This window comes from Sulfuritortus calidifontis (genome assembly GCF_003967275.1).
GTDB lineage: Bacteria > Pseudomonadota > Gammaproteobacteria > Burkholderiales > Thiobacillaceae > Sulfuritortus > Sulfuritortus calidifontis.
The window spans coordinates 1,164,079-1,217,884 of the sequence record NZ_AP018721.1 but is presented as its reverse complement, the minus strand read 5'-3'; the positions used below and the strand labels follow the sequence as shown (position 1 = coordinate 1,217,884).

The 53,806-nt window shown below is 65.4% G+C and carries 60 protein-coding genes (2 of these 60 running past the window's edge); 27 read left to right on the top strand and 33 right to left on the bottom strand.

Translation table 11 applies throughout. The features are described from left to right. Together EL388_RS06400 and mfd are read left to right on the top strand one after the other, a co-directional pair. Nucleotides 1-472, top strand: the 3' portion of a protein-coding gene (locus EL388_RS06400) for a methylated-DNA--[protein]-cysteine S-methyltransferase (protein WP_126461274.1). The gene continues 413 nt to the left of window position 1, outside the view; only the last 472 of its 885 coding nucleotides appear in the window; its start codon lies off the left edge, out of view; it ends in the stop codon at nucleotides 470-472. 90 nt (nucleotides 473-562) lie between these two features. Then, nucleotides 563-4,114: a transcription-repair coupling factor gene (gene mfd, locus EL388_RS06395; RefSeq protein WP_126461270.1), complete on the top strand. Its 3,552-nt coding sequence runs from the start codon at nucleotides 563-565 to the stop codon at nucleotides 4,112-4,114. A 203-nt stretch (nucleotides 4,115-4,317) separates the two neighbouring features. On the opposite strand, the gene EL388_RS06390 is transcribed toward mfd, so the two are convergent. From EL388_RS06390 to EL388_RS06335, 12 genes are all read right to left on the bottom strand, one after another. Then, entirely contained in the window at nucleotides 4,318-5,316 is a 999-nt protein-coding gene (locus EL388_RS06390) for a flagellin N-terminal helical domain-containing protein (protein WP_126461267.1), read from the bottom strand. An 8-nt stretch (nucleotides 5,317-5,324) separates the two neighbouring features. Continuing rightward, complete coding sequence (gene flgK, locus EL388_RS06385; RefSeq protein ID WP_165919166.1) at nucleotides 5,325-7,250, bottom strand: flagellar hook-associated protein FlgK; 1,926 nt, start codon at nucleotides 7,248-7,250, stop codon at nucleotides 5,325-5,327. Between the two features lie 52 nt (nucleotides 7,251-7,302). Next, entirely contained in the window at nucleotides 7,303-8,262 is a 960-nt protein-coding gene (gene flgJ, locus EL388_RS06380; protein WP_126461262.1) for a flagellar assembly peptidoglycan hydrolase FlgJ, read from the bottom strand. Further along, nucleotides 8,262-9,359, bottom strand: a complete 1,098-nt coding sequence (locus EL388_RS06375; protein ID WP_126461259.1) for a flagellar basal body P-ring protein FlgI — start codon at nucleotides 9,357-9,359, stop codon at nucleotides 8,262-8,264. Before EL388_RS06375 ends, flgJ begins: the two co-directional genes overlap by 1 nt. A gap of 10 nt (nucleotides 9,360-9,369) precedes the next feature. Continuing rightward, the gene (locus EL388_RS06370) at nucleotides 9,370-10,050 is read right to left on the bottom strand and encodes a flagellar basal body L-ring protein FlgH (RefSeq protein WP_232019199.1); all 681 of its coding nucleotides are present in this window, start codon (nucleotides 10,048-10,050) and stop codon (nucleotides 9,370-9,372) included. Between the two features lie 227 nt (nucleotides 10,051-10,277). Then, complete coding sequence (gene flgG, locus EL388_RS06365; protein WP_126461252.1) at nucleotides 10,278-11,060, bottom strand: flagellar basal-body rod protein FlgG; 783 nt, start codon at nucleotides 11,058-11,060, stop codon at nucleotides 10,278-10,280. 11 nt (nucleotides 11,061-11,071) lie between these two features. Then, entirely contained in the window at nucleotides 11,072-11,809 is a 738-nt protein-coding gene (flgF, locus tag EL388_RS06360) for a flagellar basal-body rod protein FlgF (RefSeq protein WP_126461249.1), read from the bottom strand. A 70-nt stretch (nucleotides 11,810-11,879) separates the two neighbouring features. Beyond that, nucleotides 11,880-13,133: a flagellar hook protein FlgE gene (gene flgE, locus EL388_RS06355; protein ID WP_126461248.1), complete on the bottom strand. Its 1,254-nt coding sequence runs from the start codon at nucleotides 13,131-13,133 to the stop codon at nucleotides 11,880-11,882. A gap of 11 nt (nucleotides 13,134-13,144) precedes the next feature. Then, nucleotides 13,145-13,822: a flagellar hook assembly protein FlgD gene (locus EL388_RS06350; RefSeq protein ID WP_126461245.1), complete on the bottom strand. Its 678-nt coding sequence runs from the start codon at nucleotides 13,820-13,822 to the stop codon at nucleotides 13,145-13,147. Between the two features lie 13 nt (nucleotides 13,823-13,835). Next, nucleotides 13,836-14,249 carry a flagellar basal body rod protein FlgC gene (gene flgC, locus EL388_RS06345; RefSeq protein WP_126461243.1) on the bottom strand — a complete coding sequence of 138 codons (414 nt, stop codon included), beginning with the start codon at nucleotides 14,247-14,249 and terminating at the stop codon, nucleotides 13,836-13,838. Next, nucleotides 14,249-14,656, bottom strand: coding sequence for a flagellar basal body rod protein FlgB (gene flgB, locus EL388_RS06340; protein ID WP_126461238.1), 408 nt, complete (start codon nucleotides 14,654-14,656; stop codon nucleotides 14,249-14,251). Before flgB ends, flgC begins: the two co-directional genes overlap by 1 nt. A gap of 158 nt (nucleotides 14,657-14,814) precedes the next feature. Next, a complete protein-coding gene (locus EL388_RS06335) occupies nucleotides 14,815-16,425 on the bottom strand; it encodes a GGDEF domain-containing protein (RefSeq protein ID WP_126461235.1) in 1,611 nt (536 codons plus the stop codon). Nucleotides 16,426-16,481: 56 nt separating this feature from the next. Here EL388_RS06335 and flgA point away from each other — a divergent pair, with 56 nt between their 5' ends. From flgA to EL388_RS06315, 4 genes are all read left to right on the top strand, one after another. Continuing rightward, on the top strand, nucleotides 16,482-17,189 hold the full coding sequence (gene flgA, locus EL388_RS06330; protein ID WP_165919167.1) for a flagellar basal body P-ring formation chaperone FlgA: 708 nt from the start codon (nucleotides 16,482-16,484) through the stop codon (nucleotides 17,187-17,189). Nucleotides 17,190-17,260: 71 nt separating this feature from the next. Beyond that, a complete protein-coding gene (flgM, locus tag EL388_RS06325; RefSeq protein ID WP_165919168.1) occupies nucleotides 17,261-17,572 on the top strand; it encodes a flagellar biosynthesis anti-sigma factor FlgM in 312 nt (103 codons plus the stop codon). Then, entirely contained in the window at nucleotides 17,572-18,030 is a 459-nt protein-coding gene (locus EL388_RS06320; protein WP_126461226.1) for a flagella synthesis protein FlgN, read from the top strand. Before flgM ends, EL388_RS06320 begins: the two co-directional genes overlap by 1 nt. 2 nt (nucleotides 18,031-18,032) lie before the next feature. Beyond that, entirely contained in the window at nucleotides 18,033-18,242 is a 210-nt protein-coding gene (locus tag EL388_RS06315; RefSeq protein WP_126461223.1) for a heavy-metal-associated domain-containing protein, read from the top strand. A gap of 27 nt (nucleotides 18,243-18,269) precedes the next feature. On the opposite strand, the gene dnaQ is transcribed toward EL388_RS06315, so the two are convergent. The 3 genes from dnaQ to EL388_RS06300 are packed head-to-tail and all read right to left on the bottom strand — an operon-like array spanning nucleotide 18,270 to nucleotide 20,114. Further along, the gene (gene dnaQ / locus EL388_RS06310; RefSeq protein WP_126461220.1) at nucleotides 18,270-18,950 is read right to left on the bottom strand and encodes a DNA polymerase III subunit epsilon; all 681 of its coding nucleotides are present in this window, start codon (nucleotides 18,948-18,950) and stop codon (nucleotides 18,270-18,272) included. Further along, nucleotides 18,950-19,390 (bottom strand): ribonuclease HI, encoded by a 441-nt coding sequence (gene rnhA, locus EL388_RS06305; RefSeq protein ID WP_126461217.1) that lies wholly within the window; start codon nucleotides 19,388-19,390, stop codon nucleotides 18,950-18,952. The genes dnaQ and rnhA overlap by 1 nt, the downstream gene beginning before the upstream one ends. 10 nt (nucleotides 19,391-19,400) lie before the next feature. Then, entirely contained in the window at nucleotides 19,401-20,114 is a 714-nt protein-coding gene (locus EL388_RS06300) for a class I SAM-dependent methyltransferase (protein WP_126461214.1), read from the bottom strand. A 151-nt stretch (nucleotides 20,115-20,265) separates the two neighbouring features. Here EL388_RS06300 and gloB point away from each other — a divergent pair, with 151 nt between their 5' ends. Further along, the gene (gene gloB, locus EL388_RS06295) at nucleotides 20,266-21,030 is read left to right on the top strand and encodes a hydroxyacylglutathione hydrolase (RefSeq protein ID WP_126461211.1); all 765 of its coding nucleotides are present in this window, start codon (nucleotides 20,266-20,268) and stop codon (nucleotides 21,028-21,030) included. Between the two features lie 167 nt (nucleotides 21,031-21,197). After that, nucleotides 21,198-22,508, top strand: coding sequence for a transglycosylase SLT domain-containing protein (locus EL388_RS06290; protein ID WP_126461208.1), 1,311 nt, complete (start codon nucleotides 21,198-21,200; stop codon nucleotides 22,506-22,508). Nucleotides 22,509-22,511: 3 nt separating this feature from the next. On the opposite strand, the gene EL388_RS06285 is transcribed toward EL388_RS06290, so the two are convergent. Genes EL388_RS06285 through EL388_RS06275 form a run of 3 tightly spaced genes read right to left on the bottom strand, consistent with a single transcriptional unit; the run spans nucleotide 22,512 to nucleotide 26,844 of the window. Continuing rightward, complete coding sequence (locus EL388_RS06285) at nucleotides 22,512-24,458, bottom strand: ABC transporter ATP-binding protein (protein ID WP_232019215.1); 1,947 nt, start codon at nucleotides 24,456-24,458, stop codon at nucleotides 22,512-22,514. Nucleotides 24,459-24,463: 5 nt separating this feature from the next. Further along, nucleotides 24,464-25,870 carry an ABC transporter permease gene (locus EL388_RS06280; RefSeq protein ID WP_126461201.1) on the bottom strand — a complete coding sequence of 469 codons (1,407 nt, stop codon included), beginning with the start codon at nucleotides 25,868-25,870 and terminating at the stop codon, nucleotides 24,464-24,466. Continuing rightward, nucleotides 25,867-26,844, bottom strand: coding sequence for an ABC transporter permease (locus tag EL388_RS06275; RefSeq protein WP_126461198.1), 978 nt, complete (start codon nucleotides 26,842-26,844; stop codon nucleotides 25,867-25,869). The genes EL388_RS06280 and EL388_RS06275 overlap by 4 nt, the downstream gene beginning before the upstream one ends. Before the next feature lie 156 nt (nucleotides 26,845-27,000). Between EL388_RS06275 and EL388_RS06270 the strand changes: the two genes are divergently transcribed. After that, complete coding sequence (locus EL388_RS06270; protein WP_165919169.1) at nucleotides 27,001-27,990, top strand: thioredoxin family protein; 990 nt, start codon at nucleotides 27,001-27,003, stop codon at nucleotides 27,988-27,990. Here EL388_RS06270 and EL388_RS06265 read toward each other — a convergent pair. Continuing rightward, nucleotides 27,984-30,134, bottom strand: coding sequence for an ABC transporter substrate-binding protein (locus EL388_RS06265; RefSeq protein WP_126461192.1), 2,151 nt, complete (start codon nucleotides 30,132-30,134; stop codon nucleotides 27,984-27,986). The genes EL388_RS06270 and EL388_RS06265 overlap by 7 nt on opposite strands. Before the next feature lie 84 nt (nucleotides 30,135-30,218). Between EL388_RS06265 and fabI the strand changes: the two genes are divergently transcribed. Together fabI and EL388_RS06255 are read left to right on the top strand one after the other, a co-directional pair. Continuing rightward, nucleotides 30,219-31,007 carry an enoyl-ACP reductase FabI gene (gene fabI, locus EL388_RS06260; protein WP_126461189.1) on the top strand — a complete coding sequence of 263 codons (789 nt, stop codon included), beginning with the start codon at nucleotides 30,219-30,221 and terminating at the stop codon, nucleotides 31,005-31,007. A 55-nt stretch (nucleotides 31,008-31,062) separates the two neighbouring features. Beyond that, complete coding sequence (locus EL388_RS06255; protein ID WP_126464028.1) at nucleotides 31,063-31,803, top strand: TSUP family transporter; 741 nt, start codon at nucleotides 31,063-31,065, stop codon at nucleotides 31,801-31,803. Nucleotides 31,804-31,866: 63 nt separating this feature from the next. On the opposite strand, the gene EL388_RS14325 is transcribed toward EL388_RS06255, so the two are convergent. The 3 genes from EL388_RS14325 to EL388_RS06240 are packed head-to-tail and all read right to left on the bottom strand — an operon-like array spanning nucleotide 31,867 to nucleotide 32,626. Beyond that, nucleotides 31,867-32,124, bottom strand: a complete 258-nt coding sequence (locus EL388_RS14325) for a toxin-antitoxin system HicB family antitoxin (RefSeq protein ID WP_269470959.1) — start codon at nucleotides 32,122-32,124, stop codon at nucleotides 31,867-31,869. Further along, nucleotides 32,025-32,330: a HigA family addiction module antitoxin gene (locus EL388_RS06245; RefSeq protein ID WP_126461183.1), complete on the bottom strand. Its 306-nt coding sequence runs from the start codon at nucleotides 32,328-32,330 to the stop codon at nucleotides 32,025-32,027. Before EL388_RS06245 ends, EL388_RS14325 begins: the two co-directional genes overlap by 100 nt. A 14-nt stretch (nucleotides 32,331-32,344) precedes the next feature. Continuing rightward, the gene (locus EL388_RS06240; protein WP_126461180.1) at nucleotides 32,345-32,626 is read right to left on the bottom strand and encodes a type II toxin-antitoxin system RelE/ParE family toxin; all 282 of its coding nucleotides are present in this window, start codon (nucleotides 32,624-32,626) and stop codon (nucleotides 32,345-32,347) included. A 78-nt stretch (nucleotides 32,627-32,704) separates the two neighbouring features. On the opposite strand from EL388_RS06240, the gene EL388_RS06235 reads away from it, so the two are divergent. Continuing rightward, entirely contained in the window at nucleotides 32,705-34,798 is a 2,094-nt protein-coding gene (locus EL388_RS06235; RefSeq protein WP_126461177.1) for a conjugal transfer protein TraG N-terminal domain-containing protein, read from the top strand. Between the two features lie 9 nt (nucleotides 34,799-34,807). Here EL388_RS06235 and EL388_RS06230 read toward each other — a convergent pair whose 3' ends face one another. Further along, entirely contained in the window at nucleotides 34,808-35,209 is a 402-nt protein-coding gene (locus EL388_RS06230) for a hypothetical protein (RefSeq protein WP_126461174.1), read from the bottom strand. A gap of 28 nt (nucleotides 35,210-35,237) precedes the next feature. Between EL388_RS06230 and EL388_RS06225 the strand changes: the two genes are divergently transcribed. The 7 genes from EL388_RS06225 to EL388_RS06195 all read left to right on the top strand — a co-directional run bounded on the left by EL388_RS06225 (nucleotide 35,238) and on the right by EL388_RS06195 (nucleotide 40,526). After that, the gene (locus EL388_RS06225) at nucleotides 35,238-35,780 is read left to right on the top strand and encodes a thermonuclease family protein (protein WP_126461171.1); all 543 of its coding nucleotides are present in this window, start codon (nucleotides 35,238-35,240) and stop codon (nucleotides 35,778-35,780) included. Between the two features lie 75 nt (nucleotides 35,781-35,855). After that, the gene (locus EL388_RS06220; protein WP_126461168.1) at nucleotides 35,856-36,455 is read left to right on the top strand and encodes a TetR/AcrR family transcriptional regulator; all 600 of its coding nucleotides are present in this window, start codon (nucleotides 35,856-35,858) and stop codon (nucleotides 36,453-36,455) included. Then, nucleotides 36,452-37,642, top strand: coding sequence for an efflux RND transporter periplasmic adaptor subunit (locus EL388_RS06215; RefSeq protein ID WP_126461165.1), 1,191 nt, complete (start codon nucleotides 36,452-36,454; stop codon nucleotides 37,640-37,642). The genes EL388_RS06220 and EL388_RS06215 overlap by 4 nt, the downstream gene beginning before the upstream one ends. Beyond that, nucleotides 37,639-38,832 carry an ABC transporter permease gene (locus EL388_RS06210; RefSeq protein WP_126461162.1) on the top strand — a complete coding sequence of 398 codons (1,194 nt, stop codon included), beginning with the start codon at nucleotides 37,639-37,641 and terminating at the stop codon, nucleotides 38,830-38,832. The genes EL388_RS06215 and EL388_RS06210 overlap by 4 nt, the downstream gene beginning before the upstream one ends. Before the next feature lie 71 nt (nucleotides 38,833-38,903). Next, a complete protein-coding gene (locus EL388_RS06205) occupies nucleotides 38,904-39,236 on the top strand; it encodes a hypothetical protein (protein WP_126461159.1) in 333 nt (110 codons plus the stop codon). Nucleotides 39,237-39,333: 97 nt separating this feature from the next. Beyond that, a complete protein-coding gene (locus EL388_RS06200) occupies nucleotides 39,334-40,041 on the top strand; it encodes an ABC transporter ATP-binding protein (RefSeq protein ID WP_126461156.1) in 708 nt (235 codons plus the stop codon). A gap of 20 nt (nucleotides 40,042-40,061) precedes the next feature. Then, complete coding sequence (locus tag EL388_RS06195) at nucleotides 40,062-40,526, top strand: hypothetical protein (protein ID WP_126461153.1); 465 nt, start codon at nucleotides 40,062-40,064, stop codon at nucleotides 40,524-40,526. Between the two features lie 57 nt (nucleotides 40,527-40,583). On the opposite strand, the gene guaA is transcribed toward EL388_RS06195, so the two are convergent. After that, nucleotides 40,584-42,149, bottom strand: coding sequence for a glutamine-hydrolyzing GMP synthase (guaA, locus tag EL388_RS06190; protein WP_126461150.1), 1,566 nt, complete (start codon nucleotides 42,147-42,149; stop codon nucleotides 40,584-40,586). A 44-nt stretch (nucleotides 42,150-42,193) separates the two neighbouring features. Next, nucleotides 42,194-43,654 (bottom strand): IMP dehydrogenase, encoded by a 1,461-nt coding sequence (gene guaB, locus EL388_RS06185; RefSeq protein WP_126461147.1) that lies wholly within the window; start codon nucleotides 43,652-43,654, stop codon nucleotides 42,194-42,196. 180 nt (nucleotides 43,655-43,834) lie between these two features. On the opposite strand from guaB, the gene EL388_RS06180 reads away from it, so the two are divergent. Continuing rightward, nucleotides 43,835-44,149, top strand: coding sequence for a hypothetical protein (locus EL388_RS06180; protein ID WP_126461144.1), 315 nt, complete (start codon nucleotides 43,835-43,837; stop codon nucleotides 44,147-44,149). Nucleotides 44,150-44,219: 70 nt separating this feature from the next. On the opposite strand, the gene EL388_RS06175 is transcribed toward EL388_RS06180, so the two are convergent. After that, the gene (locus EL388_RS06175; protein ID WP_126461141.1) at nucleotides 44,220-44,558 is read right to left on the bottom strand and encodes an RnfH family protein; all 339 of its coding nucleotides are present in this window, start codon (nucleotides 44,556-44,558) and stop codon (nucleotides 44,220-44,222) included. Beyond that, entirely contained in the window at nucleotides 44,555-44,992 is a 438-nt protein-coding gene (locus EL388_RS06170; RefSeq protein WP_126461138.1) for a type II toxin-antitoxin system RatA family toxin, read from the bottom strand. Before EL388_RS06170 ends, EL388_RS06175 begins: the two co-directional genes overlap by 4 nt. A gap of 84 nt (nucleotides 44,993-45,076) precedes the next feature. Between EL388_RS06170 and smpB the strand changes: the two genes are divergently transcribed. The 3 genes from smpB (at nucleotide 45,077) to EL388_RS06155 (ending at nucleotide 47,123) form a co-directional block, all read left to right on the top strand. After that, entirely contained in the window at nucleotides 45,077-45,523 is a 447-nt protein-coding gene (smpB, locus tag EL388_RS06165; protein WP_126461135.1) for an SsrA-binding protein SmpB, read from the top strand. Further along, nucleotides 45,523-46,602, top strand: a complete 1,080-nt coding sequence (gene mnmH / locus EL388_RS06160; RefSeq protein ID WP_126461132.1) for a tRNA 2-selenouridine(34) synthase MnmH — start codon at nucleotides 45,523-45,525, stop codon at nucleotides 46,600-46,602. The genes smpB and mnmH overlap by 1 nt, the downstream gene beginning before the upstream one ends. Before the next feature lie 80 nt (nucleotides 46,603-46,682). Beyond that, entirely contained in the window at nucleotides 46,683-47,123 is a 441-nt protein-coding gene (locus EL388_RS06155; RefSeq protein WP_126461130.1) for a host attachment protein, read from the top strand. Here EL388_RS06155 and thpR read toward each other — a convergent pair. The 3 genes from thpR to EL388_RS06140 are packed head-to-tail and all read right to left on the bottom strand — an operon-like array spanning nucleotide 47,118 to nucleotide 48,574. Beyond that, on the bottom strand, nucleotides 47,118-47,672 hold the full coding sequence (gene thpR / locus EL388_RS06150) for an RNA 2',3'-cyclic phosphodiesterase (RefSeq protein ID WP_126461127.1): 555 nt from the start codon (nucleotides 47,670-47,672) through the stop codon (nucleotides 47,118-47,120). The genes EL388_RS06155 and thpR overlap by 6 nt on opposite strands. Next, entirely contained in the window at nucleotides 47,651-48,130 is a 480-nt protein-coding gene (gene ispF, locus EL388_RS06145; protein ID WP_126461124.1) for a 2-C-methyl-D-erythritol 2,4-cyclodiphosphate synthase, read from the bottom strand. Before ispF ends, thpR begins: the two co-directional genes overlap by 22 nt. 3 nt (nucleotides 48,131-48,133) lie before the next feature. Further along, nucleotides 48,134-48,574 (bottom strand): GNAT family N-acetyltransferase, encoded by a 441-nt coding sequence (locus EL388_RS06140; RefSeq protein ID WP_126461122.1) that lies wholly within the window; start codon nucleotides 48,572-48,574, stop codon nucleotides 48,134-48,136. 50 nt (nucleotides 48,575-48,624) lie between these two features. On the opposite strand from EL388_RS06140, the gene EL388_RS06135 reads away from it, so the two are divergent. Genes EL388_RS06135 through EL388_RS06120 form a run of 4 tightly spaced genes read left to right on the top strand, consistent with a single transcriptional unit; the run spans nucleotide 48,625 to nucleotide 51,713 of the window. After that, nucleotides 48,625-48,972: an ArsC family reductase gene (locus EL388_RS06135; RefSeq protein WP_126461119.1), complete on the top strand. Its 348-nt coding sequence runs from the start codon at nucleotides 48,625-48,627 to the stop codon at nucleotides 48,970-48,972. A 7-nt stretch (nucleotides 48,973-48,979) separates the two neighbouring features. Continuing rightward, nucleotides 48,980-50,116: a succinyl-diaminopimelate desuccinylase gene (gene dapE / locus EL388_RS06130; RefSeq protein ID WP_126461116.1), complete on the top strand. Its 1,137-nt coding sequence runs from the start codon at nucleotides 48,980-48,982 to the stop codon at nucleotides 50,114-50,116. After that, entirely contained in the window at nucleotides 50,109-50,999 is an 891-nt protein-coding gene (prmB, locus tag EL388_RS06125; RefSeq protein WP_126461113.1) for a 50S ribosomal protein L3 N(5)-glutamine methyltransferase, read from the top strand. The genes dapE and prmB overlap by 8 nt, the downstream gene beginning before the upstream one ends. A gap of 39 nt (nucleotides 51,000-51,038) precedes the next feature. Further along, nucleotides 51,039-51,713 carry a mechanosensitive ion channel family protein gene (locus EL388_RS06120; RefSeq protein ID WP_232019198.1) on the top strand — a complete coding sequence of 225 codons (675 nt, stop codon included), beginning with the start codon at nucleotides 51,039-51,041 and terminating at the stop codon, nucleotides 51,711-51,713. A gap of 52 nt (nucleotides 51,714-51,765) precedes the next feature. On the opposite strand, the gene rluB is transcribed toward EL388_RS06120, so the two are convergent. The 3 genes from rluB to EL388_RS06105 all read right to left on the bottom strand — a co-directional run. After that, the gene (gene rluB / locus EL388_RS06115) at nucleotides 51,766-52,758 is read right to left on the bottom strand and encodes a 23S rRNA pseudouridine(2605) synthase RluB (protein ID WP_126461106.1); all 993 of its coding nucleotides are present in this window, start codon (nucleotides 52,756-52,758) and stop codon (nucleotides 51,766-51,768) included. Beyond that, the gene (gene scpB, locus EL388_RS06110) at nucleotides 52,751-53,479 is read right to left on the bottom strand and encodes an SMC-Scp complex subunit ScpB (RefSeq protein ID WP_232019214.1); all 729 of its coding nucleotides are present in this window, start codon (nucleotides 53,477-53,479) and stop codon (nucleotides 52,751-52,753) included. The genes rluB and scpB overlap by 8 nt, the downstream gene beginning before the upstream one ends. Before the next feature lie 115 nt (nucleotides 53,480-53,594). Then, nucleotides 53,595-53,806 carry the end of a segregation and condensation protein A gene (locus EL388_RS06105; protein ID WP_420856657.1) on the bottom strand. 640 nt of this gene lie beyond the right edge of the window, so the window shows 212 of its 852 coding nt (coding positions 641-852); its start codon lies beyond the right edge, outside the window; its stop codon occupies nucleotides 53,595-53,597.

The following is a 53,806-nucleotide window of genomic DNA, read 5'->3' as shown; positions in this document are numbered from 1 at the left end:
CGAGCCGGAAGACAGGGCCACGGCCTTAGCCGGCCTGCAAGCAAGCTGGCCAAGGGCCCGGCTGCAGCGCGACGACCTGGCCGCGACGCGCCTGGCGGAGAGCATCTTCCTGCGCCCGCCCGCAAGCACGGCCCTGCCGCCATTGCGGGCTTTCGTCCGGGGCACGGCATTTCAGGTTCGAGTCTGGCGCGCCTTGCTGGCGGTGCCGCCCGGCAAGCTGATCAGTTATGGCCGGCTGGCCGCCGCCATCGGCCAGCCCCGCGCGGCTCGCGGCGTAGGCAACGCGGTCGCGCAGAATCCCCTCGCCTTCCTCATCCCCTGCCATCGGGTGATCCGGGAAACCGGCATCGTCGGCAACTACCGCTGGGGGGCCGTGCGCAAACGCGCCCTGCTGGCCTGGGAAAGCGCATCGGCCTTGGCCGCGCTGGTGCCGATCGAGGAAGCCGAGCACCACTCCAGTCTCTGCCCATAGGGCCAGCCTCCCCAATCTGAGATAATCCCAATTTTCGTTGCGGCCGCGCTAGCGCTCGGCTGCGGCTTTTCTTTTGCTGAATCACATTCGATGTCCGCTCTGCCCCCGCTCCCTCCCGCCGGCCAAAGGCTGAAGCTGCCACGCCTGCCCGGCTCGGCCGATGCCCTGGTGCTGGCCGGTTATGCCGGCCAAGCGCGCCTGTTGGTGCTGACCGAGACCGCGCAGGACGCCGCCCGCCTGGCCGAGGAGATCGCCTGGTTCGCGCCGCAACTGGCGGTAAGCCTGTTTCCCGACTGGGAGACCCTGCCCTACGACCCGATCTCGCCCCACCCCGACCTGGTGTCGGAACGCCTGGCCGCGCTGTGGCAGGCGAGCGAGGGCAAACTCGACGTGCTGGTCGCCCCGGCGGCGACGGCAACGCAAAGGCTGGCGCCGCCCGCCTTCCTGGCCGCCCACGCCTTTCTGCTCAAGCAGGGCGACAAGGTGGACGTCGAGGCCCTGCGCGCCAGGCTGACCCAGGCGGGCTACAGCCACGTGAACCAGGTGCTGTCGCCGGGCGAGTTCGCGGTGCGCGGCGGCCTGATCGACATCTTCCCCATGGGGACGCAGCTGCCCTTCCGCCTGGACCTGTTCGACCAGGAGGTGGAGTCGATCCGCACCTTCGACCCGGACAGCCAGCGCACCCTGTACAAGCTGAACGAGATCCGCCTGCTGCCGGCGCGCGAGTTTCCGCTGGACGAGGCCGGCATCACCCACTTCCGCCAGAGCTTCCGCGACCGGTTCGAGGGCGACCCGTCCAAGAGCCAGGTCTACAAGGACGTCTCCAACGCCCTGGCGCCGGGCGGGGTGGAGTATTACCTGCCGTTGTTCTTCGACGACACCGCCACCCTGTTCGACTACCTGCCGGGCGGCACCGCGTTGGTCTTGCACGGCGACATCCAGGCCGCGGTGGAGAACTTCTGGCGCGACACCCAGAGCCGCCACCGCCTGCTCCAGGGCGACAAGCACCGACCGCTCTTGCCGCCCGAGGCGCTGTTCCTGGCGCCGGACGTTTTCTTCGGCACCATGCGCCCTTTCGCGCGGCTGGAGATCGGCGGCCGCTTCGAGTCGGAACACGTACTGCCCTACGCCGCCGCGCCGGCGGTGGAGGTGGAACGCCGGGCCGAAGACCCGTTCCAGCGGCTGAAGGCGCATCTGGCCAGTTATAGCGGCGCCACCCTGCTGGTGGCCGAGAGCCTGGGTCGGCGCGAGACCATGCTCAACGCCCTCACCGAATACGGGCTGAAGCCGGAGTTGATGGAGGGCTGGTTCATCCCCACCCCAACCCTCCCCACAAGTGGGGAGGGAACACGCAACCTCCCCCCCACCCAGTGGGGGGGACCGGAGGGGGGGAGTTTTTGGCTGACCACCGGCCCGCTCGCCGCCGGCTTCGTCGTCGAACTCAACGGCACGCAGCACCAGCCGCGTCCCTCTTCCCCACAAGCGGGGGAGAGTTGGAGCGAGGGCCCGCGCCAGCTCACCGTCCTCACCGAAACCGAGCTCTACGCCCGCAGCCCTGTGGCCCGGCGCCAACGTCAGGCCAAGCCGACCCAGGTCGAGGGGCTGTTGCGCGACCTGTCCGAGCTCAAGATCGGCGACCCGGTGGTCCATGTCGAGCACGGCATCGGCCGCTATCTGGGCCTGACCAGCATGGACTACGGCGACGGCGAGACCGAGTTCCTCACCCTGGAATACGCCGGCGGCGACAAGCTCTACGTGCCGGTGGCGCAGTTGCAGCTGATCGCGCGCTACATGGGCGGCGACCCGGACAGCGCGCCGCTGCACAAGCTGGGCAGCGGCCAGTGGGAGAAGGCCAAGCGCCGCGCCATGGAGAAGGCGCGCGACACGGCGGCCGAGCTCCTGAACCTCTATGCCCAGCGCGCGGCGCGCCAGGGCCGCGCCTTCCAGGTCAAGGCCCACGACCTCGACGCCTTCGCCGAGGGTTTCGGCTTCGAGGAGACGCCGGACCAGCTGGCCGCCATCGAGGCGGTGATCGCGGACATGCGCTCGGGCAAGCCCATGGACCGCCTGGTCTGCGGCGATGTCGGCTTCGGCAAGACCGAGGTCGCGCTGCGCGCCGCCTTCGTCGCCGTGGCCGATGGCGCCCAGGTCGCGGTGCTCTGTCCCACCACCCTCTTGGCCGAGCAGCACTTCCAGACCTTCGCCGACCGCTTCGCCGATTTCCCGGTGAAGCTGGCCGAGCTGTCGCGCTTCCGCTCGGCCAAGGAGGTGAACGCCGCCTTGGCGGGCCTTGCCGCGGGCCGCATCGACATCGTGATCGGTACCCACAAGCTGCTGTCGGAGGAGGTGAAGTTCAAGAACCTGGGCCTGGTCATCATCGACGAGGAACACCGCTTCGGCGTGCGCCAGAAGGAGCGGCTCAAGGCCCTGCGCGCCGAGGTGGACGTGCTCACCCTGACCGCGACGCCGATCCCGCGTACCCTGGCCATGTCGCTCGAAGGCATCCGCGACTTCTCGGTCATCGCCACCGCGCCGCAGAAGCGGCTGGCGATCAAGACCTTCGTGCAGCCCTTTAGCGACGGCCTGATCCGCGAGGCGGCGCTGCGCGAGCTCAAGCGCGGCGGCCAGATCTACTTTCTGCACAACGAGGTGGAGACCATCGCCGCCATGCGCGACAAACTGGCCAGGCTGCTGCCCGAGGCGCGCATCGAGATCGCCCATGGCCAGATGCCGGAGCGCGAGCTGGAGCACGTGATGCGCGACTTCTACCACCAGCGCTTCAACCTGCTCTTGTGCACCACCATCATCGAGACCGGCATCAACGTGCCGAGCGCCAACACCATTTTGATCAACCGGGCCGACAAATTCGGCCTGGCCCAGCTGCACCAGCTGCGCGGCCGGGTCGGTCGCTCGCACCACCAGGCCTACGCCTATCTGCTAACGCCGCCCGGCAGCGGCACCGGCGACAAGGCGGCGATCACGCCGGCCGCGCGCAAGCGGCTGGAGGCGATCCAGTCCATGGAGGAGCTGGGCTCGGGTTTTTATCTGGCCATGCACGACCTGGAGATCCGCGGTGCCGGCGAGGTGCTGGGCGAGGAACAGAGCGGCGAGATGCAGGAGGTGGGCTTCTCGCTGTTCAACGACATGCTCAACCAGGCGGTGAAGTCGCTGAAATCGGGCAAGGAGCCGGACATGACGGCGCCGCTGGCGGCCACGGCCGAGATCAACCTGCACATCCCCGCCCTGCTGCCCGAGCATTACTGCGCCGACGTGCACGAGCGGCTGGTGCTGTACAAGCGTCTGGCCAACTGCGCCAACGCCGAGGAACTCGACACCCTGCAAGAGGAGCTGATCGACCGCTTCGGCCTGCTGCCGGAACCGGCCCAGGCGCTGATGGAAACCCACCGGCTGCGGCTGGAGACCCTGCCCTACGGCATCCGCAAGCTCGACGCCGGGCCGGAGGCAATCAGCATCCAGTTCGTGCCGGATCCGCCGATCGACCCGATGAAACTGATCAAGTTGATCCAGACCAAGCGCGAATACAAGCTGGCCGGCCAGGACCGGATCCGGCTGGAAAAGGCGTCCGGCACGCTGGAAGCGCGCCTGGCCTTGCTGCGCGGCTTCATAAAAGAAATCGCCTGAGCCGCGAACGACTCAGGCGTCAAGGTCCGGAGCGAGACCGGTCTCTGATCTAGTTATTGATCCGAAACCTCTGAACTTGCAAAAGGCATCCAGCGCCATCAACCCTGATCAGCCCGGAAACCGCGTCAGGTTTCGGATCAATAACAATCAAACCTCGGCGCGTTATTGAGTGGAAATTCAAGTTCTTGAATTTCCACTCAATATTAGAGGTAATCGAACAGATTGGAACCGGTGGTACGAACGAAGGCCCGCTGCGCTGCCTCCAGCGCGGTCTGCCGGCTTTGCAGCTCGACGATGGCCTCGGCCTGGTCGAGCTGGTTCAGGTTGGACAGCACGTCCAGGTCGAGATTGAGATAGGCCTTGGTCGTCTTCTGCGCGGTGCCGACGTCGAGTTGGGCGCCGACGATCCGGTTCTCCACCACGCCCACCTGGTTCAGCACGGTGTCGAGGTTGGCCAGGGCGGTATCGACATCGGCCTGCGACAGGGTGAAGGCGTCGCCGACGTCGCCGGCAAAGTTCGGATCGGTCTCCGGGTCGCTGCCGGCCACGTCGACCATCTGCTTGAGGTTATACAAGGTCTCGAAGATGTTGCCGAACACGCCGGGCCCCAGGTCGCTGACCTGGACTTGGTGGCCGGGCTCGATCTCGATGAAGTTCTCACCCGAGGTGGCACCCTGGTACTTCACCACCTGGGTGTAGCTGGCCGGAAACGGCGTCGGCGGCGGCGGCGCGGCACCAGCGGCCGGTGTAGGCACCACGGTGACATAGGGCTGCACCTTGGCGTTGTCGCCGGCGAAGATGTAGTTGCCGTCGGAGTCCTGGGTGTTGGCCAGGGAATAGAGCCGGTCGAAGGCCGCCTTGAGCTGGCCGGCGGCCTGGTAGAGCAGGTTCTGGTCTTGGTTGGCCACAATCGACACGATGGTGGCGCGGGCATCGGTCAGGGCACGGCGAATCTCGGCGACGGTGACGCTCTCGAACTTCAGGGCCAGTTCGGCCTTGAGTTGGTTCTCGACATACTGGCTGCGCGCCGCCGCGCTGTCGGACAGGCGCAGGGCCTGACTGGCGGCCACAGGGGCATCCGATGGTTGCAGCATCTTCTTGCCGCTGGCGATCTTCTGGTTGATCTTGGCTATGTCCGCCTGCTGCTGCCCCATCGAGAGGATGCTGGATTCGTAGAAAGACAGGCTACCGATACGCATCATTCACCTCCTCAGCGCACGACATTGAGCAATTCGTCAAACAGGCTGTTCGAAGTCTGGATGCTCTTCGCCGCCGCCTGATAGGCCTGTTGGAACTGGATCAGCTTGGCCGCCTCTTCGTCCAGATTGACCCCGGAAATGCTGTCGCGCTGGGTCTTCACATCGTTGAGCAGGGTCTTGTTGGTCTCCGACGACAGCTTGGCATCGCTGGCCTGGCTGGCCACATAGTTGACCAGCTTGTTGTAGGCGCTGCTGAAGGTGAAGCCGCCCTCGACATTGGCGCTGTTCGACTGGGCCGCGGCCAACTGCAGGCCGATGGTGTTGTCGCCGGTGGCCTGGAACTTGACACTGTAGGTGTCGCCCACCTGCGGCGGCGCCGGCGCGGTGGCGCCGTCGGTGATCTGCACGGTCCAGCCGTTGTAGCTGATGTTGTTGCCGGAGGCGTAGGCCTGGCCGGCAGCCAGGGTGGTGCCCGTGGTGTCGTCGATCACGTCGTAAGTGGCCGGCGCGGTGAAGACAATGCGAACGCTGTGCAGCAAGGCCGCGTTGTAGGGCGGGCCGGCGAAGGTAGGCGCGCTGACGGTAGCGCTGCTGGCGTTGCCGATCGCCACGATCGAGGTCGGCGCCGGCTGTGCTGCCGCCACCTGGCTGGGCTGCGTGATGGCCATGGCCAGACTGCGTGCGCTGTCGTGGGTGGGCCGGATCAGCCAGCTCTCGCCCGCGGCCGGCACGCCGGCACCGACGGCCAGGGTGAAGCCCTGGCTGGTGCTGCCGAAGGTGGTCACCGCGGCCAGGGTGCCGGTGGCGCTCATGCCGTCCGACAGCCGGGTAAGGGTATAGTTGGCGCCGTCATAGCTCAGGATGTAGTCGCTGTCGGTCAGCAGGTTGGCATTGGCCGGCGGGATGGTCACGGTGATGCTGGCTGCGGTGCTGCCGAGATTCAGCGCCTGCTGGGTCGGCGTCACCGAGAAGAAGTTCTGGTTGACGTTGCCGTTGAGGTCGGCACCGTCGTTGTGAATCTCGTTGATCTCGGTGGCCATGACATAGGCCAGACGGTCTACTGCGGTCTGGGTCGGCTTCAGCACCTCCTCGCGGAAGGCCAGCAGGCCGCCCAGGGCGCCGCCGGTGATCACGCTGGTGTCCATGCCCGGCAGAGTGGTCGCGCCCGATTGGATGGCCGGCAGCAGGTTCTCCGGGTCGCTCGCATTGGGAGTGGTGGTCAGGGTGGTGGCGGTCGAGCCGAGCACCAGGGCCTGGCCATTGCCGATGAACACGCTGCTCTGGCCGTTCTCATCGAGCACGGTGATGTTGATCAGCTTGCTCATGTCCTCCAGCAGGCGCGACCGGGTATCCATCAGGTCGTTTGCCGGCTGCTGGCTGGAGGCCTGGAAGGCGGTGATCTGCTTGTTGATCGTGGCAATCTGGCCGGCCAGGCGATTGATCTCTTCGACCGTCGCCCTCACTTCGGCGTTGATGTTGGCCCGCACCGAAGCCAAGTAGTCCTCGACGGCATTGAACCGGTTGACCAGGCTGTTGCCGGCGGAGATCAGCGACTGCCGGGCGGCGGTGGAGGTCGGCGCGTTGGCCACCTCGTTCGCCGCGGCGAAGAAGTTCTGGATGGTGCCGCTCAGGCCGGAGTTGGTGTCGCCCAGCATCTTGTCCATCGTGCCGGCATGGATCGCATAGTTGCCGTAACGCTCGGCCAGGGACTGGGTGGCCAGCACCTCCGATTCCAGGAACTGGTTGTAGATGCCGCGCACGGTCTCGACGTGGACGCCGGCGCCGAGGAAGCCGCTGCCGTTGAAGGCCGGCGTGTTGGTGCCGTAGACCACCTCGCGACGGTGGTAACCCACGGTGTTGACGTTGGCAATGTTGTTCTGCGCGTTCTGCAGGCCGGCGCGGGCCGCGTCCAGGGCGGTGAGTGCAGTGTTAATCAAGCCTATCGCCATGTGTCATCCCTGCCATGTCGGTGGTTGTTCAATCCGGCACCTATGCCAGTTGCGAAATCAGTTGCTGCAGCTTCGCGCCGTAGCGGGGGTCGGTGGCATAGCCCCCCTGCTGCAGCCCCTCGGCGAAGGCCTTGGCATCGCCGCCCAGAGCGCCGGCATAGCGGCCCTGCATCAGGCCGGCGTAGTCGTCGAAGGCCTCGGCGTAGCTGCTGTAGGCGCGGAAGCGCTCGACCTGCTTGACCGGCAGGCCGTAGCGGTACTCGGTGGTGGTGACCTCGGCCGCTTCACCCGTCCAGCGGCCACCGGCCTTGATGCCGAACAGGTTGTGGCTGGGGCGGCCATCGGGCCGGGTGATCTCGCGCTTGCCCCAGCCGGATTCGAGGGCGGCATGGGCCAGGATGTATTCGGCCGGCACGCCGAGCCTGGCCGCGGCGGCCTCGGCATGGGGGTGCAGGCGATCGAGAAAGGCCTGGCGGGCCGTTTCTCCCCCCTCTCCCGGGAGAGGGGACGGGGGCGAGGGAATGGCCTGGCCAGCAGGCAAATCGGCTGCCATGCTCTCTTGCGCACCACTGCCCTCACCCCTACCCCTCTCCCGGAGGGAGAGGGGTATTGGATTGGCCACCGGGATGCCGCCGGCCGGCGGCTGGACGGCCTGGCCGTTCGCGTACTGCACGGCCAACTCTCCCTGCGCCTTGAGCTGCTTGTACATCATGTCGGCAAAGCCCAGACCCCTGCCGTCGCCGATCTTGCGCGCCCACTGCTGGTCGAGCAGCTCGCGGTAGAGCTGAACGGTCTGGCTGCCGAAGGGGTCGGCATCCTTGTCGATGAACCGCGTTTCGCGCATGGTCTTGAGCATGATGTTGACCATCATCGACTCGAATTCCTTGGTCGCCGCGCGCAAGGCCGCATCGTCGCCGGCGCGCGCCTTGGCTCGCAGGGCGGCGGCGCTGTTGACGTCGACGGCCAGGCGATCGGCGAGCGCGGGCGTGGTCGGCAGCATCAGATGATCTCCAGCTCGGCCTTCAAGGCCCCGGCCGCCTTCATCGCCTGCAGGATGGCGAGCAGGTCCTGCGGGGTGGCGCCGACGGCGTTGAGTGCCTTGACCACATCGCCCAGGGTGGCGGCGGCCGGCATCACCACCAGTTCGCCCTTGTCCTTGGTGATCTGGATGTCGGCCTTCTGGGTGACCACGGTCTGGCCGCCGGACAGCGCGCCGGGCTGGCTGACCTGGGGCTCGGCGGTGATGGTGACTGCGAGGTTGCCGTGGGCCACCGCACATTTTTCCAGGGCCACCAGCTGGTTCATCACCACCGAGCCGGTACGGGCGTTGATGATGACCTTGGGCGAGGCCTGGCCCGGGTTGAGCTGGATGTTCTCCAGCTGCGACAGGAAGGCGACCCGCTTGTTGATGTCGGCCGGGGCGCGCACCTGGATCATGCGGCCGTCCAGGGCCTGGGCGCTGCCGCGGCCGAAGGCGCGGTCCAGGGCCTCGGTCACCCGGCTGGCCGTGGTGAAATCGGTCTCGCGCAGCTCCAGGGTGATGAACTCGCCCTGGCCCAGCGCGGTCTGCACCGCCCGCTCGACCGTGGCACCGGCCGGGATGCGGCCGGACAAGAGGTGGTTGATCTGCTGGCTGCTGCCGCCGGCAGCGGCACCGGCGCCGCCGACCAGCATGTTGCCCTGGGCGATGGCGTAGATCTGGCCGTCGGCGCCCTTGAGCGGGGTCATCAACAGGGTACCGCCGCGCAGGCTCTTGGCGTTGCCCATGGAGGAGACGGTGACGTCCAGGGTCTGGCCGGGCTTGGCGAAGGGTGGCAGGGTCGCGGTGACCATGACCGCGGCGACGTTCTTCAGCTGCTGGCTGGTACCCGCCGGGACGTTGACCCCCAGTTGGCCGAGCATGGACATCAGACTCTGGATGGTGAACGGGGTCGAGGTGGTCTGGTCACCGGTGCCATCGAGGCCAACCACCAGGCCGTAGCCGACCAGCTGGTTCTGGCGCACGCCGGCAACGCTGGCGATGTCCTTGATCCGCTCGGCCTGAACGCCGGAGGCGAAGAGACCGAGTACGAGGGCGAGCAGGAGAGTTCGGGCCATGATGCGCTCCTCAGAAGGGGACCAGGGTGAGGAAGAAGCGGGCAAACATGCTGGCCAGCTGCGCCTGATCCAGGCCCTGCGAGTTCTTCGACTCGATCTGGGCATCGGCCAGTTGGGTCGAGTTGATGCTGTTGGTCGAGCTCAGATAGGCCGGATTGACCACACCGGTGAGCCGGATGTAGTCGGTGTCGTTGTTGACCGCGAGCTGCTTCTCGCCCGAAACGCGCAGGTTGCCATTGGGCAGCACCTCGATCACGGTGACGGTGATGGCGCCGCTGAAGCTGTTGCTGTTGCTGTCGTTGTCCTTGAACGCCTGGTTGGTCTGCGAGCTCGGGTTCCAGGTTGTCGCGCCCACGCCGAGGACCTGCGGCGTCTTGTTGAACACACGAGGGACCGGCACGTTGATGTCGGCCGAGGCGCTGCGGTCTTCGGCGGTCTCCGACTTGCGGGTGGCGGAGGTTTTTTCCACCAGGTTCACGGTGAGGGTGTCGCCGACGTGACGGGCACGCCGATCCTCGAACAGGGCCAGGCCGCGACCGGGCTGGAAGATGGAGCCGTTGTTCTCGATCACCGTCGATTTCGCCGGCGGCGGCGCGGTCAAGGGCTGCTTGATGTTGGTCGAGGGCACGGTGTTGCAGCCAGCCAGCAAGGCTGCGGCTGCCAGCAGGGCGGATCGGATGCCAGGTTTCATGTTCATGCCCCTCATTTCCCTTTCTAGGTACTGAACTACATAGGCCTGCCCCAGATAGAGCAAAGACCGTGCCAGTATCGAAAAGGCTTGGTAGATGGGGGGTTAGCTTGCGACCGGGGTCTGGGATGGCAGAGGCTGCCGGCGGGGCGGCAAGTTTTGCCGCTGCCACGAAATCAAGGCCGGGTCAGCTTGGCCGCCCCGGCCTTGAAAACAGTGATGCCGTGCGATTACAGCTGGGTCAGCCGTTGCAGCATCTGGTCCGAGGTTGATATCGCCCGCGAGTTCAACTCGTAGGCCCGCTGCGACACGATCATGTTGACCAGTTCCTCCGCCACGTTGACGTTGGAAGTCTCGATCATGGCCTGGTTGAGCAGTCCGAGGCCGTTGGTGCCCGGGATGTTGGGCTGTGGCGCGCCCGAGGCCGCAGTTTCGGCAAACAGGTTCTCGCCCAGGCTCTGCAGGCCGGCCGGGTTGATGAAGCTGGCCAGTTGCAGCTGACCGATGTTGTTCGGGGTGTTGCTGCCGGCCTGGACCACCGATACCGTGCCGTCGCGGCCGATGGTGACGGTGACCATGTCGGCCGGGAAGGTGATGTTGGGCTGCACCGGATAACCGCTGGCAGTGACCAAGGTGCCCTGGCTGTCGATCTGGAACGAGCCGTCGCGGGTGTAGGCAGTAGTGCCGTCCGGCATCAGCACCTGGAAAAAGCCCTTGCCGTTGATCGCCATATCGAAGGGGTTGCCGGTGGCCTGCAGGTTGCCTTGGGCAAACAGGCGTTCGGTGGCCACGGTTTGCACGCCTAGGCCGATTTGCAGGCCGCTGGGCAGTTGGGTCTGCTGGGTCGACTGCGCGCCGGGCTGGCGGATGACCTGGTAGAGCAGGTCCTCGAAGATGGCGCGGCTCTTCTTGAAACCGCTGGTGGCAACGTTGGCCAAATTGTTGGAGATGACGTCCAGCTGTGTCTGCTGGGCATCCATGCCGGTGCGGGCAATGTGGAGGGAACGCATCATGATTCAGATCCTCAGGCAGACAGGCTCAGCAGTTTGGTGGCGCTGCGATCGTTATCTTCAGCGGTGCGCAGCACGCGCATTTGCAACTCGAACTGGCGCGACAGCTCGATCATGTTGACCAGCGCCTTGCTTGGGTTGACGTTGCTCATCTCCAGGGCGCCGGTGGCGAGGCCGACATTGGCATCGGCCGGTGCCACGCCGCCCCCGCGCAGGCGGAACAGACCGTCCTCGCCGCGCAACAGGTCTGCTGCCGGCGGGTTGACCAGCTTGATCCTGCCGGCCTCGGCCACGGCCGCCTGACCCGGAATAAAGGTGGAGATGGTGCCATCCTTGCCGATGGCGATTTCCTGGTCGGCCGGCACCGTGATCGGGCCGCCGTCGCCCAGCACATTGAGACCACTGGCCGTTTGCAGCACGCCATCGGGGCTCAGCTCGAGCTGGCCGGCGCGGGTGTAGGCCTCCTGGCCATCCGGCCCCTGCACCGCGATCCAGCCGGGGCCGCGCACGGCGATGTCCATCGTCCGGCCGGTCTGCTGGATGCCGCCAGCGCTGAAATCGGTGCTGGGACTGGTGTCCGCGACGAAGGCGCGGGTCTTCTCCCCCTCGCCTACCACGGGCAAGGCGCGGAACACGTTGCTCTGCGCCTTGTAGCCGTGGGTCGAGACGTTGGCCAGGTTGTGCGCCGTGGCGGCGTGCTGCAGGGTCACCTGCTTGGCGCCGGTCATGGCGAGGTAGATCACTCGGTCCATCGTCACTCCTGTTCGACCTATGCCGGGCTTCTGCCCGGCGCTTCACCCGGAAGGGTGGTCTACTGCTGCCTTATCTCAGGTTGACCAAGGTCTGCAGGATCTGGTCCTGCGCCCGGATGGTCTGGGCGTTGGCCTGGTAGAGACGCTGCGCCACGATAAGGTTGACCAGCTCGCCGGTGAGGTCGACGTTGGCATCCTCGGTGGCACCGGCCTGAACCGCGCCGGCGATACCCACACCCGGGGTGTTCAGCACCTCGCTGCCGGTCTCGCTGATCGCCGCCCACTGGTTGTTGCCCAGCGGCACCAGGGCATTGGGGTTGCGGAAGTTGGCCAGCACCAGTTGCTGCAACGGCCGGGTCAGGCCGTTGGTGTAACGGCCGTTGACGATGCCGTTCTCGTCGATGGTGACACCGATCACCCGGCCGCGGGCATAGCCATCCTGCGACACCGCGGTCACGCCGGAATCGCCGGCGTACTGGGTGGTGCCGGTGAAGTCGAAGGCAATCGCCAAATCCTGGGCCGGGGCGACAGCAAAGGGCTGGTTGCTGGTCGTGGCGGTAGCCGGCGTCAGGGTGCCCGTGTTGTCGAACACCAGGTCGTGATAAACGGGGGCACCCGCAGCACCCAAGTCGAGCTGGCTGCCATTGACATAGGCGTACACCGACCAGGTGCTGGTGGTCGCCGTATCGGCGGTGTTGAGGTAGTAAAGGGTCAGTTGGTGATCGACGCCCAGGCTGTCATAGATGGTGAAGGTACTGGAGAAGTTGTAGGTGCTCGCCGTATTCGGGTCGAAGCCGGCGATGGTCTTGAGTGAAACCCCGGCATCCAGGTTCAGCACCAGATCCATGGAGCTGGTCGCCTGCGGCTGCAGGTCGTTCAAGTCGATCTGGATGTTGCCCAGGTTGGCAGCGCCGATGACGTTATTGTTCACATCCAGGGTCAGGTCGGTGTAGCCCATGACGTTGAGACCGGTGTTGGTGATCAGGTAGCCATCCTTGTCCAGATGGAACTGGCCGTTGCGGCTGTAGGTGACGGCGCCCCGGTCGTTCAGGCGGAAGAAGCCGTCGCCGTTGATCGCCACGTCGAGCGGGTTGTTGGTGAGCGAGATGTTGCCCTGGGTGAACTGCTGGGCGACGTTCAGCACCTGGGTGCCGATACCGACCTGGATGCCGCCGGCACCGTAGAGCGAGCTGGCGTAGACGTCGGCGAACTCGGCCCGGCTCTGCTTGAAGCCGGCCGTGGCGACGTTGGCGATATTGTTGCCGATCACATCCAGGTTCTTGGTGGCACCGGCCAGACCGCTCAAACCCTGCTGGAAGCTCATCTACGTTCTCCTTAGAAAATCTGCCGTACTTGGTCGAGCTGGCGGATACCCAGGCTCGCCGTATCCAGCTCGACCTTGCCGTTGCTCAGCACCACGCTGCGCACGCCGGTCAGGGCCAGCGGCGTGGCGTCGACGAAGTTGCCGGCGCGCTCGGCCTCGACCACGAACCAGTAGTTGCCGTCAGCCACTGCCTGGCCGTTGTTGTCCAGGCCATCCCAACCGAACTTGACCATGCCCGCATCCTGCTGGCCCAGCGCCAGGGAGCGCAGCTCGATGCCGTTGCTGTCCTGGATCTTGACCACGACCTTGTCGGCACCCGACTTCAGTTCGAAGGCGGCGGCCCCCAGGCCGCCATTGAGGTCGATGGTGTCGCCCTCGGTCAGCACGGTGCGGCCGATCAGCGCGGCGGCCTGCATGGTCTGGCTGGCCTGGTAGCCGGCAAGCAGGCTGTCCAGGCTGGTGTTCAGCTTGGTGATGCCCTCCACCGTCGACATCTGCGCCAGCTGCGAGGTCAGCTCGGCGTTCTCCATGGGGTTCATCGGATCCTGGTTCTGCAGCTGCGTGGTCAGCAGCTTGAGGAACCTGTCCTGCATGTCGGTGACCTGATTGGCGGTCGCCTTCTTCGTGGTCTGGCCGTTGATCGAATCGATCAGGCTGGCGTAGCTGGTCTGGGTGTTGGTCACAGCCATGGCTCAATCCCCCTTAGCTTTGCAGCAGCGCCAAGGTGCGCTGGGTCAATTCTTTCGCCGTGGACATCATCTCGGCGTTGGTCTGGTAGGAACGCGAGGCGGAGATCATGTTGACCATCTCCTCCACCGCATCGACATTGGGGTAGGACACATAGCCCTTGGCATCGGCCAGGGGATGGGTCGGGTCGTAGACCTGCCGGGCGGGCGCCTTGTCCTCGACCACCTCCTTCACCCGCACGCCCTGGGCGTAGCCGGCACCGACGGCCACCGGCACCGCCTCGAATACGACCTGCTTGGCCTTGTAGCCTTCGCCAGTCGAGGAATGGGCGGAATCGACGTTGGCCAGGTTGCTGGCCACGGCGTTCAGCCGCATGGACTGGGCAGTGAGGGCCGAGGCGGCGATCTGGAAGACGTTCAGCATGGACATCAGCGGCTCTCCAGCGCGGAGGAAATGGTGCGGAAGGTACCGCGGGCACGTTCCAGCAGGAACTGGTAGTGGATGGCGTTCTCGGCGAAGTGGCCGCGCTCGATGTCGGTGTCCACCGTGTTGCCGTCGAGGCTGGGCTGCAGGACGGTGCGGTACTTGGCCTCGGCCAGGCCGCCTACGCTGCCGGCGGACTTGTCGATATGGCCGGCGGCGGTCCGGCTCAGGGCCAGCGGACCGCCGGCGGCACCCATGGCCGAGCGCAAGGCGGACTGGAAATCGATGTCGCGTGCCTTGTAGTTCGGCGTATCGGCATTGGCGATGTTGGCTGCCAAGAGCTCCTGCCGCCGGGCCCGCAGGTCCAAGGCGTTCTGTACAAAGGCAAGTTCTCGGTCGAGTTTTCCAAGCATGGCGCGGTTCCTTTCGCGCTTCTAATTAGCAAACCTCGTGCCAAGAACAAAAAATACAGCCTATGTGTTTGTATTTATTGGGTTCGGCTGTTTTTGTCGACTAACCGACAGGCCGCGGGGCGGCAAGCGGGCTGGCCACCGGCGGCAATTCTTGCCGGCTAACCGCGTTCGACCCGATTCCGCCCCTTGGCCTTGGCTTGGTACATGGCTTGGTCGGCCCGCCGAATCCAGAGGTCGCGTTCTTCGCCAGCCTGGCGCTGGGCGACTCCGGCGCTGAAGGTGATCAGGATGCGCTGGTTGTCATGCAGGAAGAAGGTCTTGGTCAGCTCGCGCTGCAGCCGCTGCATCACCTTCTCCGCCTCGGCCAGGTCGGTATTGGGCAGCATGATCAGGAATTCCTCGCCGCCCCAGCGGCCCAGCGAGTCGGACGGCCGCAGCAGCTGCCGGGTCACCTTGGACAGATGGACCAGGGCCTGGTCGCCGGCCTGGTGGCCGTAGCTGTCGTTGATCTTCTTGAAGTGGTCGATGTCGAGCAGGGCCAGCGACAAGGGCGCGGCCATGCGCTCGGCGCGGGCCAGTTCCCGCGCCATCGCCTCCTCCATGCCGCGCCGGTTGAGGGCGCCGGTCAGCTGGTCTTCCCGGACCAGGTTGGCGACTTCCTGCAATTCCCGTTCGAGCTCATGTATCCGTTCGTCCGCCTGCTCCACCTGCCGCCTGGCATCCAGCAGCTCGCCGTGGGTCTGCCGCATCTGGTCGCGCATGCGGCCCATCTCGGCAGTCAGTCCCTCCATGACCTCGTTCAACTCGGCCAGGTCGTCGGCGGCGGCGATCCGGTCGGCATAGCCCTGGATGCGGTCCTGCTGCTCGCCGGTGGCATCGGTCAGCTCGCCGACCCGGTCGACGAAGGTGGAGATCAGGCCCTTCAAGCGCGATTTCGCCTCTCGCAGGTTGTCCTGCAGGGCCTTCTGCCGGTTGACCACCTCTTCCAGGGTGCGTTCGGCATCGAACAAGCTGTAGTAATTGAGCTGGCCACCGACCATGGCGTGGATGGCCGTGACCTGGTTCTGCACCCAAGGGTCGTCGGCGAACATGTCGCCGACGTTGCGGAAAAGCAAGGCGACCACGCGTTTGAGGCCCTCGAGCAGTTCGACATTGTCTTCGGCTCGGACGATGAACTCGCGCCAGAGATGGCCCAGGTCGGCGATATGGCGCTCGGCCAGCTGCCACTGCGCCGCCTCGACCTCGGCCACGAGCGAGCGGGCACGCTGGGCGAGATCCGGCCACAGGACCTCGCAACCACCGATGAACAGCTCGACGTTATCGGCAAAGGCGCGACCCAATTCGGCCAGGGGGCGGCCGGCCGGCGCTGCGACCTCGGTCGTAGCGGCCCTCTCCTCCTCCGCCTCGGCAGCCTCGGCCGGGACCTCACCCTCTTCACCTTCCAATACCTTGCGCGACTCCGGCGATTCTGACCACGACCGGACCAAAGCGGTGATCTTCTCGTGCAATTCATTCGGCTGGTTGCCGAAATTGATCAGCACCCGCTCGACCATCTCCTTCTTTTTCTTTTGCGACAGCCCGACATGGCGGATATCCCACTGGCTAAGCAGGGAACGGATCGCCTCCGGCCAGGGCGCGGCTTTCACCTCCTCGCCCGAGACCTCGGCATAGGCCCGGCGGTAATTGTCCGGCGTCGGCGGCAGCTTGCGCTGCGACAGCCATTTCAGCGCCTCGCGGGCAATGTCGGTTGGTTGGGATGGATGTTCCATGGACGGCACCGTATCCTAGAGGCGTTGATTCTATTCCGAATACATTCGATCCCAATATGGTGGTTTTACTACGTAGGTCTACCCAAGCGCTGCTCCTGTGCTGCCTGGCCACACCCGCATCGGCCGAGCCGCCGGCCCAGTCGCTGGAGGCCATGACCCAGGCGGCGGTGCGTTATCTCGAGACGGAGATCCAGCGGCAATATCCGGAACTGAAGGCCAAGGCGAACGTGCGCCAACCCGATCCCCGGCTGCGCTTTCCCGCCTGCACGCAGATGCAGTTCGCCCTGGCCCCGGGTTCCGAGCTGCAGGGGGGGGGCAGCCTCGGTGTCCGCTGCGAGAGCCCCTACGCCTGGTCGCTTTACCTGGGCTATCGCATCGACCTCCGGGGCCCGGTGCTGGTGACCACCCGGCCGATCGCGGCGAGGGAGATTCTGAAGGCGCGTGACGTGGAAAACCGTGAGATCGAACTGGCCGTCGCGCCTGGCCAGTATCTGCGCCAGCCCCCGCAGGCGGTCGGAATGCTGGCCAAGCAGCCGCTCAAGGCCGGCCAGCCCCTGACTTACGCCCTGCTGGCCAAGCCCATGGCCATCAAGGCCGGCCAGAAGGTCCGCATCGTGGTCCAACACCCCGACTTCAGCATCAGCCAGGAATGCACCGCCCTATCCAATGCCAACGTCGGCGACCTGGTCCGCTGCAAGGTGCCCAGCGGCCGCATCGTGCAGGGCACAGCCACCGAGTCGGGTGTGCTCCAGATCAAACCCTAAACCAATCATGCAGTTGTGCCGATAATGAGGTAGAGTAAAGGTACATGAGTCCAGCAGTCGGGAGTCCGGATATGAAAATCGATAGCACCCTCGCCAAAGTCGGCCAGTTACGCCCGGAAGAGAACAAGGCGCGTCGCCCGGAAACCGCACCCAGCACCCCAGCCCAACCCGCCAAGGCCGATGCCAGCATCGACCTGACCCGCACCTCGACCCGCTTGCAGCAACTGGAGAGCCAGCTCGCCAGCATCCCGGAAATCGACATGGGCAAGGTCGAGACGGTCCGCCAGGCCATCGCCGACGGCAAGTTCGACGTCAACGAGGATGCTATCGCCGAAAAGCTGCTGAACAATGTAGTCGAGGGATTGAAGCAACAAGTCAAGTGATGTCGGCCATCGCCAACCAGGTCAAGGACCTCGCCGCCCATCTCGGCCTTTTCGTCACCCTGCTCGAACGCGAACACGCCGCCCTGACGGCCAAGGCGCTCGACGACCTGAACAGCATCATCGAAGAAAAAAACCGCCTGGCCGGCCTGCTCGGCAACCAGTGGTCGAATCTGCGCAGCAGCCTCGGCCTCAAGCAAGCCTTGCCGGTCGACTTGAAAGCCGCCCTGACCGCACGCGGCGAACAGGCGGCGCTGAAGGATGGCCAACTCATAGGCCAGTTGAGCGAGCGGGCCCGCGACCTGAACCAGCGCAACGGCGCCCTCATCCGCGAGCAGCTGCGCCAGACCAACAAGGCCATCGACATCCTGCAAACCATGTCGCGGCAGAACGCGACCTACGGCCCGGACGGCCTGTCCCATGGCGGGCTGGCCTACAGCCGGACCATCGACAAGGCATGACCATGAACACGATCACCCTGATTGTCAGCGGCATGAGTTGCATGGGCTGCGTGAACAGCGTGAAGAACCTGCTCGGCGCCGTTGATGGCGTACAGAACGTGGAGATCGACGTGGCCAGCGGCCGGGTCGAGATTCAGTACGACGCCACCCGCGGCAACGTCGACGCCATGCGCCAGGCGATCGAAGACGGTGGCTACAAGGTCGTCGCTTAAGCCCCTATCTCAGGCCGTGCCAACTCCTCACCACTCGACCGCCGCACCGCTTTCCTTGGCCAGCCCGGCCAAGTAAGCCGTGTGCGCCGCCAGTTCCTCGGCGCTCGGCGCCAGCACCCGCACCGATACCCCCGCTTTCAGGGTGCGATCGAAACCCGCCCTGCCCCCCACGCTCTCGATGCCAAGCGATTCCTGACCCCGGGTCATCGCCAGATAGACCTCGGCCAAGAGCTGCGCGTCGAGCAAGGCGCCGTGGTAGGCCCGGTTCGAGTTGTCCACGTCATAGCGCCGGCAGAGTGCATCCAAGTTGTTCTTCTGGCCCGGGTGCAGGTCCTTGGCCAACTTGAGCGTATCCAGGACGCCGGCGCAGCTCGACTCCAGTGCCGGCCGGTCGATCAGACGCAACTCGGCATTGAGGAAGCCCATGTCGAACGGGGCGTTATGAATGACCAGCTCGGCGCCGCCGACGAAGTCCAGTAGATCCGCCACCACGTCGGGGAAACGCGGCTTGTCGGCAAGAAACTCGTTGGTCAGGCCATGCACGGCGATGGCGCCGGCGTCGATCTCGCGATCCGGATTGAGATAGACATGGAAATTGCGGCCGGTGACCTGGCGGTTGACGATCTCCAGGGCGCCGATCTCGATGATGCGGTGCCCCTGGGCCGGATCCAGGCCCGTGGTTTCGGTGTCCAGCACGATCTTGCGCATTACGCCCTCCCCAACCCTTTCAACACGCCCTGATTGGCCAAGGCATCCGCGCGCTCGTTCTCTGGATGCCCGGCATGGCCCCTGACCCAGAACCACTCGACCTCGTGCTCGGCGACGGCTCGATCCAGGGCCTGCCAGAGGTCCTGGTTCTTCACCGGCTTGCCCTCGCTGGTCTTCCAGCCGCGGCGGCGCCAGTTGGCCAGCCATTCCGAGATGCCCTTCTTCACATACTGCGAATCGGTGTGCACCCGCACCTTGCAGGCGCGCTTCAGGGCCCGCAGGCCCTCGATCACCGCGGTCAGTTCCATGCGGTTGTTGGTCGTCTCCGGCTCGCCGCCGCAGAGTTCCTTCTCGTGATCGCCAAAGCGCAGCAAGGCACCCCAGCCGCCGGGGCCGGGGTTGCCCTTGCAGGCCCCGTCGGTATACAGATCCACCACCATTTCTTCTCTCTCAGTCAATGCGACCCCGCTGCGCGGTCGTCTTGGGCAGGGAGCGCGCGATCGCCGCGCCGGGCCGCCAGGCCTCGCCCCATTTCGGGGTCAACAGGCGCATGCCCGGCGTGCGCTTGATCGCGTGGATTGCATAAACACCGCCGCCCAGGGCCCACCAGCGATCGCCCGCCGCCTCCAGGAAACGGAAGCGGTGCAGCCATTTCGCCTGGTTGACCGGCGGCGCATAACACATCATCCGGCCGGCCTGGAGTTCGAAACCCAGCAGCGCCAGCCAGTCCTTCAAACGGTTCAGGTGCAAAAAGCGGCCATGCCAGGGATAGTCGCCGCGCCGCTGCCTCAGCAGACGGCTGGCGCCCCACAAACTGAAGGGATTGAAGCCGCTGATCAGCAGATGCCCCTCCGGTCGCAACGCCCGCTCCGCCTCACGCAGGACCTGATGCGGATTGCTGCTGAATTCAAGGACATGCGGCAGCGCCAGCAAGTCCAGGCTGTGGCCGGCGACCGGCAAGGCATCCTGCCGGCAATGCAGTTGCCCCTCGGCCAGATCGCTGCAAAAACGGTAAGGCATCCGATTGGCCCGCAGCAGATCGATCCAGCACTGGCCCGCCTGCATGGCATTGAAGCCGAAGAGGTCGACACAGGTCTGGTCGAACCAGGCCTGTTCCTTGGCCAGGACGTAACTGCCTAACTCGCTCTCGAACCAATCACGCATGGTCAAGGCCAACAACGCAAAAAGGTACTCCCCCTCCTGTTCGGGCGGCAGAGGGTCGAGAAAGGTCGTGAAGCATGACACGTCGTGCCTGATAGTGCATCGATCTTCCTGTCCGTTGACGGCCATCCCGCTCGCTCGCGACAATGGCCGGATGCTGAGGCTTGAAGCGATTCCGGCTCTGAAGGACAACTACATCTGGGCCCTGGCCAAAGGCCGTTACTGCGTCGTGGTCGACCCTGGCGAAGCCGCGCCTATTCTATCGTGGATGACCGCCCGTGATCTGCGCCTGGCAGCCATTCTGATCACCCATCATCACGGCGACCACATCGGTGGCGTGGCCGGCCTGCTGCAACACGCGCCGGTGCCGGTCTATGGCCCGGCCCGCGAGCGCATCGCCTGTGTCGATCAGCCCTTGGTCGATGGCGCCCGCCTCGAGCTGGCCGGGATCGACGCCAGTTTCGAGGTCCTGGAAGTGCCCGGGCACACCCTGGGCCACCTTGCCTATTTCGGCGAAGGCCTGCTGTTCTGCGGCGACACCCTGTTCGCCTGTGGCTGCGGCCGCCTGTTCGAAGGCACGCCGGCGCAAATGCATGCCTCGTTGCAGCGCCTGGCCAGGCTGCCTGGGGACACCCGCGTCTGCTGCACTCACGAATACACCCTGAGCAACATCTCCTTCGCCCTCAGCGTCGACCCCGACAATGCCGCCCTGCGCGAACGCGCGCTGCGCGAGCAGGCCAAGCGCGATCGAGGCCTGCCCACCCTGCCCTCGACCCTGGATCTGGAATTGGCGACCAATCCCTTCCTGCGCTGCCACACCCCTGCCCTGCGGCTGGCGGCCGAGGCCCATGCCGGCCGGCCGCTCAAATCCGAGGCCGAGGTCCTGGGTGTTGTACGAGAGATGAAAAACCATTTCTAACAAGCAATTAGGCGCCGCATTTTCTGGACTGAGTTAAAAATCAGATGCAACCATGCGTTTGTCGTGGACATTAAAATTCAACGATAATCGTGAATTTGCGGATAGGGCCTCCAAGGCCGATTTTTAAACAAGTGCCCAGAAAAGTAGCGTTTGCCCGCGGGGCCGGCTTGTGGCTGGCATTGGCCCTCGGGTTGCTCCTGCCGCGACCTGGCCATCCGGCCGAGAGCCCCGCTGTTCCGATTGCCTCCGAACTCAAGATCAGCTATTCGCTGGCGCATCCCTCGCGCCTGAACGAGCCTGGCAGCGAGGCCGATCTTTGGCAGCGCATCCGCAATGGCCTGGCCATGGCCGATACCAGTCCCGAGCTGGTTCAAGTTCACGAAGACTGGTTCGCCAACCGGCCGGCCTACCTCAACCGTACCGTCGAGCGCAGCCGGCTCTATCTCTTCCATATCGTAGAGGAAGTGGAAAAGCGCGGCATGCCGATGGAAATCGCCCTGCTACCCATGATCGAGTCGGCCTACAACCCCTTGGCGGTATCACCGCAAAAGGCCTCGGGCATCTGGCAGTTCATCCCCTCGACCGGCCGTATCTATGGCCTCAAGCAGAATTCCTGGTACGACGGTCGCAAGGACGTGCTGGCCGCGACCGATGCCGCCCTCGACTATCTGCAGCAGCTCTACGGCATGTTCGGCGACTGGCAGCTGGCCCTGGCCGCCTACAACTGCGGCGAAGGCTGCGTCGGCCGGGCGATCGCCCGCAACAAGGCGAAGGGACTGGATACCGACTACGCCAGCCTGAAGCTGCCGACCGAGACCCGTCACTATGTGCCCAAGCTCCTTGCCGTGCGCAATATCGTGCGCGACCCGGCCCGTTACGGGATCACGCTCGATAGCATCGCCAACGAGCCCTATTTCATGCAGGTCATGCTCAACCAGCCGATGGAGGCGCGCTATGCCGCCAAGCTGGCCGAGATGAACCTGGACGACTTCATTTCGCTCAATCCGGGCTATCAGCGCAAGGTGATCCACACCGATACCCCCGGCATGCTGCTGCTGCCGGCTGACAAGGTGGAGACCTTCCACCACAATCTCCAGCGCATCGGTGACCGACATCAACTCCAGGAATACCGGGCCAAGCGCGGAGAGGTCGCCAGCAAGATCGCCGCCAAGTTCGGCGTCACCCTGGCCTGGCTGAAGGAACACAACCCGCTCAAGCTCTGGCGCGGCAAGGTCGCCAACAGCCAGACCCTGGTGGTGCCGGCACCGGCGGGCAAGGCCGCCACGCAGCCGAAGAAAAAGGCCGAAGTCGTGCAAGAGCCGCAGCTGCACACCCACACCGTGCGCAAGGGGGATACCCTGAGCGAACTCGCCCGGCGCTACAACGTCTCGGTCTCGGACATCCGCGAACACAACCAGACCCTGGCGGACAAGCTGCGCCCCGGCGACAAGATCGCCATCCCCGTTTCCGAAGGCTGAAGGTTACTTGACGAGATGACAGGCGACCTGCCTGTCGTCCAAGGCACGCAGCTCCGGCACGGATTGCCGACATGCCGGCTCTACCCGGGGACAACGCGCCGCGAAGGCGCAGCCGGCGTTCGACAGACCGCCCTCCCTTGCTTCCACCTGCGCCAAACCGCGACCCGGCGCCGAATCCAGTAGCAATCGGGTATAAGGGTGCAGCGGTTCGGCCATCAAGTCAGCCGCCGGCCCGGTCTCGACGATGCGGCCGCGATACATCACCGCCACCCGATGGGCGAGATAGCCGACCACGGCGAGGTTGTGGCTGATGAAGAGATAGGCCAGGCCGCGCTCGCGCTGCAGGCCCTGCAGCAGGTTGAGAATCTGGGCCTGAACCGAGACATCGAGCGCGCTGGTCGGCTCGTCGCAGATCAGGAGCTTGGGCCCCACCGCCAGTGCCCGGGCGATGGCGATGCGCTGGCGCTGGCCGCCGGAGAAGGCATGCGGGTAGCGCAGCGCAGCCCCGGGCTCCAAGCCCACGCTCTGCAACAGTTCCGCCACCAGCGCCTTGCGCTCCGCCTTGGCCAGTTCCGGCCGCAAGGCCTGCATCCCCTCCTCCAGGATCTCGCCCACCCGCATGCGCGGATTCAGCGAAGAGAACGGATCCTGGAACACGATCTGCATCTCGGCCCGTTTTTGACGGAGCGCCTCGCCCCGCAGCTCGCCGATCTCCTCGTCGCCCAAGCGCACGCTGCCCGCAGTCGGTTCGATCAGGCGCAGGATGGCACGCGCCAGCGTGGTCTTGCCGCAACCCGACTCGCCGACCAGGGCCAGGGTTTCACCGGCCGCGATTTGCAGCGACACGCCATCGACCGCCTTCACCGTGCCAAGCACCCGGCGCAGCAAACCTTTGCGGATGGGGAAATGCACCGCGAGATCGCGCACGGCCAGCAGTGGCGCTGTGATCGGCACGACCGGCTGCACCACCGGCGCCGGCACGGCGGCCACGGCCACGGGCCGCGGCTCGACCGCGAGATGACAACGGGCAAAGTGCCCTTCTGCCACTTCGTGCAGGCCGGGCACTTCCTGCCGGCAGCGCGCCCAGACCTGCGCGCAGCGGTCGGCGAAGCGGCAACCGGCAAAGCGTGTACCCAGCGGCGGCACCGTACCCGGAATGTGGTCCAGACGCTCACCGCGCCGGCTGGCCGAGGGCAGCACGCTGAACAACTTTTGCGTGTAGGGATGGAAGGGCCGCTCATACAGGGCACCACGCGGCGCCCATTCGACGATCTGGCCGGCGTACATGATGACCACGCGATCGGCCATGTCGCGGGCGACGTCGAGGTCGTGGGTGATGAGCAGCAGGCCCATACCTCGCTCGGCCTGCAAACGCTTGAGCAGGCGCAGGATCTGGGCCTGCACGGTCACATCCAGCGCCGTGGTCGGCTCGTCGGCGATCAGCACCTTGGGCTCGCCCGCCAGCATGGTTGCGATCAGCGCCCGCTGCTTCTGACCGCCGGAGAGCTGGAAGGGATAGCTCGCCGCCAGTTCGGGCGCAAGGCCGACGGCGTCGAGCAACTGGCCGATGCCGGCCTCAGCGGCGCTACCCTGGAGCCGGCGATGCACCGCCAAGGCCTCGGTGATCTGCTGGCCGATGGTCATCACCGGATTGAGGCTCAGCATCGGTTCCTGGAAGACCATGGCCAGGCGGCCGCCGCGCACGCCCTGCATCGCCCGCTCCGGCAGGGCGAAAAGATCGGTGTCATCAAGCCGCGCCTCACCGCCAGTGATCGCCAGCCCCTCCGGCAGCAGCCGCATCAGGGCCAGGGCGGTGAGCGACTTGCCGCAGCCGGATTCGCCCAGGAGGGCGACGCATTCGCGCGGGGCGACCTCGAACGAGACACCGTCGACCGGCAGCAAGCCTTGGCCGCCGGCGGCGATCTCGACCCGCAAATCCTTGAGCACCAGGCCGCTCACGAGCGCTTCTCCGAACGTGGATCGAAGGCGACGCGCACGCTGTCGGCGAACAGGTTGGCCGCCAGCACCAGGGCGAACATGAACAGGAAGGCGGCGGCCAGCTGCCACCAGACGATGGGCTCGCGCGCCAGCTCCAGCCGGGCGCCGTTGATCATGTTGCCCCAACTCGCCATGGCCGGGTCGACGCCGACCCCGACGTAGGACAGCACCGCCTCGGCCAGCACCAGGCCGGAGAAATCGATCACCACCGTGATCAGCACCAGATGGCCGACGTTGGGCAGGATGTGGCGCGACAGGATGCGCAGATGGGAAACGCCGAAGGCCCGCGCCGCCTGGATGTATTCCAGCTCTCGCAGCTTGAGCGCCTCGCCGCGCAGCAACCGGGCCAGCCCGGTCCAGCTGGTGACGCCGAGGATGCCGCAGAGAAAGACCAGCCTGAGATCGGAGCGAGCGGCGGCGGTGTCGAACAATTCCGGGTGGGTCTCGATGTAGACCTGCGCCACCAACACCGCCGCCGCGATCAGCAACACGCCGGGAATGGAATTCAGGGTCGTGTAGACGTACTGGATGACGTCGTCCACCCGGCCGCCGTAGTAGCCGGCCGCCACGCCGAGGAACAGGGCCAGGGGCAGCATGATCAGCGTGGTCAGGGTGCCGATCAACAAGCCGGTACGCACGCTCTTGAGCGAGAGGTAGAACACGTCCTGGCCGACCTTGTCGGTGCCCAGAATGTGGTAATGCGGCGCCAGTTGCACGATCACACCGGCCAGCAGCAGCAGGATCGCGAGGGTGACCAGACCGCTGCGCAGCGCCGCCAGCTCGGGTGCGCGCGCAAGGCGGCGCAAGGCATCGCCGAAGCCGGCCGAGCGCCGAGACAGCATACCTGCCGTCAGCAGGACGACGGCGGCCGCCAGCGCCAGACCCCAGGCCACACCGGCCAGCGACCGGCGGGCGACGTCCCCTGCCCGCTCGCTTTCATGCGACAAGTGGGCGCCGCCGTATTTCAGCCGCGGGTAGTCGCGCAGCTGGCGACCGTCGGCCAGGGTCAGGTTCTCCTTGGCATAAAGATGCAGGGCAAAGGGCGCGGAATAGGTCTTCTCCACCTGCGCGCGCAGCGGCTCGGCCAGGGCATCGAGCACGGAGAGCACTTCGTTGCCGTATTGCACTGGCTGGCCCGGCTGGGCCGGCAGGGCTGGCCGGTAGTGCAGAGAGTCGAGCACGCCGATGCCGGCATAGGCCGCCAGCAGCACGGCCGTGGCCACGCCGAGCCGACTCCGGCCCACCCGCGCCCAAGGCGCCCGCAGGTGCTCGTGCCGGCGCACGTGCAGGAAGAAGCCGAGCACTGCCGCCAAAAGCAGAAACAACAGCGCATCGCTCCAGAGGATATCGATCAGGAAACTCATTCCAGTCTCACCCGCGGATCGACCAGGGTATACGACAGGTCGGTGAGCAACAGACCCAGAATGTAGAGCACCGACCCCAGGAAGACCATGGCCCGGACGATGGCGAAGTCCTGGGCCTGGATGGCGTCGATGGTGTAGCTACCCAGCCCCGGGATGCCGAAGAAGGATTCGACGATCAGGCTGCCCAGGAAGAGGCGCGGGATCACCACCACCGCGCCGGTGAGGATGGGGATCATGGCGTTGCCCAGCACGTGGCGGAACAGCACCACCCGCTCGGACAGGCCCTTGGCCCGCGCCGTGCGCACATAGTCCTTGTGGATCTCCTCCAGGAACAGGGTGCGGTAGAAGCGGCTGGAATCGCCCAGGCCGGAAATCACCCCGACCAGGATGGGCAGCACCAGGAACTTAAGCCCCACCAGGCCCGGCTCGTAGCCCGATACCGGCACCAGATGCCAGAGCTTGCCCAGCAGGAACTGGCCACCGATGATGTAGAACAGCCCCGAGATCGACATCAAGACCACGCACAGCACCACCCCGGCGAAGTCGAGATAGGTGGCGCGGAAGAAGACCATGACCAAGGCGAAGCTGATGTAGGCCAAGAGGCCGACCAGGAAAGTCGGCAGGGCGATGGCGAGGCTGGGCCACATGCGCGTCGTGATCTCGCGCGCGATGTCGCGGCCGTCGTCGGCCTGGCCGAATGAAAAGGCGAACAGCTTGAGCGACTTGTCGACGAACAGGGTGTCGCCCAGCTTGCCGGCCCCCTCCGCCGCCGGGTTGAAGAACAGCGGCCTGTCGTAGCCGTGCTCGGTTTTCCAGCGCTCGATCGCCTCGGCCGTGACATGCTTGGCGCCGAGGTGGATGCGGGCCATGTCATCCGGCGTATTGACCACGAAGAAGAGGGCGAAGGTGATCAGGTTCACCCCGATCAGGATCGGGATGGCGTAAAGGACGCGGCGGACGATGTAGGCCAGCATGGCCGGCATCATATCAACGGAGCCGGCTCGACCGCCAATGGCCGCTTGCCCGAACCCCGGCTTTTCGGGAACATGCCGGCGACGATCCGGTCAATCGACTGGGCGCAAACCGAAACAGGGCGCAGGCGCCCCGCCACCAACAACAAGGAGACCCTCATGCATGCCATGCGCTTGTTCTTGCGTTTATTGCTGATCGGCCTCATTGCGCAAGGCCCGGCCTGGGCCCTGGGCTCGCAACCCTTCTTCAAGGATTCCTTCCTCAACCTGCAGGAAGACCTGGCCGACGCCGCCAAGGCCGGCCGGCTATTGATGGTGGTCTACGAGCAGGAGGGCTGCCCCTACTGCGCCCAGTTGCATCAGGTGCATTTCCAGGACAAGGCCATCACTGCCGCGCTGAAAAAGCATTTCGACGTGATCCAGCTCGACATCTGGGGCGGCCGCGAGGTGGCCGACTTCGGCGGCGAGACCATGACCGAGAAGCAGCTGGCGCGCAAGCTCAAGGTCCAGTTCTCGCCCACCATCGCCTTCTACGATGCCCGGGGCGCGGAAATCTACCGCATCTCGGGCCTGCACAAGCCGGCGGTGTTCAAGGCCGAGCTCGACTACCTGGCCAGCGGGGCCTACCAGAAGATGGGATTCAGGGAATATGCCTCGCGCCAAGGCCAAAAGGCCAAGCCCGCCGGCCTGATCGACGAGCCTTTCTTTGCCAGGGTCGACGATCTCCAGGCCCTCATCAAGAAAGCCGGGGCCGAGGACAAGGTCCTCGCCCTGCTGTTCGAGCAGGCCGACTGCGAGGCCTGCCGGCGCATGCACGACCGCAATTTCATGGACGGCGACACGGTCAGGCTGCTGAACGAACAGTTTCGGGTGGCGCGGATCGACATGGCCGGCAGCAAGCTACTCAAGGATTTCTCCGGCCAGGCAACCAGCGAGGCCGAACTCGCCAAAGCCATGGGCATCCGGCAGGTGCCGACCCTGGTGTTCTTCGATACCGGCGGCCGGGAAATCCTGCGTTATGAAGATCATCTGATTCCGGAGCACTTCACCAACCTGCTCGCCTTCATCGGCAGCCACGCCTATCGCCGGCACGCCTCCTTCCAGGACTGGCTGCGGGCGCGCGCAGCCGGCGGCGCGGCGGCTCAGTAAGAAGTATTCGCCGCCGCCTGCTGCCGCCTCCGATAGGCCCGCAGCGCCGGCAGCGCGGCCATGACCAGCAGCAGGAACAGGCCCAGCAGCGGCCACCAGACGGCGCGGTTCCATTTAGCCTGATAGGCAACACGCCGCTCCGGCTCGACCCGGCGGTATTTCAGGGTGTTGTTGGCCATCAGGTTGGGCTTGCCGTTCTTCACCCAGGCATGGCGCAGGCCGAAGGTCTTGGGGAAATAGGCGAAGACCCAGGGGGCGTCGTGGCGCACGATCTCGACCATGCGCTCGATCAGGGCCTGCCGCGCCGGACCGTTGGCCATGTCCTTCATCTGCAGAAACAGCCGGTCGAACTCGGGATTTTCATAGTTGGCGGCATTCTCGCCGTTCAGTTCCATCTTGCGGTTCGGGCCATAGAGCAAGAACAGGAAGTTCTCCGGGTCCGGGTAATCGGCGTTCCAGCCCCATTCGAAGATCTGGGCGTTGCCCTTGAGCATCTTGTCCTGGAAGCGGTTGTAGTCGGTACTGCGCACCACCAGTTGCACGCCGAGTTTCTCGAACTGCTTGCGATACCAGTCCAGGCGCGCCTTGGCCTCCGGCCCGCTGGCCATGGTGTCGAGGTAGAGCGTGAGCGGCCGCCCCGTCGCCGCCTCGCGCCCGTTCGGATAACCCGCCTCGGCCAGCAGGCGTCTGGCCTCCTCGATGCCGCGGCGAACCGGCTGGCCGCCCTGCCAGCGATAGACCACGGGATTGATCCCCGCCTCGCCCGCGCGGTAGCCATAGATGCCCGGCGGCAGCGGCCCCTGGGCCGGGATGCCGCGACCGTTGAGGAAGATGGAGATGAATTCCTCGTAGTCGAGGGCGATGGAGATGGCCTGGCGCAGCTTGCGCGCGGACTCGCCCAAGCCGCCCAACACCGGGTCGCGCATGTTGAAGCCGACATACCAGATCGAGGTGCGCACCGCGGTGGACAGCTCGATGCCGCGCTCGCGCATCTCGGGCGAGAGATCGGGCTGACCGTCGGGCCCCATGCGGATGGCCTGATCGAAGGTGTCGGAACTGATGCCCGAGGTGTCGTAATAGCCCTGGAGGAATTTGGTCCAGTAAGGAATGTCCTCCTTCTCCAGCCTGTAGACCGCCTCGTCGAGCAGGGGCAGCCGCCGGCCGGCATCCATCAGCAGCCCCTCGGCCCGGTCGCCCGGCTCGCCCTCGGCCGGATAGAAGTCGTCGTGGTAATGCGGGTTGCGCTTGAGGCGCATGACCCGGTTGGGGTCGTTCTCGGCCAGATAGAACGGCCCGGTGCCGACCGGCTGCCAGTCGAGCGAGAAGTTGCGTTCCAGCATGCCGGGCTGATTGTAGAAACGCTCGGCTTCGGCCGGCACCGGCGCGAAGAAGGGCATGGCCAGCCAGTAGGCGAACTGGGGATACTTGCCCTTGATCTTCACCCGGTAGGTGTAGCGATCCACCAGTTCGACCCCGGCCAGCGGATAGCGCTCGAGATCGAGGTAGGCCTCGCGCGGCATGCCCGCGACCACCTTGGCCAGGGTGGCGCCGTACTCCTTGAGACCGACGATGTATTCGGCCATCAGGCCGAAGATGGGCGAACTCAGGCGGGGGTTGGCCAGGCGCTTGATCTGGTAGACGTAGTCGGCGGCGACGAGTTCGCGGCTGCCGGTTTCCACGAAGTCGGCGAAGCGCTCGATCCGTTCCAGTTCCCTCGGATCGATCGGCACGTAACGCGGCGTGCCATCCGGCTTTTGGGCAAAGGCCGGATGCGGCTGGTAATGGATGCCGGGCTTGATCCGGATCTCATACACGCTGTAGGCGATGGCCGCGCTCGGCGCCGATTCCGGCAGCCTGCGGCCATCGGCCGCGTAATAGCTGACCTCGGGCATGGCGGCCGCGGTCAGCGGCTCCAACTGGTAGGGGCGTTTGAGATAGTGGTATTGCAACGGCGGCTCGTAGATCTGGCCGGTGAAGACCACCTCGTTCTCGCTGTAGGAACGGGCCGGGTCCAGGTGCTTGGGCCGTTCGGAGAAGGCCGAATAAAGGATGTTCCGGCCGGCCTGCCCGGCCGGATAGGGGCTGTTGGCCGGGCCGTTGCAGGCGGCGAGCAACAGGACGGACAGGAGAAGCCAGGCACGCATTTGGCGAGTGTAAATAAGAAGAATTGCGGCGTCACGGTATAATGCCGCCCTGTTTGGTCAACACAAAACAAAGGGAACAGAACCATGGGCTTTCTCGCCGGCAAGAAAATCCTCATTACCGGTCTGATCAGCAACCGCTCCATCGCCTATGGCGTGGCCCAGGCCTGCCACCGCGAAGGCGCCGAGCTGGCCTTCAGCTATCAGGGCGAACGCGCGCGCGACCGCGTCGTCGAATTCGCCAAGGAGTTCGGCTCAGACCTCACCTTCGATTGCGACGTCGGAAGCGACGAACAGATCGAGGCCCTGTTCGCGGGCCTTTCCAAGCGCTGGGACGGTCTGGACGGCATCGTCCACTCCATCGCCTTCGTGCCCAAGCAGGCCCTGGCCGGCGACTATCTGGAAAACGTCAACCGCGAATACTTCCGCATCGCCCACGACATCTCCAGCTATTCCTTCACCGCCCTGGCCAAGGCCGGCCTGCCCATGATGCAGGGCCGCAAAGCCGCCCTGCTGACCATGACCTATCTGGGCGCCGTGCGCTACGTGCCGCACTACAACGTCATGGGCCTGGCCAAGGCCAGCCTGGAGACCAGCGTCTACTACCTGGCTTCGAGCCTCGGCCCGAAGGGCATCCGGGTCAACGGCATCTCGGCCGGTCCGATCAAGACCCTGGCCGCCTCCGGCATCTCCGACTTCAACAAGCTCCTGGCCTGGGGCGAGAAGAACTCGCCGCTGCGGCGCAATGTCACCATCGAGGAGGTCGGCAACACCGCCGCCTTCCTGCTGTCGGACCTCGCCTCCGGCATCACCGGCGAGATCACCTACGTCGATTCGGGCTTTAACAGTACCGCCGGTTTGGCGGTCGACGAGTGATCCACTGACCCGCTAAATAAGAAAGCCGGCCCCGTGCCGGCTTTTTTACTTGAACATGCTGCTGCACTTCGACCTTACTCAAACCCTCACCGTCGCCCTGCTCTTCGTCTGGACCGGATTCGTCCGCACCGGCCTGGGCTTCGGCGGCGCCGCCTTGGGCCTGCCCCTGCTGCTCTTCGTCGAGCCGCAGCCCCTGCTCTGGCTGCCGATCATCGGCACCCACCTCTTGTTCTTCTCCGGCCTCACCCTGCGCACCCGGTTGCACAACGTCGACTGGGCCTATCTCGGCCGCTCCTCGCTCTACATCGTGCCGGCCGCCATCGTCGGCGTGTTTGGCCTGGTCACCCTGCCGACGGCCTGGCTCAACCTCGCCATCTACGCCATCTCGCTCTTCTACGGCTTCATCTGGCTGCTCAACCGCGCCATCGAAAGCCGCTCCAAGTGGGTGGATAAATTCCTGTTGGTCTTGGGTGGCTACATCGCCGGCACCTCGCTCACCGGCGCCCCGCTGATGGTCGCGGTCTACATGCGCAACGTGGACAAGGCCAAGCTGCGCGACACCCTGTTCGTGCTCTGGTTCACCCTGGTCAGCATCAAGATGGCCACCTATGTCGCGCTGTCGGTCGACCTGCATTTCTTGGCCGCCCTGAGCCTGATCCCGGTCGCCGCCATCGGCCACTTCATGGGCCTGCGCGCGCATGAGGCCATCACCCGCAACGACCTGTTGTTCAAGCGCTGGATCGGCGGCGGCCTGGTCGTCGTCAGCGCCCTGGGGCTAATAGGCTTGCATAGCTAGCACAGCCTGCCCACCCGTTCGGAGATAATCAGCCCCGTCTCGCCGAGCTTTTCAACTCACGCTTCACACATGGGCGTCTTTACGGCCCAAGCCCTCAGCGATGAAAGCCAGCACCAAGGCATTCAGGCTGACCCCCTCGGCCTTGGCGCGCTCGGCCAGCTTGGCATGAACCGATTTGGGCAAACGGGTAACGAAGCGGCCAGAAGCCGCGGGTGAAGTTTTTACGCAGCCCTTTGCATCGGGCGTACTTCCTCGGCAATCTTCCCGCCAGCTTCCCTTTCCACCTGTTTCAGGTCGAAGGCGGTCTGCAGGTTGAGCCAGAATTGCGCGGTCGTGTCGAAGAAGCGGGCCAGCCGCAAGGCCGTGTCCGGTGTCACCCCTCGACGCTCGCGCACAATGTCATTGATCCTCGGCGCCGGCACATGCAGGGCCAGCGCCAACGCGTTGGCGCTCATACCTAGGGGAACAAGGAATTCCTCCCGGAGGATTTCACCGGGGTGAATCGGGCGCATCTTGTTGGTAGCCATACTGTACCTCTCTTTCAGTGGTAATCCACGATTTCAACGCAGTCCGGGCCGGCCGCCGTCCAAACGAAGCACACACGCCACTGGTCATTGATGCGGATGCTGTATTGGTCAGCGCGATCCCCGCATAATGCTTCCAGGCGGTTGCCTGGGGGTGAGCGCAAATCCTTCAACTCCACCGCATCGTCCAGCATTTGCAGCTTGCGTTGCGCGACGCTTTCGATGTTCCGAAACCGCTTTGGGCTTGCCCCTTCGAAAAGTGCTTGGGTGTCGGCGCACTGGAATGAGCGAATCGTCATGGGGAAATTATATAACGCCAGACGTTAAACGCAATAGGTTAAATTTGGCCGAAAGCCACCGCCGGCACCGTCGACTACATGCAATGCGTCACCAGCGCCACCGCGGCGCGGGACTACGCCGCCTCGTCGGCCACCCAGCAGGCCTCCAACTTCTCGCAGATCGTCACCACCTTCGGCAACATCTGTCTGGCCATCTTCTTCGCCTTCGCGCCCATCGCCATCGCCTATGCCGCCTTCGCCGGCCCGTCCGGCATCGGCATCCTCATGAAGTTCGTCATGTTCGGCGCCTGGACCCAGACCTTCCTGCCCATGGCCGCTATCCTCAACTACGCCATGTACAGCAACCTGGACAGCTTCTCCCACCAGGTCTTCATCGCCAACCAGGGCGTCCTGGGCACCGGCACCATCGATGCCCTCTACGACCACGCCGTGCGGGTGCATACCGTGCTGGCCGAGATGGTCGGCTACATCCCCTTGGTCTCCCTGGCCATCATCACCGGCTCCATGCATGCCTGGACCCACGTCGCCCGCGGCGTGGGCCAGACCATGGATACGGTGACCAAGGACAACGCGGCGCGCGATGTCGGCGGCATGGAGGGTACCGCTGCCTTGGCCGGCATGCTGCCGGGCACCTCCTCGCTGCGCACTTATCATGCGGCTAGTAGCATGACTGCCAAAGGCCTGGCCGGCGGCGGCGTGGCGAGCGCCTCAAACGAAGGCTCGGAATTGGAATCCTCCTATAGCTACAGCTCCAGTCTTAATAACAGGATTGCTCAAGAACAAGCCACCCAAGAAAAATACAGCCATGAAGCCCAGCAACGCATGGATGCCGCAGTAAGGAAGGCAACCGGCATCGACAACACCACGGCGGCCTACAGAGAGTATGGCCGCCGCATGCAGAACGACCACAGCAAGGAAGCTCAGGTGGTGCGCGGATTGACCAATTCCTTGGTCGACAAGGGCGTCCTCAGCGCGGAGGAATCTGAGGAATATCAGGCCCGGGTCATGGCCGGCCTGCAGGGCGGGCTCAGCATCAATGACGCAGTCCGCCAGGCCCGCAAATTCATGGGCAAAGGCGGTGTCGGCCGTGAAGTCGTGAAAGGCCTGATCAAAGGGATGCGGGCTGGAGTGGCGGCCGGCGTCAGAGTGCCACTGCCGCCCCAGGGTAAGCTGGTGGGCGCAGTAGGAGTCGGCATAGCTATGGGCCTGATCGAAGCAACCTCCGCCTACAACGCCGCGGTGGCCAGCAAGGACGCCAGCAAAATCGCCAAGGCCGGAAAAAACCTGCTCTCGGCGGCAGCGAATGCTGATGCGCAGTTAGCCAGCATCGAAAGAGCCACGATGAAGGAATCCGAGTCCTTCGAAAAGGCTGTATCCGAAACGCTGGGCATGACCAGTGGGCAAACCTGGCGCGATACGGAAAGCCAATTCCGTGGCGACGGCAGCCGCACCGAAACCAGCATCCGCAACGCTTTCGCGCGGGAGCTGGGCAACGGCTACAGCCAAGTCTGGAAGCGTGCCGAAGAGTCCGCGGAGAAGCTGGCCTGGCTGCGCAGTGTCGATCAAGAGCGCGCCGCCAAACTCAATTACAAGAGCGGCGATCTGGCCTACAAGTTGCGCGGCAACTTCGCCGCGACGCAGGCCATCCAGTCCTGGCTATCCAACCCGGAAAACGCGGCGGCGGCCCGGTCCCAGCTCGCTAACATGCCGCGGTTCCAAGGCACCAACATGGGCTTGTTCGCCGGCGCCGTCCAGCACATGATCAACACCCACAATCCCATGCTGGACCAGCTTGTCGAAAAAGTCGATGCCGTGAACCTTGGGCTCAAGGCCCCGGACGCGACGGCCGCTGGCATCGAAAACAAGGTGGGTGGTGACATGCTGTCCGGCCGACTGCTCGACATGGACGCTGCGCAACATACAGACGGGGCGAGAAACTTCCAGCCATCCAAAGCTGCAGTCACCCCTCATCCAGCACCCCCGCCAGCTTCGGGCCAGACCCCGGAGCAGAAAGCTCAAGCCGCCTATAAACAGGAGTCGGACAAACCTTCCGGCGTCAGACCTGGATCACATAAACCGTTTAGCGAGGGAGATCGAAGAGCTATGCAGAAAATCCACCAGGGCAATAAGGAGGGTGTCGGCGTCTTCGACGCAGGGAAGAAGCTATTTTGATGGGCACGGCTAATCGCCCATGTACCAACGATCGCCAACCGCTTCGCCAAGCGACTCAGATAAAGACTTGGACATGAATTCATTTTTCCAGTCCTCCTCGTCGGGCTCGTCAGAAGTGGCGTTATCGGCCATATCCACCATGAATACCACCATCACCACCGCTGCGATGACGCCGGCCCACACGCTGCCGATCCAGTACCACATACCGATGCCGGCCGCGGCGGGCATGGCCAGCTTGAGCAGCAGGCGACCGAGCATCTTGCCGATGGGCTTGAGCGCCGGCTTGCCGAGCGTGTGGTATATCACCCTAAACCCTTCCATCGTGCCCACTTTGCGGTATTGGTTGGCCTTGGAGAAGGCTTCCAGTTCGGCCATGCCGGCCCGGATGGCGTTGAGTTCTTCTTTGTTCATGTCGTAACCAGTCCTGTTCGATAACTTCATGCAACCCATTATGCCCGCAAACCCGTTTCTCGCAAGTCCCTTGGCCGGCCAGCCTTGGCGCGGTTTCGCCCGGCCGGCGGGATGGCTTGCCTCGGCCCTGCTCGCCGGCCTGCTCGCCCTGGCCGTCGCGCCTCCCGCCGCGGCCGATACTGTCTGCGGCCGGGTCTACACCGTGCTCAGCGGCAACCGCTTCTATATGAGCGATGCTGGCGGCCAGGCCGTGCCGGTGCGGCTGGCCTGGACCTATGCCCCGGAACAGCCGCAAAACGCCTCGCCCATCGCCAAATTCAAGCTCAACCAGTGGATCGGCGGTCATGACGTCTGCGTGGACGTGGTCAACCGCGACCCCAAGGGCCGACTGGTGGGAGTGGTCAAGCTCAAGGGCGAGGACATCAACCTCAAGCTGCTGAGCGAGGGCCTGGCCTGGCACTACGTGCAATACGCCAGCCGCGGCCAAGACCGCGAGAGCTTCGGCCGCTATTCGGCGGCGGAGGATGGCGCCCGGCGGCAGAGTAAGGGACGTTTCTGTCAGGCGGTTTGATCGGCGTCTTTGGGGCTTGCTATTTCCAGTTCCTGACGTTATGTTAGCAATTGAATACTTACATAGGGGCAGAGCATGTCAGCCCGACTGCCAACCGAACACCGCCAGGCCGAGATGGTCCAGGCCATGCTGACGCTGACCGAGCAGCAGGGCGTGGAGACCATCACCACGAGCGATATCGCGAAAAGCGTGGGCCTGAGCCAGGGCGCGGTGTTCCGTCACTTCCCAAACAAGCAATCGATCTGGCTGGCCGCCATCGACTGGGTACAACGGACGCTGCTGGCGGCGATCGACGGCGCCGCCCAAACCAAGGCACTGCCCCTGGAACGGTTGCAGGCCATGTTCGAGGCCCATGTCGATTTCGTGGCGCGTCACCCGGGCGTGCCGCGCCTGCTGTTCCATGAACTGCAGCGACCCGGCGACAGCCCGGTCAAAAAGAGCGTGCGCGCCCTGCTCGCTGCCTATCGCCGCCGCCTGATCGGCCTGCTCAACGAGGCCAAACAGGCCGGCCAGGCCCGGGCCGGGCTGGATACCGACGCCGCCGCCACCCTGTTCATCGGCATGATCCAGGGCCTGGTCATGCAGACCATGCTCATGGGCAAGACCCAGGCCATGCGTCCGATCGCCAGCGGTCTGTTCGCCATCTACCTCGACGGCATCCGGAGACCGGCATGAAGCTGCCGGCCCGATTCAGCAGCCGGCTCGGCCTGATCCTGTTCGGGCTCGGCCTGCTTGCGGCCTTCGCCTTCGTCGTGCTGCGCACCGGGCCGCTGGCCGCCACCCGGGTCGTCCTGGCCAAGGTCGAGACGCGGGAACTGAAGCCGGCCATATTCGGCATCGGCAGCGTCGAGGCGCGCCATGCCTTTGACCTCGGCCCCACCGTGGCCAGCCGGGTGCTGCGGGTGCGGGTCGATGTCGGCGACCGGGTCGAGGCCGGCCAGGTCGTGGCCGAAATGGACCCGGTCGACCTCGACCAGCGACTGGCCGCGGCCGAATCGGCCTACCGCCGAGCCGCCTTCGCCGTCGACTCGGCCGCGGCCGCCGCGAGCGAGGCCGCCAGCCGCAAGGCGCTGGCCACGGCCAATGCCGAGCGCTTCGAGCAGTTGCGCCAGCAGGGCTTCGTCAGCCAGGAGGCGGTGGAGGTCAAACGCCACGAGGCCCAGGCCGCCGGCGCGGCGCATATGGCGAGCCAGGCCAGCCTCGCCGCCGCCCGTCAGGACGCGGCCCGGTTGCGGGCCGAGCGGGCCGCGGTCGGCGAGCAGCGCGCCAACAGCGTGCTGCGCAGCCCGGTGGCCGGCGTGGTCACCGCCCGCAAGGCCGAGCCCGGCTCCACCGTGGTGGCCGGCCAGGGCGTGATCCGTCTGGTCGATCCGACCAGCCTCTGGGTGACCACCCGCATCGACCAGGCGCGCGCCGCCGGCCTCAAGCTCGGCATGCCGGCGAGCATCGTCTTGCGTTCGCGGCCGCAGGCGCCTCTGGCCGGCCGGGTGGCCCGGCTGGAACCGGCCGGCGACAGCGTCACCGAAGAACGCCTGGTCCAGGTTGCCTTCGACCAACAAGCCCAGGACATCAGCCTGGGCGAACTGGCCGAGGTGACCCTCGCCCTGCCCGTCGTGGCCCAGGCCCTCAGCCTGCCGAACGCCGCCATCCAGCACCGGGGCGAGCAGGTCGGCGTCTGGCGCGTGGTCGACGGCGAGGCCCGCTTCCGCCCGGTGACCCTCGGGGCACAGACCCTGGATGGCCGGGTGCAGATCCTGACCGGCCTGGCCCAGGGCGAGCAGGTGGTGGCCTACAGCGAGAAGGCCTTGAGCGAGGGCGAGCGGGTCCAGGCCGTCGCGCGCCTGGCGGGCAACGGCCGATGATCAGCCTGGCCGGGCGCGACATCCTCCATGCCTGGGGCAAGTACGTCTTCACCGGGCTTGGTCTGGGGCTGCTGATCGGCGTCACCCTGTCCATGGCCGGCATCTACCGCGGCATGGTCGACGATGCCCGGGTGCTGCTGCGCAACAGCGGCGCCGACATCTGGGTGGTGCAGAAGGACACCCTCGGCCCTTATGCCGAGCCCTCGAGCCTGCACGACGACGTCTACCGATCGCTTTTGGGCCTGCCCGGCGTGGCGCGGGCGGCCAATGCCACCTATCTCACCATGCAGGTACGCCGGGGCGAGGAGGATGTGCGGGTCATGGTGGTCGGCATCACGCCGGGCCAGCCGGGCGAGCCCGCCTATCTCCTGGCCGGACGCCGCCTCACCCGCGGCCATTACGAGGCCATCGCCGACGTGAAAGCCGGCCTCGCCCTGGGCGAGAAGATCCGCATCCGCCGGCACGATTACACCGTGGTCGGGCTCACCCGGCGCATGGTCTCCTCCAGCGGCGATCCCATGGTCTTCATCCCGCTGAAGGACGCGCAGGAAGCGCAGTTCCTCAAGGACAACGAGGCCATCCGCAACGACCGCGCCCGCACCGCGGCCAACCCGGCGCTCAACCGGCCCGGCGTGCCCGGCCTGCTCGAGGCCATCGATGCCAGCCGGACGGAGAGCCGCAGCGTCAACGCCGTGCTGGTCCGGGTGGCGCCGGGCTGGTCGGCCGAGGCGGTGGCCGGGAACATCCGCCGCTGGAAATACCTGCAGGCCTACACCGTGGCCGACATGGAAGACATCCTGGTGGCCAAACTGATCGCCACCTCGGCCCGCCAGATCGGCATGTTCCTGGTCATCCTCGCCATCGTCAGCGCGGCCATCGTCTCTTTCATCATCTACACCATGACCCTGTCCAAGGTGCGCGAGATCGCCGTGCTGAAACTGATCGGCACCCGCAACCGCACCATCGCCGGCATGATTCTGCAGCAGGCCCTGGGCCTCGGGCTGATCGCCTTCGTCGTCGGCAAGACCGTGGCCACCCTGTGGGCGCCGCACTTTCCCAAATATGTCTTGCTGGAGCCGGGCGACGCCGTGCGCGGCTTCTTCGCGGTCATGGCGATCTGCGCCCTGGCCAGCACCCTGGCCATCCGCACGGCGCTCAAGGTCGACCCGGCCGAGGCGATTGGAGGTTGATGCAGGCGATGCCGGCTGGCTGGGCCGGCATCCGTCCTTTCCTGTTCCAGCCAAACCCAAGGAGAAATGCAATGAAACATCTGAAATGGACCCTCGCTCTGGCAGGCAGCCTGCTCGCCGGCACCGCCCTCGCCGAGGAGGCCGCCCAGCTCAACCAGGCGCAGATCAGGGAGCAGGTGCGCCAACAGGTGCGCGAGGAAGCTCAGGTGCGCGAGCGCGCCCTGACGCCCGAACAGCGCGAGGCACGCCAGGCCGAACAACAGGCCCAGCGTGAAGAACGCGCAACCCAGCGCGAAGCGCGTCAGGCCGAACGCCAAAGCCGGCAGAGCGGCGGCCAGGGCATGGGCCAGGGCGGCGCCAGGGGCGGCCAGATGGGTGGCGGCATGGGACGGGGGCGCCGCTGAACCGACAATGAAAGCGAGATAGAAATCTTTCGATGAATTCAGGCAACGCAGGGGAGATAGAAATCCCCCCGCGCCCTGGCCCCATATGACACACGACATGAGCCAACCGGCGATCCGGATCGAGAACCTGCGCAAGGTCTACGGCCACGGCGATACCGCGGTCGAGGCCCTCAAGGGTGTGGACATGACGGTCTACCCCGGCGAAGTGGTCGGCCTGATCGGCCCGTCCGGCTCGGGCAAGAGCACCCTGCTCAAGTGCCTGGGTGCGGTGACCGAGCCGACCTCCGGCCGGATCCATTTCAACGGTGAGCCGGTCTATGCCGACGGCTGGCAGGTGAAGGACATCCGCGCCCTGCGCCGCGACCGCATCGGTTTCGTCTTCCAGGCGCCCTACCTCATCCCCTTCCTCGACGTCACCGACAACGTCGCCCTGCTGCCCATGCTGGCCGGCCGGCCCAATGCCGGGGCCCGCGCCCGCGCCCTTGAGCTGCTCACCGCCCTGGACGTGGCCCACCGCGCAAAAGCGCAGGTCTCGCAACTCTCCGGCGGCGAGCAGCAGCGGGTGGCCATCGCCCGCGCCCTGGCCAACCAGCCGCCGGTGATCCTGGCCGACGAGCCGACCGCGCCGCTCGACAGCGAGCGCGCCCTGACCGTGGTGCGCATCCTCAACCAGATGGCGCAGCAATACCGCACCGCCATCATCGTGGTCACCCACGACGAAAAGATCATCCCCACCTTCCGCCGCATCTACCACATCCGCGACGGCCGGACCTATGAAGAGGCCGGCGAAGGCCGCGCGTTCTGAACCAGCCCAAGCAGACCCCCATGAAACGTACCCTCTGCCTCATTGCCCTGCTGGTCGCCAGCCTACCCAGCGTCGCCGCCGAGCACAGGCACGATCACGGCGCCGCGCCGCAGCAACTGCAACTCGACGCCGGCAAGCCCTGGGCGATCGACGCCCCGCTGCGGCAGGCCATGGACAACATCAATGGCGCGATGAAACAGGCGATCCCGCGCATCCACAGCAATCGCTTCACGAACGAGGATTACCGTAAGCTGGGCGAGGCGGTGGACAAGGAGATCGCCTATGCCGTGGCCAACTGCAAACTGGAACCCAAGGCCGACGCCATGCTGCACCTCGTGATCGCCGAGCTGAGCGCGGGTGCCGAGGCCATGCAGGGCAAGGGCAGGCTCTCCCCCCACGCCGGCGCGGTGAAGGTGATCGAGGCCCTGCACGCCTATGGCCGCTTCTTCCAGCACCCGGGCTGGGTCGCGGCCGGTGGCAAATAAGGCGATGGAAACAAAACGGCCGGTTGACCCGGCCGTTTTATCATCGGACTGACGCCCTCATTCCCACTCGATGGTGCCCGGCGGCTTGCCGGTGACGTCGTAGACCACGCGGTTGATGCCGCGGATCTCGTTGATGATGCGATTGGAGACCTTGGCCAGCAGGCTGTAGGGCAGCTCGGCCCAGTGCGCGGTCATGAAGTCCTGGGTCTGCACGGCGCGCAGGGCGACCACGTAGTCGTAGGTGCGACCGTCGCCCATCACGCCAACCGCCCGCACCGGCAGGAACACGGCGAAGGCCTGGGAGGTCTTCTCGTACCAACCGGCGGCGCGCAGTTCCTCGATGAAGATGTGGTCGGCGCGGCGCAGGAGGTCGGCGTATTCGCGCTTGACCTCGCCCAGGATGCGCACGCCCAGGCCGGGACCCGGGAAGGGGTGGCGGTAAACCATTTCGTGCGGCAGGCCGAGGGCGACGCCGAGCTCGCGCACCTCGTCCTTGAACAGCTCGCGCAGCGGTTCCAGGAGCTTCAAGTGCATGTCCTCGGGCAGACCGCCGACGTTGTGGTGGCTCTTGATCGCATGCGCCTTCTTGGTCTTGGCCCCGGCCGATTCGATCACGTCCGGGTAGATGGTGCCCTGGGCCAGCCACTTGGCGTTCTTGAGCTTGGCCGATTCCTCCTGGAACACGGCAACGAACTCGCCGCCGATGATCTTGCGCTTCTTCTCCGGGTCGGAGACGCCGGCCAGCTTGCTCATGAAGCGCTCGGAGGCGTCGACGTGGATGACCTTGACGCCCAGGTTGCGGGCGAACATGTCCATCACCATCTGGCCCTCGTTCAGGCGCAAGAGGCCGGTGTCGACGAAGACGCAGGTGAGCTGCGGACCGATGGCCCGATGCAGCAAGGCGGCGACCACGGAGGAATCGACACCGCCGGACAGGCCGAGGATCACCTCATCCGAGCCGACCTGCGCCTGGATCTTGGCAATGGCCTCGCCGATGTAGTCCGGCATGTTCCAGTCCTGGCCGCAACCGCAGATGTCATGGACGAAGCGGCCGAGCATGGCCTTGCCCTGGAGGGTGTGCGTCACCTCGGGGTGGAATTGCACCGCGTAGAAGCGGCGGGTGTCGTCGAACATGCCGGCGATCGGCGTCGAGGCGTTCTCGCACATCACCTGGAAACCCTCGGGCAGGCGCTCGACCTGGTCGCCGTGGCTCATCCAGACATCGAGCCAGCACTTGCCGTCCGGGTCGCAGCGGTCCTGGATATCGGTGAGCAGCTTGGAATGACCATGCGCACGCACCTCGGCATAGCCATACTCATGGTGTGTGCCATTGATCACCTTGCCGCCGAGCTGCGCGGCCATGGTCTGCATGCCGTAGCAAATGCCCAGCACCGGCACGCCCAGCTCGAACACCACCTGCGGCGCGCGCGGGGTCTCTTCCTCGGTCACCGAGGCCGGACCGCCGGAGAGGATGATGCCCTTGGGCGCGAAATCGCGGATGAACTGCTCGGACACGTCATAGGGGTGCAGTTCGCAGTAGACGTTGTGCTCGCGCACCCGGCGGGCGATCAGCTGGGTGAACTGGGAACCGAAGTCGAGGATGAGAATCTTGTCGTGCTGCATGGCTTGTCGCGCAAATGAAAAGGGCGCCAGCGGCGCCCTCGGGTTTAAACGTGGTAGTTGGGTGCTTCCTTGGTGATCTGCACGTCGTGGACATGGGACTCCTTGATGCCGGCATTGGTGATCTCCACGAACTGGGCGTTGCGATGGAAATCGGCGATGGAGGCGGAACCCAGGTAGCCCATGGAGGAGCGCAGGCCGCCCATCAACTGGTGCAGCACGTTGAGCGCGCTGCCCTTGTAGGGCACGCGGCCTTCGATGCCCTCGGGCACCAGCTTCTCGACGTTGGCCTCGTTGTCCTGGAAGTAGCGGTCCTTGGAGCCCTTCTGCATGGCGCCGAGCGAGCCCATGCCGCGATAGGACTTGTAGGAACGGCCCTGGAACAGCTCGATCTCGCCCGGGGCCTCCTCGGTGCCGGCCAAGAGGCCGCCGAGCATGACGGTGTGGGCACCGGCGGCGATGGCCTTGGCGATGTCGCCCGAGTAGCGGATGCCACCGTCGGCGATCAGGGGCACGCCACTGTTGGCCAGGGCCTCGGCGACGTTGGCCACCGCCGAGATCTGCGGCACGCCGACGCCGGCGACGATGCGGGTGGTGCAAATGGAGCCGGGGCCGATGCCGACCTTGACGCAGTCGGCGCCGTGGTCGACCAGGGCGCGGGCGGCATCGGCGGTGGCGATGTTGCCGCCGATGACCTGGACCTGGGGGTAATGGGTCTTCACCCACTTCACGCGGCTGAGCACACCTTGGGAGTGTCCATGGGCGGTGTCGACCACGATGACGTCGACTCCGGCCTCGACCAGGGCAGCGACGCGCTCGTCGTTCTCCGGACCGACACCGACGGCGGCGCCCACGCGCAGCCGGCCCAGGGCGTCCTTGCAGGCCAGCGGATGCTCGGTCGACTTGTCGATGTCCTTCACGGTGATCAGGCCGCGCAGCTCGAAATCGTCGTTGACCACCAGCACGCGCTCCAGGCGGTGCTTGTGCAAGAGCGCGACGACCTCCTCGCGGGCGGCGCCTTCGCGCACGGTGACCAGTTTGGACCGCGGGGTCATGATCTTGCGGATGCTCTGGTCGAGATTGGTTTCGAAGCGCAGGTCGCGGTTGGTGACGATGCCGACCACCTTGCCGGTCTTGTCCACCACCGGCAGGCCGGAGATCCGGTTCTGGCGAGTGATCTGCTGCACCTCGCGCACGGTCATGTTAGGGGTGATGGTGATCGGATCCTTCACCACGCCGGACTCGAAGCGCTTGACCTTGGCCACCTCGGCCGCCTGCTGTTCGGCGGTGAGGTTCTTGTGGATGATGGCGATGCCACCCTCCTGGGCCAGGGCGATGGCCATGCGGGACTCGGACACGGTGTCCATGGCGGCGGACAGCACGGGGATGTTGAGCTGAATCTCCCGGGTCAGCTGGGTCCGCAGGCTGACATCGCGCGGCAGGATATTGGAATAGGCGGGGACGAGCAGAACGTCGTCGAAGGTGAGCGCTTTTTGAAGAATACGCATTGCGAAAGCCCTACGCACAAAAGCGCATTATACAGATTCCGCCCGAACCGAACGAGCCCGCTTGGTCAATATCTACCAATTTCCGCCAAATGGATTGACGCTTCCCACGGCCGCAATTATGTTTCGAAAGCCGCACAAGCGTGCCATTAGTCGCATCCATGGATAACGAGGAGATTAGATATGCGTAAACAGCTTGCATCCGCCGCCCTGGCAAGCCTGCTGGCCCTGTTCCTGTCCGCCTGCGCCGGCGGCCCCGCCACCGAGGCCGGCCTGACCGACGAAGCCAAGGCCGCGCTGGCCCAAGCCGAAAAGGACGTGAAGGACGCGAAGGCCAATTTCGCCCTGTGGACCACCGCCGACAAGGCCCTGAAGACCGCCCAGGAAGCGGCCAAGAAGGGTGACAGCGAGACCGTGACCAAGCAGGCCAAGCTCGCCTCCGACCACGCCAAGATGGGCCTGGCTCAGACCAAATACCCCTCGACTGAGATCAAGTAAACCGGATCGAGCAATTCAAGCGAATTGGGCGGCCACATGGCCGCCCAATTTTTTTGCCTGGCAGCCAGGTTCAGGCCGCCCCCTCACCTTCCGCATTCAGTTCCGCGGCGCCCTTCTTCATCACCTTGCCCTCGGCTGCCCGCTGCCGGCGGACCTCCTTGGGGTCGGCGATCAGGGGCCGGTAGATCTCCACCCGATCCCGGTCACGCAAGGGCGTGTCCAGCTTGGCCAGCTTGTTCCAGACGCCGACCTTGTTCTTGCCACCCAGATCGATCTCCGGAAATTCCACCAGCAGGCCCGACTTGGCCACCGCCTGCTCCACGGTCGCCCCGTGTTCGACCTGGACATGCACGACCCTCTGCGCGTCGTGCATGGCATAGACGACTTCGACCTCGATCTGACCGCTCATCGTGATCCGTAAACCTTCTCGGCACGGTGGACGAAGGCATCCACCAGGCTGTTGGCAATCAACGAAAACACCGGCCCCACCACCTTCTCCAGCAAGTGGCTGGAAAACTCATAGTGCAGCAGCAATTCCACCCGGCTGCCCTCCGCGCCCAGGGGCTTGAAGCGCCAGGCCCCTTCCAGCTTGCGGAACGGCCCGTCCTTCAGGGTCAGGTGCATGGCCTCGGGAAACTCTTTCAGGTTCTCGGTGGTGAACCGCTGCTGCACGTGCAGATAGCTGATATGAATCGTCGCCTCGGTCACCGCCTCGTCGCGCCGATGCAGCTCGGTGCCCCCGCACCAGGGCAGGAATTCGGTATAGGCCTCCACCCGGTCGACCAGCTCGAACATCTCCGCCGCGGTATAGGGCACCAGGACGGACTTGATCACTTCAGACATAAGCGCGGGACGGACAGGGCAAAGCGGAAAGGCTGTTAAAATATCACGAAATACCGATCAGACCCCAGCCGCCACCCTCCCGCCATGACCATCGCCGACAACAAAAAGGCCTTCCACGATTATTTCATCGAGGAACGCTACGAAGCGGGCATCGCGCTCGAGGGCTGGGAGGTCAAGGCCATCCGTGCCGGCCGGGTGCAGCTGAAAGAGGCCTATGTGGTCATCAAGAAGGGCGAGATATGGCTGATCGGCAGCCACATCAGCCCGTTGCCCACCGCCTCCACCCACGTCAAGCCCGACCCGGTGCGCACCCGCAAGCTGCTGCTGCATGCGGCGGAGATCAGCAAGCTGATCGGCAAGGTCGAACGCGCCGGATACACCCTGGTGCCGCTCAACCTGCATTACAGCAAGGGCCGGATCAAGCTGGAGATCGGCCTGGCAAAAGGTAAGAAAGCCCACGATAAACGCGAGACAGAAAAGCAGCGCGAGTGGGATCGCGAAAAGGCCCGCCTGATGCGGGAGAAGCGCTGATGCTGTGTGATATCGGCTCGCCGCCGGCCAAGCGCATCGAGATCGTTGGCGTCGACCAGATCGATGGCTTCGACGAGATCATCGATGTGCGTTCGCCCGGCGAGTTCGCCGAGGACCACATCCCCGGCGCCATCAACCTGCCGGTGCTCGACGATGCCGAACGGGCCCGGGTCGGCACCGACTACAAGCAGGTCTCCGCCTTCGAGGCCAAGAAGATCGGCGCCGCCCTGGTCTCGCGCAACATCGCCCGCCATCTTGAGACCCATTTCGCCGACAAGCCGAAAAAATACCGGCCCCTGGTCTACTGCTGGCGCGGCGGCAACCGATCCGGCGCCCTGGCCCATGTCCTGCGCTCCATCGGCTGGCCGGCGGCCCAGCTCGATGGCGGCTACAAGGCCTACCGCAAGGCGGTGATGGCCGAGCTGGCGAGCCTACCCGGCCGCCTGCGCTTCGTCGTGATCTGCGGCCGCACCGGCAGCGGCAAGAGCCGCTTCCTTCTAGCCCTGCGCGAGGCCGGGGCGCAAGCGCTCGACCTGGAAGACCTGGCCGCGCACAAGGGCTCGGTGCTCGGCGGCCTGCCCGACCGGCCCCAGCCCAGCCAGAAATATTTCGAGAGCCTGATCCGGGCCGAACTGCACGATTTCGACCCGGCCCGGCCGGTCTTCGTCGAGTCCGAGAGCAAAAAGATCGGCCGTCTGCACATGCCGGACACCCTGCTCGCCCGCATGCGTAGTGCCGAGTGCCTGACCCTGGAGGCGGACATCCCGACCCGGGTGGCCCTGCTCAAGGAGGAATACGCCCACTTCCTGGCCGAGCCTCAACTCCTTAACCGGCAATTGGATTGTTTGGTCGACCTGCAGGGTCACGAGCGGATCGAACGCTGGAAGCAACTGGCCCTGGCCGGCCAATGGGATGAGTTGGTCGCCGAGCTCCTGGTCGACCACTACGACCCGGCCTACAACCGTTCCCTCGGCCGCAACTACCCGCAGGCGGCGCAAGGCCCCTGCCTGCACCTGGCCTCACCCCAGGCTGTAGCCTTCCAGGCCTTGTCGCACAAGGCTTTGCAGCATTTCGCTTGACGCCGGGCCAAGCCTGCGCCTAGTCTTAAATCAGATAAGGAAATCCCAAAGCTCTCTCACCCACGACAGGAGCAATCTTTATGTCGACGACGTGGATTCTCGTGGCCAACGCCAGTCAAGCCAAGCTCTATGCCAATCGCGGTCCCAACAAGGGGCTGGAACTCCTGAAAGAACTCGACCACCCGGAAAGCCGGGAAAAGGCCTCCAATCTCGTCAGCGACCGCCCCGGCCACAACCAAGGTCATGGGGGTGGACACGGCTCTTACGTGCCGGCGACCGACCCCAAAGAAAACGAGGCCGACCGCTTTGCCCTGGAGCTCGCCCGCGAGATGGAAGAAGGCCGCACCAGCAATGCCTACGACCGACTGATCATCGCCGCCTCGGCGCCCTTCCTCGGCCTGCTCAACGGCCGGCTATCCAGCCAGGTCAAAGGCAAGCTCGCCGAGAGCATCGAGAAGGACTATACCCGCCTGCCGGTCAAAGAGCTGTCCAGTCACCTGGAAAGCCGCATCTTTCTATAGCAGTGGCCAACGGGCGAGTTCCTTGTAGCTCGCCCCGTTCGCATTCGAATTCGATTCCATCAGTACGAAATCCCGCGCTGCCCAGACGATGGGCTTGAGCGCAGGGGCTGTTTTCTTGCAGTCGGCATTGCGCACCAAGGTGATGTGCGGCTTGTAGGGCCTGCGGTCGAAGCCGATGCCGGCTTGATCGACTTGTCTCTCCAAGGCACCAACCAGATCGAACAGCCCCGCCGGCGGCTGTCTGGCGCCGAGGAAGGCAATGCGGTTGTGCCGCCAGCAATCGGCCTGATCGAACACCACGTCGAAGGACGGCGACTGGATGCCGGCCGCTACGGCTAGCAGTTCAGGCAGGCGCTCGCGTTCCAGCGAACCGACGAACAGCAGGGTGAGATGCACCGTCGCCGGATTCATCCGCCGGCCGCCGTGGGCCGCATGCAGCAGGCCCGAGACCTTATGCAATTCCTCGCGCAGGGCCTCGTCGGGCCAGAGCGCGAAGAAGACCCGCGCGGTTTTCTTGGCCGCGTCGTTCAGGCCTTGTTCAGCAGACATACCGCTTCCGCCGCAATACCCTCGCCACGCCCGGTGAAGCCCAGCTTCTCCGTGGTCGTCGCCTTCACGTTCACCACCTCGATGGCGACCCCGAGATCATCGGCGATGTGCGCCTGCATGGCCGGGATGTGCGGCGCCAGCTTCGGCGCCTGGGCGATGATGGTGGCGTCGACGTTGCCCACGCGCCAACCGCGCCCGTTCACCAGCGCGACCACGTGTCGCAAAAGCTTGCGGCTGTCGATGCCCTTGTATTGCGGGTCGCTGTCGGGGAAGTGCCGGCCGATGTCGCCCAGACCGGCAGCGCCCAAGAGCGCATCGCAGATGGCATGCAAGAGCACGTCGGCATCGGAATGACCGGCCAGGCCCTTGTCATGGGGAATCTCCACCCCGCCGATGATCAGCTTGCGCCCGGCGGCGAAGGCATGCACGTCGAAACCGTGACCGATGCGCCAATCCATTGTCTACTCCGTCAAATCCAAAAACATCTCGCGGTGGGGAATACCCGCCTCGTCGAACTCCGGCCCTTGGGCGGCGAAACCCAAGCGGGCATAAAAGCCCAGGGCATGGACTTGGGCATGCAGTCCGATCCGGGCCAACCCCTTCTGCCGCGCCCGGGCCAGGGCGGCTTGCAACAGGGCCGAGCCGACCCCGCGCCGACGCCAGTCCGGCAGCACCGCCATGCGGCCGATATGGGCATCGGGCGTCAGTCTGGCGATGCCGACGATGGCGCCGCCGGCATCCCTCGCCACGAACCAGTCGCACTCGGCGTCCCGCGCCTCCCACTCCATGGCCTCCGGCACTGCCTGTTCCTCGATGAAGACCCGGCGGCGGATCTGGGCGATGTCCGTTTCGTCCCGCTGCCAATCGGCGACGCTGACGGAGAAGGAATCGGCTTCGGCCATGGGAAGGCGTAAAATGGCGGCACTCGAAAAACAATGGATGCGAGTTTGCCATGAAACTCTATGGAATCCCCAACTGCACGACGGTGAAAAAGGCGCGTGCCTGGCTGGAGGAGCACGACATCCCCTATGAATTCCACGACTACAAGAAACAGGGCGTGCCGGCCGACATGCTGCTGAAGCTGATGGGCAGACTGGGTTGGGAGGCCCTGGTCAACCGCAACGGCCCGACCTGGCGCAAGCTGCCCGACGCCACCAAGACCCAGGTCAAGGATGCCAAGAGTGCCCTGGCCGTGATGCAGGAGAACTCCAGCGTGATCAAGCGGCCGATCGTCGAGCGCGACGACCAATACCGGATCGGCTTTTCCGAAGCCGACTATGCCGCCTTCTTCAAGAAATAACCCTCACATGCCCAACGCCGCCTTCGAATACACCCGCGAACTGATTGCCCGCCCCTCGACCACACCGGATGACGCCGGTTGCCAGGACTGGCTCGCCGCCAAGCTTGCCCCGCTCGGCTTCACCATCGAAAAAGTCGTCAGCCGGGACGTCACCAACCTCTGGGCCCGGCGCGGCAGCGAGGCGCCCGTGGTCTGCTTCGCCGGCCACACCGACGTGGTGCCGACCGGCCCCTTGGAGAAGTGGTCCTACGACCCCTTCATCCCCACCCTGAGCGACGACTTTTTATACGGCCGCGGCGCGGCCGACATGAAGGGTTCGATCGCCGCCTTCCTGGCGGCGGTGGAAGACTTCCTCGCCGCCCACCCCGAGCACAAGGGCTCGATCGCCTGGCTGATCACCTCCGACGAGGAAGGCCCGGCGGTGGACGGCACGGTCAAGGTGGTGGAGCGGCTCGCCGCGCGCCGGGAGTTGCTCGACTACTGCATCGTCGGCGAGCCGACCTGCGCCGAGGAGTTCGGCGACACCATCAAGAACGGTCGGCGCGGCTCGCTGCATGGGAAGCTCCGGGTCAAGGGCGTGCAGGGCCACATCGCCTATCCGCAGCTGGCCAAGAATCCCATCCATCTGGCCGCCCCGGCCATCGCCGAACTGGCGGCCACCGAGTGGGACCAGGGCAATGAATACTTCCCGCCCACGACCTGGCAGATCTCCAACATGCACAGCGGCACCGGCGCGACCAATGTGATCCCGGGCCACGCCGACATCGTGTTCAACTTCCGCTTCTCCACCGCCAGCACGGTCGAGGGTCTCCAGGCCAGGGTCCATGCCATCCTGGACAAGCACGGCCTCGACTACGAACTGGAATGGGAACTCGGTGCCAAACCCTTCCTCACCCCGCGCGGACGCCTGGTCGAAGCCCTGTCCGACGCGATCCAGGACACGGTCGGCCTCACCCCCAGCCTGTCGACCACCGGCGGCACCTCGGACGGCCGCTTCATCGCCGACATCAGCCGCGAAGTGGTCGAGTTCGGCCCGATCAACAAGACCATCCACAAGATCGACGAATGCGTCGGGGTCGATGAGCTGGTCAACCTCGCCGCGATCTATCGCCGCACCCTGGAGAGGCTGCTGTTGAATGTTTAAGGATGCCGTCAATCAGCTGTTGACCCTGCGCGATTGGCTGCGTTATGCCGTGTCGCGCTTCAACGAGGCCGGGCTGTTCTTCGGCCACGGCAGCCAGGAGGCCTATGACGAGGCGGCCTACCTGATCCTGCACACCCTGCATCTGCCGATCGACCGGCTCGACCCCTTCCTCGACGCCCGTCTGCTGCCGGACGAGGCCAAGCGTCTGGCCGAGCTGCTCGACCGTCGGGTGGAACAGCGCATCCCCGCCCCCTACCTCACCCACGAGGCCTGGCTGCAGGGCTATCGCTTTTATGTGGACGAGCGGGTCATCGTGCCCCGCTCCTTCCTCGCCCCCCTGATCCTGGAGCAGTTCCAGCCCTGGCTGGTGGAGCCGGAACGGGTCACCCGCGCGCTCGACCTGTGCACCGGCTCGGGCTGTCTGGCCGTGCTCATGGCCGAGGCCTTCCCCGAGGCCGCGATCGACGCGGTCGACCTGTCGGGCGATGCCCTGGCCGTCGCCAGACGCAACGTGGCCGACTATCACCTGGACGAGCAGATCGAGCTGATCCAGTCCGATCTGTTCGCCAAGCTGCACGGCCGCCGCTACGACCTGATCGTATCCAACCCGCCCTACGTCGATGCCGCGGCCATGGCCGCCCTGCCCCGGGAATACCGGCACGAGCCGGAAATGGCGCTGGGCTCCGGCCACGACGGCCTGGATGTGGTGCGGGTGATCCTGCGCCAGGCGGCCGAGCATCTCAATCCCGGGGGCCTGCTGGCGGTGGAGATCGGCCACAATCGGGTCGCCCTGGAGGCCGCCTTCCCCGACCTGGAATTCTTCTGGCCCGAGATCGAGGGCGGCCAGGACACGGTGTTCATCCTGACCCGGGAACAGCTGTAACCCTATAATTCTCACGGAGACATCACGATGGAGTACGCCATGCAACAGATCGATATCTTTGTCGCCTCGCTCACCTCGTTCTGGACCGAGTTCGCCCGCTTCGTGCCGCAGCTGATCGCCGCCGCCATCCTGCTGCTGCTGGGCTGGATGCTGGCCAAGGTGGCGCGCTCGGCCGTGATGCGCGTGCTCAAGCTGCTGCATTTCGACAAGGCCACGGAAAAATCCGGCCTGGAGTCCTTCCTCAAGCATGCCGAACTGGAGGTCTCGGTCGCCTCCATCCTGGGCAACCTGGTCTACTGGCTGATCATCCTGGTCATGATCGTCACCGTCGCCAACAGCCTGGGCCTGCAGATGGTGGCCGACCTGTTCAACAAGGTCGTGCTCTACATCCCCAATGTGATCGTCGCCATCCTGGTCCTGGTCTTCGGCACCATCCTGGCCCGCTTCATCAACCGCCTGGTCTTCGCCTGGCTCAACAACGTCGGCTTTTCCGGCGCGCTGACCGTCTCCACCTTCTCCGAATACGCGATGCTGGTCTTCGTCTTCTTCATCGCCATGGAGCAGCTGCAGATCGCCAACGAGCTGCTGACCGCCGCCTTCGTCATCGCCTTCGGCGCCGTCGGCCTGGCCTTCGCCATCGCCTTCGGCCTGGGTTCGAAAGACGTGGCGGCCCGCGTCATCGAGCAGTTGGTCGCCAAGAAGAAAAACGATTGATCCGATGAAGCCGGGGCCGGACGGCCCCGGTCAGGGCCTACTGGGAGGCCCCTCAGGTCTGCGGCTTGTTGCCGCGCGCAGCCAGACGGCGCCGGTAGGGGTGCACCGACTTGCTGCCGGCTTCTTCCTCCACCTTGGGCTGAGGCTTGGCCTTGTGCCTGGACGGCGGCTCAGTCCTGCCTTTGGCGGTGATCAGCGCACCGTTCGGCTTGCCGTTCCAGCGCAACACCTTGGCCACCTCGTCCGGCGTCAACTCCAGGCGCTGGCCGCGCTTCAAGCGCGGCGGCAGGTTGATCGGACCGAAACGCACCCGGATCAGCCGGCTCACGGTCAGATCCAGCGCCTCGAACAGGCGGCGCACCTCGCGGTTGCGGCCTTCCTTGATCACCAGGTTGTACCATTTGTTGGCCCCCTCGCCGCCGCTGGCCGTGATGCTTTCGACCCGAGCCTCGCCGTCCTCCAACTGAACGCCGGTCTTCAAGGCCTGAATCTGATCCGGCGTCAGCTCGTCGCCGAGCACGCGCACGGCGTATTCGCGCTCGACGTCGAAGCGCGGGTGCATGAAGCGGTTGGCCAGCTCGCCGTTGGTGGTGAAGATGAGCAGGCCCTCGGTGTTGTAGTCGAGGCGGCCGACAGCGATCCAGCGCTCGCCCTTGAGCTTGGGCAACTGGTCGAACACGCTGGCCCGCCCCTGGGGGTCGTCGCGCGAGACGATCTCGCCCTCGGGCTTGTGGTAGATCAATATCCGCGGCTGGTTGGCCGCCTCCCAGGGCAGACGCACCACCTTGCCGTCGACCCGGACCACGTCGTTCGGCGTCACCCGGTCGCCCACCTGCACCGGCTGACCGTTGACCGAGACCCGGCCGGTGGCGATCAGCATCTCCATGTCCCGGCGCGAGCCGAGGCCGGCCGCGGCCAGCATCTTGTGCAGCTTCTCGCTGGAAGGCTGCGCCGGCGGCCGACGCTGCGAATGGTATTGGCGCTGGGGATTGGGCTGGCGGGGCGCCGCATTGCTGCCGCGCTGGCGAAAAGGCGGCTTAGACATGCTGGGCATCCGGCTGGCTCGGCTCCGGCGTCTCCGGGCTCGGGCTCATGGCCTCGGTATCGGCAACGACCGGTGTCTCGGCGGTCATCTGCTCCTCGGCCTCGGTCATCGCCGCTTCGGCCAGGACATCGACACCGGCCTCTTCGATCTCCAGCGGCGCGTCCTCGAACAGGTCACGCGCCACCTCGGGCAGCGGCGGCAGCTCGGCCAGGGAACGCAGGCCGAGGTCGCTCAGGAAGCGCTTGGTCGTGGCATAGAGCGCGGGCCGGCCGGGCACGTCCTTGTGGCCGACCGATTCGATCCAGCCGCGCTCCTCGAGGGTCTTGATGATCTGGCTGTTCACGGCGACGCCGCGAATCTCCTCGATGTCGCCGCGGGTGACCGGCTGGCGGTAGACGATGATGGCCAGGGTCTCCAGCACGGCGCGGGAATACTTGGGCGGCTTCTCCGGGTTGAGCCGGTCGAGGTGCTCCTGCATCTCGGTCCGGGTCTGGAAGCGCCAGCCCTCGGCCACGCTGACCAGCTCGACGCCTCGGCCCTGCCAATCGGCCTGCAAGGATTCCAGCGCGCGGCGGACAAAGTCGTTGGTCAGCTCGACGGCGAAGGCCTTCTTCAACTCGGCCAGGGTCAGCGGCCCGGCGCTCGACAGCAGCACGGCCTCGAGCACGCGCTTGATGTCGTCCAGGCTGTTGAGGCCGGGGATGGCGTCTTCCTCGGACACGGCCGCCGGCTGTTCGGTCGAAACCACCTCGGCCGCGCTTTGCTCGGCCTCGGCGCCAGCCTCGACGGCCTCCGGCGCCATCACCGCCTCGACGTTCGGCTCGGCCGCATCAATTTCAGGATTCGGTTGGGGTGTAGGCAAGTCTTGCATGGATCGGGGTAAAGGGTTCGTTCTGGACCAAATCGATCAGGCGCTCGCGGGTGAGTTCGAGCAGGGCGAGGAAGGTGACCACCAGCTCGGGCCGGCCGGCCTCGGGGTTGAACAGATCGGTGAACAGGGCGTAGTTCGATTCCTGCAGCCGCTTGAGGATGCGGCTCATGTGCTCGC

Bases quoted from the DNA above. Each gene is read 5' to 3' on its own strand.
- mfd (WP_126461270.1), top strand. From the start codon at position 563: ATGTCCGCTCTGCCCCCGCTCCCTCCCGCCGGCCAAAGGCTGAAGCTG.
- EL388_RS06390 (WP_126461267.1), bottom strand. From the start codon at position 5,316: ATGATGCGTATCGGTAGCCTGTCTTTCTACGAATCCAGCATCCTCTCG.
- flgJ (WP_126461262.1), bottom strand. From the start codon at position 8,262: ATGCTGCCGACCACGCCCGCGCTCGCCGATCGCCTGGCCGTCGACGTC.
- EL388_RS06375 (WP_126461259.1), bottom strand. From the start codon at position 9,359: ATGGCCCGAACTCTCCTGCTCGCCCTCGTACTCGGTCTCTTCGCCTCC.
- EL388_RS06370 (WP_232019199.1), bottom strand. From the start codon at position 10,050: ATGAAACCTGGCATCCGATCCGCCCTGCTGGCAGCCGCAGCCTTGCTG.
- flgG (WP_126461252.1), bottom strand. From the start codon at position 11,060: ATGATGCGTTCCCTCCACATTGCCCGCACCGGCATGGATGCCCAGCAG.
- flgF (WP_126461249.1), bottom strand. From the start codon at position 11,809: ATGGACCGAGTGATCTACCTCGCCATGACCGGCGCCAAGCAGGTGACC.
- flgE (WP_126461248.1), bottom strand. From the start codon at position 13,133: ATGAGCTTCCAGCAGGGTTTGAGCGGTCTGGCCGGTGCCACCAAGAAC.
- EL388_RS06350 (WP_126461245.1), bottom strand. From the start codon at position 13,822: ATGGCTGTGACCAACACCCAGACCAGCTACGCCAGCCTGATCGATTCG.
- flgC (WP_126461243.1), bottom strand. From the start codon at position 14,249: ATGTCCATGCTGAACGTCTTCCAGATCGCCGCCTCGGCCCTCACTGCC.
- flgB (WP_126461238.1), bottom strand. From the start codon at position 14,656: ATGCTTGGAAAACTCGACCGAGAACTTGCCTTTGTACAGAACGCCTTG.
- EL388_RS06335 (WP_126461235.1), bottom strand. From the start codon at position 16,425: ATGGAACATCCATCCCAACCAACCGACATTGCCCGCGAGGCGCTGAAA.
- flgA (WP_165919167.1), top strand. From the start codon at position 16,482: ATGGTGGTTTTACTACGTAGGTCTACCCAAGCGCTGCTCCTGTGCTGC.
- flgM (WP_165919168.1), top strand. From the start codon at position 17,261: ATGAAAATCGATAGCACCCTCGCCAAAGTCGGCCAGTTACGCCCGGAA.
- EL388_RS06320 (WP_126461226.1), top strand. From the start codon at position 17,572: ATGTCGGCCATCGCCAACCAGGTCAAGGACCTCGCCGCCCATCTCGGC.
- EL388_RS06315 (WP_126461223.1), top strand. From the start codon at position 18,033: ATGAACACGATCACCCTGATTGTCAGCGGCATGAGTTGCATGGGCTGC.
- dnaQ (WP_126461220.1), bottom strand. From the start codon at position 18,950: ATGCGCAAGATCGTGCTGGACACCGAAACCACGGGCCTGGATCCGGCC.
- rnhA (WP_126461217.1), bottom strand. From the start codon at position 19,390: ATGGTGGTGGATCTGTATACCGACGGGGCCTGCAAGGGCAACCCCGGC.
- EL388_RS06300 (WP_126461214.1), bottom strand. From the start codon at position 20,114: ATGCGTGATTGGTTCGAGAGCGAGTTAGGCAGTTACGTCCTGGCCAAG.
- gloB (WP_126461211.1), top strand. From the start codon at position 20,266: ATGCTGAGGCTTGAAGCGATTCCGGCTCTGAAGGACAACTACATCTGG.
- EL388_RS06280 (WP_126461201.1), bottom strand. From the start codon at position 25,870: ATGAGTTTCCTGATCGATATCCTCTGGAGCGATGCGCTGTTGTTTCTG.
- EL388_RS06275 (WP_126461198.1), bottom strand. From the start codon at position 26,844: ATGCTGGCCTACATCGTCCGCCGCGTCCTTTACGCCATCCCGATCCTG.
- EL388_RS06270 (WP_165919169.1), top strand. From the start codon at position 27,001: ATGCATGCCATGCGCTTGTTCTTGCGTTTATTGCTGATCGGCCTCATT.
- EL388_RS06265 (WP_126461192.1), bottom strand. From the start codon at position 30,134: ATGCGTGCCTGGCTTCTCCTGTCCGTCCTGTTGCTCGCCGCCTGCAAC.
- fabI (WP_126461189.1), top strand. From the start codon at position 30,219: ATGGGCTTTCTCGCCGGCAAGAAAATCCTCATTACCGGTCTGATCAGC.
- EL388_RS06255 (WP_126464028.1), top strand. From the start codon at position 31,063: ATGCTGCTGCACTTCGACCTTACTCAAACCCTCACCGTCGCCCTGCTC.
- EL388_RS06245 (WP_126461183.1), bottom strand. From the start codon at position 32,330: ATGGCTACCAACAAGATGCGCCCGATTCACCCCGGTGAAATCCTCCGG.
- EL388_RS06240 (WP_126461180.1), bottom strand. From the start codon at position 32,626: ATGACGATTCGCTCATTCCAGTGCGCCGACACCCAAGCACTTTTCGAA.
- EL388_RS06235 (WP_126461177.1), top strand. From the start codon at position 32,705: ATGCAATGCGTCACCAGCGCCACCGCGGCGCGGGACTACGCCGCCTCG.
- EL388_RS06230 (WP_126461174.1), bottom strand. From the start codon at position 35,209: ATGAACAAAGAAGAACTCAACGCCATCCGGGCCGGCATGGCCGAACTG.
- EL388_RS06225 (WP_126461171.1), top strand. From the start codon at position 35,238: ATGCAACCCATTATGCCCGCAAACCCGTTTCTCGCAAGTCCCTTGGCC.
- EL388_RS06220 (WP_126461168.1), top strand. From the start codon at position 35,856: ATGTCAGCCCGACTGCCAACCGAACACCGCCAGGCCGAGATGGTCCAG.
- EL388_RS06215 (WP_126461165.1), top strand. From the start codon at position 36,452: ATGAAGCTGCCGGCCCGATTCAGCAGCCGGCTCGGCCTGATCCTGTTC.
- EL388_RS06210 (WP_126461162.1), top strand. From the start codon at position 37,639: ATGATCAGCCTGGCCGGGCGCGACATCCTCCATGCCTGGGGCAAGTAC.
- EL388_RS06205 (WP_126461159.1), top strand. From the start codon at position 38,904: ATGAAACATCTGAAATGGACCCTCGCTCTGGCAGGCAGCCTGCTCGCC.
- EL388_RS06200 (WP_126461156.1), top strand. From the start codon at position 39,334: ATGAGCCAACCGGCGATCCGGATCGAGAACCTGCGCAAGGTCTACGGC.
- EL388_RS06195 (WP_126461153.1), top strand. From the start codon at position 40,062: ATGAAACGTACCCTCTGCCTCATTGCCCTGCTGGTCGCCAGCCTACCC.
- guaA (WP_126461150.1), bottom strand. From the start codon at position 42,149: ATGCAGCACGACAAGATTCTCATCCTCGACTTCGGTTCCCAGTTCACC.
- guaB (WP_126461147.1), bottom strand. From the start codon at position 43,654: ATGCGTATTCTTCAAAAAGCGCTCACCTTCGACGACGTTCTGCTCGTC.
- EL388_RS06180 (WP_126461144.1), top strand. From the start codon at position 43,835: ATGCGTAAACAGCTTGCATCCGCCGCCCTGGCAAGCCTGCTGGCCCTG.
- EL388_RS06175 (WP_126461141.1), bottom strand. From the start codon at position 44,558: ATGAGCGGTCAGATCGAGGTCGAAGTCGTCTATGCCATGCACGACGCG.
- EL388_RS06170 (WP_126461138.1), bottom strand. From the start codon at position 44,992: ATGTCTGAAGTGATCAAGTCCGTCCTGGTGCCCTATACCGCGGCGGAG.
- smpB (WP_126461135.1), top strand. From the start codon at position 45,077: ATGACCATCGCCGACAACAAAAAGGCCTTCCACGATTATTTCATCGAG.
- mnmH (WP_126461132.1), top strand. From the start codon at position 45,523: ATGCTGTGTGATATCGGCTCGCCGCCGGCCAAGCGCATCGAGATCGTT.
- EL388_RS06155 (WP_126461130.1), top strand. From the start codon at position 46,683: ATGTCGACGACGTGGATTCTCGTGGCCAACGCCAGTCAAGCCAAGCTC.
- thpR (WP_126461127.1), bottom strand. From the start codon at position 47,672: ATGTCTGCTGAACAAGGCCTGAACGACGCGGCCAAGAAAACCGCGCGG.
- ispF (WP_126461124.1), bottom strand. From the start codon at position 48,130: ATGGATTGGCGCATCGGTCACGGTTTCGACGTGCATGCCTTCGCCGCC.
- EL388_RS06140 (WP_126461122.1), bottom strand. From the start codon at position 48,574: ATGGCCGAAGCCGATTCCTTCTCCGTCAGCGTCGCCGATTGGCAGCGG.
- EL388_RS06135 (WP_126461119.1), top strand. From the start codon at position 48,625: ATGAAACTCTATGGAATCCCCAACTGCACGACGGTGAAAAAGGCGCGT.
- dapE (WP_126461116.1), top strand. From the start codon at position 48,980: ATGCCCAACGCCGCCTTCGAATACACCCGCGAACTGATTGCCCGCCCC.
- prmB (WP_126461113.1), top strand. From the start codon at position 50,109: ATGTTTAAGGATGCCGTCAATCAGCTGTTGACCCTGCGCGATTGGCTG.
- EL388_RS06120 (WP_232019198.1), top strand. From the start codon at position 51,039: ATGCAACAGATCGATATCTTTGTCGCCTCGCTCACCTCGTTCTGGACC.
- rluB (WP_126461106.1), bottom strand. From the start codon at position 52,758: ATGTCTAAGCCGCCTTTTCGCCAGCGCGGCAGCAATGCGGCGCCCCGC.